A 54379-nucleotide genomic window follows, 5' to 3' on the forward strand; every position below is an offset into this window, starting at 1 on the left:
GCTCCGCCCTGGCCTCGAAGGCCCAGCAGTCACTCGACGAGGTCCAAGGCGCCGCCGTCGTCACTCCCCTGACGCCCACGCAGGACGGCGACATCTTGCTGGGCACGGTCTACTCGGCCAAGTCCCCGCAGAACGCCGCGACCACGGACCTGACGAACCGTCTCGTCGACGACACGCTGCCGGACGCCGTCCAGGGCACGGACGCCAAGGGGTACGTCACCGGTACGACGGCGACCCAGGTCGACTTCCGTGACATCGTCGCCTCCCAGCTGCCGGTGATCATCGCCGTCGTGGTGGGTCTGGCGTTCCTGATCATCCTGGCCGTGTTCCGGGGGCTGCTCGTCGCCGTCAAGGCGGCCGTCCTGAACGTGCTGTCGATCGCCGCGTCGTACGGGGTGGTCGTCGCGGTCTTCCAATGGGGCTGGGGCGGTCCCGGTCTCGGCGTCCACGGCAAGGTGCCCATCGAGAGCTACGTGCCGATGATGATGTTCGCCATCGTCTTCGGCCTCAGCATGGACTACGAGATCTTCCTGCTGTCGCGCGTCCACGAGGCCTGGCTCCGCACCAAGGACGCCGAGGGGTCGGTCGCGCACGCCCTGGAGATCACTGCCCGGGTGATCACCTGTGCCGCGCTGATCATGGTGAGCGTGTTCGCGGCGTTCATCGTCAGCGACAACATCGTGGTCAAGATGCTCGGGCTGGGGCTGGCCGTCAGCGTACTCATCGACGCGACCGTCGTACGCCTGCTCATGGTGCCGGCCGTGATGACGCTGCTCGGGCGGCACGCCTGGTGGATGCCGCGGTGGCTGGACCGGGTGGTGCCGCACATCGATGCCGAGGGGGCACGGAACGAGGCGCGTTCGGCGTCTCACTGAAACGCCACTCTCACCGCTGCGCCAACTCGCGTATGTCAGCGGCGGCTTGCTGCGGCTTCACTCCGCGTCCCGAATTCCTCGGCCCGAAAAATCCGTTTTTACTGTTTTGGGCTAGTCGGTGTGGTTAATCGAGGAGGGTGCGTGCGGGACGGCAGCCGGAGCAAGAAGAGCCGGCCGCGAGCCCCCGCACCCGGCCGGGCGCGTCGACGCGCGGTGGTGGGCAGCGTATGCCGTCGCCGCGGGCGCTCCGGATCAGGCGAGAACGAATCCACGGGCGGTGCCTGAGGGAGAAGACCCATGAGCGAGATGGCGAAAGAGAGCACCGGTCGTGCTCAGCAGGCCGGGCAAACGGCGAAACAGGAGGCGTCGGCCACGGCCGGTCAGGCCAGACAAGGGGCCGGCCAGGTCGTGGGCACGGCCGCCGACCAGGTCAGAGCCGTCACCGATGAGGCCAGGGCCCAGGCCGGTGCGATGGCCGGTGACCTGCGGACGCGGGTCACCGAGGAGGCCGAGAGCCAGACGCGGCGGGGAGCGCAGGCCATGCGGCGGTGGGCGGACGATCTGTCCGGTCTCGCGGACAGCGCCGACGCGGACTCGCCCGCCAGGAGCCTCGTGACGCAGGCGGCCGACCGCGGTCACCGGGCCGCCGACTACCTGGACGCGCGGGGCGTGGGCGGAGTGGTCGACGACCTGCAGGACTTCGCCCGCCGGCGGCCCGGCGCCTTCCTCGGCGGAGCGGTCGTGGCCGGGTTCGCCGTGGGACGGCTCGCCAAGGCCGGCAGCAAGGCCAACGGTTCCGGATCGGGCCGGTCGGCGCAGCCGAGCACCGCCGGTACCCGAACCCTGCCTGAGGACGCGGCGCCGCCGGAGCTGCCGGGTCACGGGGAGGCATGAGATGTCGTCGCTCACGCCCCACGCCCCGTACCGACACGCTCCGAAACACCGCGGCCAGGAGGACAGCTCGGTGGGGGAGCTGCTCTCGACGGTGACGTCGGACGTGCAGCAGCTGCTGCACCAGGAGGCGGAACTGGCCAAGGCCGAGATCCGGGAAGAGGCCACGAAGGCGGGCAAGGCGGCCGGGATGTTCGGCGGAGCCGGGTTCGCCGGCTACATGGTGGCCGTCTTCCTGAGCCTGGCGGCGACGTTCGCCCTGGCCAACGTCATGGACCCGGGATGGGCCGCGCTGATCGTCACCGGCGTGTGGGCGGTGATCGGTCTGATCCTCTACCGACGGGGCCGCGCGCAGATGCGCACCGTATCGCCGAAGCCGGAGCAGACCATGCAGACGCTGAAGGAGGACATGCGATGGGCACGGCACCCGACCAGATAAGGGCCGACATCGAAAGCACGCGGGAGAGACTGTCCGAGGACGTCTCCCGGCTGGCCGACCGCGCCCGCCCCCGCCGGATGGTCCGGCGGCGCACCCGGCGCGCCCGCGGCGCTCTGCACGGGGTCAGGGAGCGCGTGATGGGCAGCGCCTCGGAGATCACCGGGCAGACCGCCGGCCGGACCCAGCAGGCCGCCCGGTCGGTGCAGGAATCCACCGGTCAGGCCGCCGACACCACGCGCCAGGCCGCCGGAAAGGTCGTCGGCACCGCGCGGGAGGCCGCCGGGCAGGCCGGCGAGGCGGCACGGCAGGCCCCTGAGCAAGCGATGCGGCAGACGCAGGGCAACCCGCTCGCGGCCGGCCTGATCGCCTTCGGCGCGGGACTGTTGACCGCCTCACTCCTGCCCACCTCGCAGGCCGAGGAGCAGGCGGCAGAGCGGGCCGGAGAGGCCGTCGAGCCGGTGAAGCAGGCCGCGTTGGAGTCCGCGCAACAACTGAAGGAAGACGCCACCCAGGCCGGCCGCGAGGCCGCCCAGGAGGTCAAGGAGACCGCCTCCGAAGCCGCCCGCGCCACCAAGGAACAGGCCGGAGAACAAGCCGGGCACGTCACCGACCAGGCCCGCCGCTCCGCCCAGATCGCGGCCGAGGAGGCACGCGGGCAGAGCGGCAGCCCCGGACCGTAGGCACCGCGCCGCACGACCGGCCGCACTCGGACACGACCACAGCTCGAGCCCGTCGGCCGGACCGTCCATATGAAGAATGCAGGAGATATTGGAATGATCACCCGAGAGCAGATCGCCACCGTGCTGGACCACCCCGTCCATGACGCCAGGGGCGACAAGATCGGCGATGCCAGGCACGTCTTCTTCGACGACATGACCGGCGAGCCAGAGTGGGTCAGCGTACGGACGGGCCTGTTCGGCACCAACGAGTCCTTCGTACCCATCCACGATGCGGCCCTCGTCGAGGACCACCTCGAAGTGCCGTACGCCAAGGACCAGGTCAAGGACGCGCCCAACGTCGACATAGACGCCGGCGGTCACCTGTCCGAACAGGAGGAGCAGCGCCTGTACCAGTACTACGGGATCGACTGGGACGCCTCCTGGCAGGACCCGTCCGGTACCCGCCAGGCGCAGGGCACCGTCGGCACGGCCGGCACCGTCGGCGCCGCCGACGACGCGATGACGCGGTCCGAGGAGGAAATGCACGTCGGTGTCGAACGCCGTGAGGCCGGCCGGGCGCGGCTGCGCAAGTACGTCGTCACCGAAGAGCAGCAGTACACCGTCCCCGTACGCCATGAAGAGGTCCGCGTCGAGCGGGAGCCGATCACCGACACCAACCGGGACAGCGCGATGACCGGCCCGGACATCACCGAGGCGGAACACGACGTCACGCTGTACGAAGAGCAGCCGGTGGTGGAGACCAGGGCCGTGCCGAAGGAGCGGGTCCGCCTGACCACCGAGGAAGTCACGGAGGAGGAGACGGTCACCGGCGAGGTCCGCAAGGAACGTATCGAGACCGAGGGGACCGACGAGCACGGGGACCAGCGGCGCCGCCACTGATCTCCACCGGGCGCCCGGGGCGGGAGGGCCGAGAGCCTCCCTCCCCGGGCGTCCGGCGTACGCGCAGGGCCGGGCCGGCCCTGCTTCGACGAGGGGCGGCCGGGGTCAGTGGAGCACGAGATGGACGAGGGCGACGGTGCCGACCGACACGATCAGGGTCCGCAGGACGGCGGGGCTGAAGCGGCGTCCCGTTCTGGCTCCGATGAGGCCGCCGAGCGCTGATCCGGCGGCGATGAGCAGGACGGCCGTCCAGTCGAAGTCGGCGAAGAACACGAACAGAACGGCGGCGACGGTGTTGACGACGGCGGCCAGCACGTTCTTCACGGCGTTGAGCCGCTGGAGCGTCTCGTCGAGCAGGATGCCCATCAGAGAGACGTAGATGATGCCCTGCGCGGCGGAGAAGTAGCCGCCGTAGACGCTGGCCAGCGTCAGCCCGGCGAACAGCAGGGGACCGCCGTCACGGCGCTCGGGGCCCCGTCCTGCCTCGCGACGGTGGCGCACCCTCTTCGCGATCCAGGGCTGGCACGCCACCAGGATCAGGGCGAGGCCCACCAGAGCCGGCACGATCCGTTCGAACGCCGACGCGGGCAGGGTCAGCAGCAGCACGGCACCCGTGAGACCGCCCAGCACGGCACCGGCGCCGAGCAGCAGGACACGCCTGCCCTGGCCGTGCAGTTCCTCGCGGTAGCCGAAGACCGCGGCGACGGAACCGGGGACCAGGCCCAGCCCGTTGGACACCGTGGCGGTGACCGGGGGAAGTCCGGCGGCCAGCAGGACCGGGAAGGTGATCAGCGTTCCTGAGCCGACGACGGCGTTGACCGCTCCGGCGCCCGTGCCGGCGGCGAGCACGGCGGCCATCTCCCACGGCGTCACGCGGCCGCTCCGCCGCTCGTGCCGTTCCCGGTGAGGTTCATGGGGTCACGCTAGAGGGTGGGTCCTCCGGCGGCCGTCGAAGGGTGCCGGCGCAGCGACCCGGAGCACGGGCCGGAGCCCGGGATGGAGCCCGGGATGGAGCAGGGAACCGGAACAGGGCGGCCGGAGCCCGGGGACGGAGCAGGGGACCGGAACAGGGCGGCCGGAGCCCGGGGACGGAGCAGGAGACCGGAACACGGGGCCGGAACACGGGGCCGGAGCTGGGCTTCGGTCCGAGAGGCGCGACGGCGGCGGGATCCGGTGGGGATCCCGCCGCCGTTCACGGCTTACGTCCGGGCGTGGCTTCCAGCCCAACCGCACCCGGCTCATGTCCGGGCGCGACTGCTAGCCGCGCCGCACCCGGCGCAGGACGACGAAGCCCGCGATGACCAGCACTGCGCCGGCCGCGGCCGGCCAGAGCTGTGCTCCGGTGTCGGCCAGGCCACCTTCGCCGACCGCCTGGGGCTCGGTGCGGGAGGGGGCCGACGGGGTCGGGGCGGCACTGGTGGCCGTGCCGACGGCCTGGGACTCGCCGAGGCCGTCCGCGTCCTCGCCGTCGTCGTCCTTCGCACCGCCGTCCTCCCCGGCGGCGTTGCCTCCGTCCGCCGAGTCGGTGGCCTTCACCTCGGGCTGTGCCTTGCCCGGGGCCGTGGACGCGTCGCCGGGCTCCGGTTCGGGGACCGGCTTGTCCGCCGGGGGCTTCGGGGCCTCGCCCTTGCCGTCGTCACCGCCGTCGCCCTGGTCGCCGGGCTTGTCGCCGCCGTTGCCGTTCTGCGGGGCCTCGGGAGCCTTCGTCGGCTCCTCTTGCGGTGCCTCGGGAGCCTTCGTCGGCTCCTCCCGCGGGGCCTCCGGCGCCTTCGTCGGCTCCTCCCGCGGGGCCTCCGGCGCCTTCGTCGGCTCCTCCCGCGGGGCCTCCGGCGCCTTCGTCGGCTCCTCCTGCGGGGCCTCCGGCGTCTTGGTGGGCTCCTCCTCGGGCTCCTCGCCCGGTGCGGGGTTCTGCCCGCCGTCCGCTCCGGCTCCGCACTTACGGCCGTCGTTGATGCAGTCGACCATCTCCCCCATCAGATCCTCGTCGAAGATGTTGATGAAGTCGCCGTGGTCCGTGACCGGCTTGTGCAGCTGCTCGGGGAAGGAGTCGACCGCGAACAGCGGTGTCGTACGGCCGCCGTCCTGCAGGCTCGGCGCGTCGATGTCGTAGACGATGCGCTGGACGAGCTGCGGGATGGGGCGGAAGCCCGACGGGCAGTTCCCGGCGGCGTCCGCGAACGCCACGTGGGTGCGGTGATTGGCGCTGTCGATGTTGCGACCGTCCCAGCAGCTCTGGAACTTGAAGGTCCGTACGACGTCGCTGCCCTGCGGGCACAGCGGGTACTTGTCCTTCAGCTGCCGGTCCTCGAAGCCGGTGCAGCTCCAGGAGGCGTTGGCGTTGGCCGGGCCGTTGACGAACGACTTGGCGTCGCCGGTGATGATGCGCAGCAGCCGCGGCATGGCCGTGACCTTCTCGCGCGGGTTGCCGACGAACGTCAGCGTGACCTGCTTCGGCGTCACGATCTCGCCGGCGTTGCCCTCGATGCCGCCGCCGGGCTTGTCGGCGTCCTGCTCCTGGGTGCCGTTCTGCAGGCGGACGACGGGCCAGTAGTAGGACGACTTGTCGCCCTGGTCGTCGCAGCTGGTCTCGGCCTTCGCCAGGTCCTGGTCGCTGGCGAAGGCGTTGTTGGACTGGTTGCCGACGTAGTCGTGGAAGTGGTGGGCGCCGTTGGTGACACCCGGCGCGGCGATGATGTTGTCGGAGTTGAACAGCCCGTTCTCGTTGACGCCGCAGCTGGTGGCGAAGGAGCCGCGGGATGCCCCGCCCTCCTCGCGGGGGTCGTTCACGTTGGGCTGGACGCTCTTGATGTCCGCGTAGTCGGCGGCGACGGGGCCGTTGCCCGCCTGTCCGCCGTTGGCACCCTGGCCGTTCTGCTGCCCCTGGCCTGCTTGACCCTGCTCCTGGCCGGGCCGGCCGGTCGCGCCGGCGTCCTTGCCTTCGCCCTGCGCGGGAGCCTGGTTGCCGTCCTGGACGCTGCAGGCGGCGAGGGCGTCGAGGCCCTCGGGGCGGTCTCCCACGCGGTCGATGGCGATGGCGATGCGCTCGAGGGTGGCGGCCCGCTTCTCCTTCAGCGGGTTCACGACCGCGTTGTCGGCGAAGCCGGGGTCCTGCTGCACCTGCTGGGCCGATTCGCTCAGCCGCTGGTAGGCCTTGGCTATCTGCTCGTCCAGGAGGGCGAGTTCCTTGTCGACCTCCCCCCGCGCCTGTTCCGGGACCGAGGTCAGCTTGCTGCCGACGTCCGGGCAGTCGATCGTGGCGCCCGCGGTCCGGACCCCCGTGCCGGACCGCGTCTGGGCGGAGTCACCGCCCGAACCACCGTCCGTGGCTGAGGCGTAGACGTTCGCGGCCATCAGCCCGCCTCCGCCGAGGATCAGTGCGAATGCGGCGAAGGTCGCGCGTCGTGGGCCGGTAGGGCGTCTTCGCGTGTTGCGTCCCAAGGGTGCTCTCCTGCGCTTGTGGCGTGCCGGGCATGAAAATCCCCTCGCCCCATACGTGCGGGAGCACTGGCGTGTTCACTCACTTCGAAGATTTTCGGAGAATTCTCATGAAGCCCGGGCGGCCCGGGCCCCACCGGACGGCGCTGTCCGGCGGGGCGGCGCAGGTCAGCGGAAGTTCACGTCACTGCACAGGAAGTACGTCTGGTCCATGTGCGAGGCCTGCCAGATCGTGTACACGATGTGCCGGCCGCTCCGTCCCGAAGTGCTCACGGGAATCTCGTAGTTCTGGCTGGGCGCGTACCTGCCGGTGCGCTTGACGAGCTGAAGATCGTTCCAGGTCAGCGGCCGGGTGGTGGGGTCGAAGCCCTGCCGCGTGACGTACACCAGGAAGTAGTCGGCGCCGTGACTGGCCTGGTCGTACAGCTTCACCGTGAAGTTGCCGGTGATGTCCGTCGTCTTCCAGGCGCCGACCGTGTCGAGGGAGTTGTACCGGCCGCCTTCGGTCCGGCCGCCGCTGCACAGCTGGCCGTTGGGGACGACGGCCTGGAAGTTCCCACCGGAGCCGTTGCGGTACAGGCCGTTCCAGTTCCACATGGCGTTGGCGTCGGCCCGCCACGCCTGCCAGCACATGGGGTCCTGCTGGGCCATCGCGGGGTTCAGGTGGTCGCTGCCCCAGCGCAGCCAGCAGCCGTAGTTGCGGGAGGCCGGGTCGACGACCGAGCCGTGGGCGACGGCGGTGCCGCTCCACGGGATGAGACTGAGCAGCGCGGCGACGAGCACACTCAGGGCGAGCGTCAGGCGGGACCTGAACCGGGACGCCCGTAAGTCATGACCATGACAATTCATGATCTCCTCTTTCGGATGTGGGGGTGTAGTGCGTTTCCATCGCGCTTTCGATCATGTTTCGAGGTGGGAGCGCTCCCACTCTGCATAGTGCGCCCGATGGCCGGGATGGGCAATGTGCGTTTGCGCCACTTCCCTTCGGTCAGAGCCGGTCGAGCGCTTTCGTGGTGCGCCCGAGGAAGGTGGCCTCACCCGGCTGGGGAACGTCGATCTCCTCGAAGCCCATGCGGTCGTAGAAGGCCCTGGCCCGGGTGTTGGCCGTCGACATCGCCAGGTGGACGGCGAGGACCCCCCTGTCCCGCAACGCTTGCAGGAAAGTCCGCATCAGGCGGCGCCCGTGCCCGCGGCCCTGCCATGCGGGCAACAGGTCGATGTGCAGATGAGCGGGGTGGCCGGCCAGCTCGGGCAGCACCATCCGTTCGGGGTGGTGCAGCATGATCGCCATCGCCTCGTCCGGAGTGCGCGGCGGGCCGGCAGGTTCCGGGTACCGGTCGCCCACCAGGGGCAGCCACCTGGTCCGGAATGCTTCGGCGAAGCGCGGGGTGTCGGCCGCGCCGAGGATGTAGCCGACCGCCTCTCCCCGCCCGTCGTCCAGTACGAAGGCCAGATCCGGCTCCAGATGGACGTACGGCGCCGCGAACGTGACCGGGAAGATGCCCGGATCCGCGTAGTGGGGGCGGCTGTCCTCGCCGTGGTGGGCGGTGCGGACGCAGATGTCGTCGAGGGCCGGACGGTCCCCGGGGCGGTAGGGACGGACGGTGGGAGACGTGGTCATGGTGGCATCGTGCCGCTGTGGGAGCGCTCCCTCAACCCCCTTTCGGTGGCCTCGCGGACACCACAGGCCGACGCCTCGCACCCGGCTTCCACGAGCGCGGCTTAAGGCCCTCGCCAGGGGTTACCCGGCTCACATGGTGAAGCTGCATATTCCGGGACGGAAAGAACACCACGAGACAGAGGCCCCGCCTCCGGAAGGCTCCCGCCCGGGGCCCGAGGCGGATCGCCCGGAGACTTTCGAGGAGGAACGCCGGGAGGCCCACGCCCCCGATTCCGAAGAGCCCGGGCCGAGCCCCGAGGTGGAGCGTGCGGCGCCGGACACGCCGACCGACCTGCCACGGAAGTCGTGGGGCGCGGTACTGAAGGGAAGCCTGCGGGAGTTCAAGGACGACGAGCTGACCGACCGGGCGGCCGCGCTGACCTACTACGGTGTGCTCGCGCTGTTCCCGGCGCTGCTGGTGCTGGTGTCGATGCTGGGCCTCACCGGCAAGTCGACCACGGACAAGGTGCTGGAGAACGTCCAGCAACTGGCTCCCGGCTCGGCTCGCGACATCATCACCCGGGCCGTCGAACAGTTGCAGGGCAACGCCGGCATCGGCTCGCTGATGGCGATCGTCGGCATCGTGCTGGCGGTGTGGTCGGCGTCCGGTTACGTGGCCGCGTTCATCCGCTCGGCCAACGCCGTGTACGACATGCCCGAGGGCCGGCCGGTGTGGAAGCTGCTGCCGGTGCGGGTGGGTGTGACGGTCGTGCTGATGGTGATGGCCGTGATCAGTGCGCTGATCGTGGTCTTCACGGGCGGGCTCGCCCGGCAGGTGGGGACGACCCTGGGCATCGGTGACACCGCCCTGACGGTGTGGACGTACGCGAAGTGGCCCGTGCTGGTGCTGCTGGTGACGACCATGATCGCGCTCCTGTACTGGGCGACCCCGAACGCCAAGGTGAAGGGCTTCCGCTGGATCACGCCCGGCAGTCTGCTGGCCCTGCTGATCTGGATGGTCGCGTCCGCCGGCTTCGCGATCTACGTGGCCAACTTCGCCTCGTACAACAAGACCTACGGCACGATGGCAGGTGTCATCGTCTTCCTCGTCTGGCTGTGGATCACCAACCTGGCGATCCTGCTCGGTCTGGAGTTCGACGCGGAGACGGTGCGTCAGCGGGCCATCGCCGGTGGGCATCCGCCCGAGGCCGAGCCCTACACCCAGCCGCGGGACACCCGGGCGTGGGACGAGCAGGACCGGCGTCGGCTGGATGAGACCTGACGGTCCGTGCGTTCAGCCCATGAGTCCGGCGGCCACCGTCGCGCCCAGGTCCCAGCACCGCTCGAGGTCGCCCTTGTCCGGCTCGCCGGTCACGGTCACGGCCTCGGCGGCGCGGCGCCAGCCGAGGCCCGTCGTGACCGACTCGATGCCGCGCACCGCTCCGGTGACGTCGTTGCCGCCGTGCACCCAATAGCCGAAGGGGCGGCCGCGGGTGGCGTCCAGGCACGGGTAGTAGACCTGGTCGAAGAAGTGCTTGAGCGCTCCGGACATGTAGCCGAGGTTCGCGGGAGTGCCGAGGAGGAAGCCGTCGGCGGCGAGGACGTCGGAGGCGGTGGCGGACAGCGCGGGCACGCGGACGACCCGGACGTTCTCGATCTCGGGGTCCGTCGCTCCGGAGACGACGGCTTCGAACATCGCCTGGCAGTGCGGCGAAGGCGTGTGATGGACGATCAGCAAGGTGGCCACGGCACCTGACCTTGCCGCCTCGGCCCCCGCCACCGCAAGCGGTGGCGGGGGCCGGGTGTCGCGGTCCCTGGATGGGACGGCGGCTTTTTCAGCGGTGACCGCGGAACGTGACCGCGGCTCATGGTGCGGTGGCCGCGGCTCACTCACCGGTGTGCGGCTCGCTCAGCGGTGGCCGCGGCTCACACACCGGTGAGCGGCTCGCTCAGCGGTGGCCACGGCGGCGGATCAGCAGGCAGGCCACGAGCACGGCACCGGCGCCCGCCAGCAGGGCGGCACGGTGGTCGCGCACCTGCTGCGGGGCCTTGTCCTGCCAGACCCGCTCGGCCTGTGCGGCCTTCTCCTTGGCACCCTGAGCGGCGGCGACGCCCTTCTGCTTGACCGGCTCGGGCAGCTTCTCCTCCACCGTGTGGGCGACGTGCGCGGCCTTGGACCTGGCCTGCCCGCTCCACTCCTGGGCCTTCGCCCCGGCCTGCTCCCTGACCGCGACGGCCTTCTCGCGGGCGCGTGTCTTGACGTCGGCCCGGTCCGCCAGGGCCTGGACGGTGTCGCCCAGTTCGTGGCGGGTGTGCTCGACCTGCTCGCGCAGCTCCTCCTGGCTGCGGGCGGTCGGCTCGTCGTGCGGAGGCTGGGTCATCGCTGTGCACTCTCCTTGATCTCGGCCACGTCGGCCTTCACGCTGTCGATGGTCTGCTGCGGGGCGGGCGGGGTGGCGCTGCGCACCTGTTTGCGGCCGGCCAGCGCCGTCAGGCCGGTGGCGACGGCCAGGACGCCGGTGACGATCAGCGCCGCAGCCCACACCGGCAGCGGGACGGCCAGGGCGGCGATCACCGTGGCGACCAGGGCCTGGAGGGTGACGAAGCCGAGTACGCCGGCTCCGCCGAACAGGCCGCCGCCCTTGCCATAGCGTTTTCCCTTCTCGGTCATCTCCGCCTGGGCGAGGCGCATTTCGCCGCGCACCAGGTCGGTCAGCTGCTCGGTGGCCCGTTGCACCAGCTCGCCCACCGGCTCCTCCCCGGCCGCCGGCGCGCTCCCTGTGCGGGGAGCGGCGGGGGCCGTGCGGTGTGTGTCCGCCATGACGATCACCTCCCGGTCCGTAGTTCCTGGCCGAGTACCAGCGAGGACGGAAAAAACACCTGGTCGGACAAGTTGTGATGACGAGGAGTGAGCGGCGCGAGATCTGGTACCCGTGCCTCGCTCACACACGAGAGAGGGAGGTTTCGCCTTGTCGCAGGTAGAGGAATCCATCGAGGTCCGCGTGCCGGTGCACACCGCGTACAACCAGTGGACGCAGTTCGAGTCCTTCCCCGAGTTCATGGACGGCGTCGAGCGCATCGAGCAGCGCACCGACACCCTCACGCACTGGGTGACGAAGGTCGGCGGACAGGCGCGGGAGTTCGACGCGGAGATCACCGAGCAGGTCCCGGACGAGCGCGTCGCCTGGACCACCGTGGGCGGCGAGGCGCGGCAGGCCGGTGTTGTGACGTTCCACCGTATCCAGGACGACACGACCAAGGTCATGCTGCAGATGGACTTCGACCCCAGTGGTGTGGCCGAGAACGTCGGCGACAAGCTGGGCTTCGTGAAGCGGCAGGTCTCCGGTGATCTGAAGCGGTTCAAGCAGTTCATGGAGGCTCGCGGGACGGAGACCGGCGCCTGGCGCGGCGAGGTCTGACCACATGTGAAGGGGCCGCCACCACAGCTCGTCGGTGGCGGCCCCTTCGCGTTCTGCCCTACGACGCCACCGGGGCGGCGACCCCGCTCTGGAAGAGGTGCCGGGCCTGGCGGCTCAGCTCGTCGAGACGCAGGGCGAGTCGCGCCGCACCGTCGTAGAGGGCGTGGACGGCCCGGAGCCGCTCGAGGCGGGGAGCCAGGGCCGACAGGGCGATGGCCAGGGCGACGCCGGCCCAGGCCACGGGCCCGAGCGGGGTGCAGCCGAAGAAGTGGCTGACGCCGGGGGTCTGGACGAGGGCCGCGAGGACGGCGGCCGAGCCGAGGGCCGTCACCCATACCAGCGTGCTGTGGCGCCGCCCGGAGAGGGTCTGCACGAGCTGGGCACCGACCACACCGCACAGCGCCATGGTGGTGGACCGGCGTTCGGTGCCCGGGGTGAGGCGGCCGATGAGGTACGCCGCGACCGCGCCGAAGCAGGTGGTGATGCCACGGCGGCGGATGGAACGCAGCAGCGGCGCGCCGAGGACGTCGAGGCCCATCGGGCCGGTCGCGGCGTGCTCCGCGGTCGAGGGGTCACTGCTCGGCGTGACGGCCACGGCCATGGCCGGGAACATGTCGGTGAGCAGGTTGACCAGCAGCAGCTGACGGGTGGACAGGGGCGAGGCACCGGCGAGCAGGGTGCCCAGGACGCTGAAGCCGACCTCACCGGCGTTGCCGCCGATGAGGATGCTCACCGCGTCGGCGACGCTGCGCCACAGGGCACGGCCCTCGGCGACCGCGTCCACGAGGACGGACAGGTCGCCGGTGGTGAGCACGAGGTCGGCGGCGTTGCGGGCGGCTGCCGAGCCGCGCGACTCGACCCCGACGCCGACATCGGCCGCGCGGATGGCGGCGGCGTCGTTGGCGCCGTCACCTGCCATCGCCACGACCCGCCCGGCCTGCTGCAGGGCCTCCACGACGTGCAGCTTCTGCTCGGGTGCGACCCGTGCGATGACGCCCGCCCCGCGCAGGACCCGGACGCGTTCGCGGCGTTCCATGGCGACGAGTTCGTCGCCCGTCACCGCCTCGGTCTCCTCCGGCCAGCCCAGTTGCAGGGCGATGGCGCGGGCGGTCTCCGGGTGGTCGCCCGTGAGCATGACGGGCAGGATTCCCGAGCGGCGCAGCTCTGCGAGCAGGGCGTGCGAGGTGTCGCGCGGGACATCGGCAAGGGCGACGAAACCGCTGAACTCCAGGTCTGCCAGCGGCGCGTCGAGTTCGGCCTCGGCGTCGTCTGCCCGGCAGGCTCGGCGGGCGACGGCGAGGACGCGCAGTCCCTGTCCGGCGAGCTCGTGGGCGGTGTCCGAGGCGTGGCCGGGCAGGTCCCGGCAGGCGGGCAGGATCGTCTCCGGAGCGCCCTTGACGACGAGGAGTTCGCCCATCTCCGGTTCGCCGTCGCGACCGACCGCGGCGGCGTAGCCCCGGCGGGTCTCGAAGGGCAGCTCGCCGGTGGGAGCCCAGCCCTGGTCGGGCGGGGCGACTTCGAGGACGGCCTCGTCGGTGGCGTGCGCGACGCGGCGGCCCTGCCCCGTCTCCTCCTGGGGGCAGGCGCGCGCGGCCAGCCGCACGAGCGGGTCGGCCTGCTCGTCGTCCGTGGCGAGGACGGCGCCGTCGGCGGTGGCGACGCGGACCAGGCGCAGCTTGTTCTCGGTGAGGGTGCCCGTCTTGTCGAAGCAGACGGTGTCGACCCGGCCGAGCGCCTCGAGGGTGCGCGGGGTGCGGACCAGGACACCGCGGCGGGAGAGTCGGCGGGCCGCCGCCATCTGCGCGACGGTGGCGACGAGCGGCAGGCCTTCGGGGACGGCGGCGACGGCCACCGCGACACCGCCGCTGACGGCGCGCCGGACGGGGCTGCCGCGCAGCAGGGACAGGCCCGTCACGGCGGCACCGCCGGTGAAGGTCACCGGCAGGGCCTTGCGAGTCAGTTCCTGGAGCCGGGCCTGGACGCCGGCGGGCGGCGGGGTTCGGGCGGCGAGGGTGACGGCCCGGCCCGCCTCGGTCTGGTCGCCGGTGTCCACCACGAGGGCGGTGGCCCGTCCGGCCACCACGGTGGTGCCCTCGAAGACCATGCAGGTGCGCTGGGCCACGGGGAGCCCGGGCGTGGCCTCGACCGACTTGCTCACCGGCAGGGACTCGCCGGTGAGCGCCGACTCGTCGATCTCCAGGCCGTCGACGTCCAGCAGGCGTGCGTCGGCGGGTACGACGTCGCCGGCGCCGAGGCTGATCTCGTCGCCGGGCCGCAGCCGGGCGGCGTCGACGGTGACCACGCGTTCGCGGCTGTCCTGCTTGCGGGCCTTGGGCTGCTGCCGGGCGGCGAGCCGGGCCAGGGCCTGCTCGGCGCGCAGCCGCTGGAGGCCGCCGGTCACGGCGTTGAGGTCCATGGCACCGACGACGAGCAGCGCGTCGACGACCGAGCCGAGCAGCGCCGAGGCGACGGCGCCCGTGGCGAGGACGGGGGTCAGCGGGTCGTCGAGTTCGCGACGCACGGCACCGGCCGCCTGCCACGTCCAGCGGGCGGGGGCGAGTGCCGGGTGCCGGGTCAGACGTACGGCCTGCTGTCGTGAGCGGTCGGCGACGAGGGCCAGTCCGCGGGGCTCTCCGTCGCGGTCGGCGTGCCCCAGCCGGTCCCGGGCCTCGTGAGGTTCCAGGGCGTGCCAGGGGATGTGCAGCCGGGGTGGGGGCGGGGTGGCCCGGGCGACGCGGACGGCTTCGAACCAGCCGGTGATCAGGGCGTTGGCGGCGGCGATGTTGACGGGGGCGTGCCGGGTGAGAGGCCACGGCAGGCGCCGGCCCGGGGGCTGCCCGCCGCGGGCGACCAGGAGCCCGGAGAGGGCCGCGCCGGCGCGGGCCAGAGTCTGCGACCGGCGTCCGACGCGCCGGGCCGCGGGGATCGCCGTGAGCAGCCGCCAGACATCGGCGAGGCCTCTCGGGGCCAGCACGTCGACGGCCCAGGAGACGGCTGCCCGTCCGTCGGTGAGGGCGATGGCCACGTCACCGGCGGGCAGTCCGGCCGCGAGCTGCCCTTCGCCGGATTCGTGCAGGCGGGCGACGGTCACGACCACGCGCCCCTCGGCCTGCAGGGCCCGTACGACCTCCCCGAACGGCTTGGCGCTCGGGGCGACCTCGTCGGCGAGCCGGGTGATGTCCTTCAGGTCGGAGCCGCCCGCGATCACGACGTGCAGACCGGCCCGGCGGGCGGCGTCCAGGACGGCCTCGGCGTACGGGTGGACCGGGTCGTCGGGCAGGCCGTCGTCGGAGCCGTCCTGCCGCAGGCTGCGCAGGGCGTCGGCGTGCAGGACGAGGGCGTCGGCGATCTCCAGCTGCCGCAGTCGCTCTCCGTTGCGCAGCAGGATCCCGGCGTGGGCGAGGAAGACGCCGAGGGTCGCGCCGAAGGCGGCCGGACCGTAGCGGGCCGCCTTGGGGGATCCGGCGAGGACGGCTTCGGCCGCGTCCCTCGCGCTGTGGGTGACGAGAAGGGTGGCGGCGGCGCCGGCGAGGCTGCCGGTGCTGGCGTGGGAGGCGTACTCCGCCGCGGGGGTCACCTTGAGGGGCGGCCGGGAGTCGGTGGGGCCGGGCAGGCTGGTGCGCCGGTGGTGGCAGACGTCGTCGTGCAGCGCCTCGAAGGCCGCGGCTCTGGCCACCGCCTCCGTGAGCTGGTTGCCGCGCAGGATGCCGTCGAGCACGAGGGCCAGCGGGGTCTGGCCGATGCCGTGGGCGGCGGCGTTGGCGGCGGCGAGGACGAGTTCCATGCCGGACGTGCCGAACCGCTGCCGGAGCAGGGCCCGGAAACGGGGGTTCTCGCGCAGGAGCGTGACGGTTGCGGTGATGACGCGCGAGGCGGGGGGCAGCCGCAGGGACCGGCCGGCCAGGGCACCGGCCGCTCCGGCGGCGTCCAGCAGGATCGCCACCGCGGTGACGCGTACCTCGGCGGGGTCGCCGGGGTGGCTGGTGTCCCGGGCGTTGGGGTCGGCGCCCTCTTCGAGGCCCAGACGGGCGGCGAGGGCGGTGGCCCGCTCGGTGACGCGGTCCGTTGCGGCGTCCTCGGCCACGGTGAGCACCAGGCGGCCCAGTCCCCCGTCCCAGTAGGCCGTGAGGACGTCCGGGTGCTCGACGAGTTCCTCGGCGACCCTGTGGGCGAGCGCTCCGGCGTCGCCGTCGGAGTGCCGCAGGGCGAGGTGGAGTCGCTGCCCGGCCTGCCAGTGCTGTCCGCCGGTCAGGGCGTTGCGCGCGACGTTGCGGACGCGGCGGGTGGTGTCGTAGACGGACGTCACCGACTGGGCGGTGCTGCGGGCGGCGCCTGCGGCAGCGCCGGCCACGGCCCCGACGAGCGGGGTGACGTCGAAGTGTGTGAGCATCTGCTGCTGTCCCGACTCAGCCGGTGGGGCGGCTGTCGTGTGCGTGCCCGTGGGGCTGCTCGTCGTCGTGGTGCGCGGTGGCCTCGGCGACCTGCTTCAGGGCGGAGGCGGTGGCGGTGTCGCCGACCTTGGCGGGCTGTTCGTGGACGTGTTGTTCCGGCCGGTCGTGCCGGTAGTGGGAGGAGGCGAGCCTGCCGCCGGGGCCGTACGCGGAGGTGTCCTCGTCGTCCTCGCCGGCCCGGGCGGAGCGGTGGTCGCCGCCGCTGCCGGTCTGGGTTTCGCCGTCGGGTGACGCGCCGTCGCGCGGCTGCTCGGGCCGCGGCCGGGTCAGCCAGGCGACGGCGGCTCCGGTCACCGCCACCGGCCACTCCACCACTCCGGCCACGCCGAGCACCCCGGCGCCGGCGTAGACGGCCATCCGGCGGCCGCGCGGCGAGACGGCGCCGATCCTGTCCAGCGCGCCCGTGGCCGCCTTGCCCACCTGCTCCGCGCCCGGCAGGTGCCTGAGGCCTGAGGCCACGGCCCGCAACGGCTGCGGAAGATCCGACGCACGTGACGTCTCCTGGTTCATGTCGACCTCCACAAGCGCGTTGTCGGCGGCGTGATCCGGCTTCCCATCCCTTTGCCCAATATTCCGCTTTTGTCCGGTTATGCGCTTGTCTTGTTCGGCCGGGTGCCCTGGGACAGCGCCGCCCCCCCTCGCCGACGCCCTGGGGGACGCCGGGTCGGCGGGCCGGGCCCGGGCGGGTGCGCGCCGGGCGGGTGGCGGGCCGGGCGGGTGGCGGGCCGGGCCTCACGCTCTGCGGAAGCCGTCCGTGTCGGGCCGGGAGCGCCGGGTACTCAATGCAGGCACACAGGCCGTCTCGGGTCCGGACCCCGCACGGGAGCGGAGTGTCCGGTTCGGCGAAGGAGTGGTCATGACGCAGAACGGTGATGACGCGACGCTCGTCCGGCGACCGGGGATACCCGACCTCCGGACGGCACCGGACGGTGCCGAGCCCGCGCCACCACAGGATCCCCAGGCGGACCAGCCGCTGCAGGAACTCCCCCAGGACCGCAACCAGGCGCTCCTGGAGGCGGCCAAACAGGTCGGCGCCCTGCTGAAGCGCAAGGGGCACCTGTTCGCACTGGCCGGGAGTGTGGCCGCGTACGCCCACGGCGGCGAGAAGAACCTGCAGCACGACGTCGACTTCGCGATCCGCCCCGAGGACGCGGAAGCGGTGGCGGCCACGCTCCACGAGGCCGGACTGACGGTGTACACCCCGCCGGAGGACTGGCTGATCAAGGCCACGTGCTTCGGCCAGCCGGTCGACATCATCTTCGAGCTGGCACACCGGCCGGTCGGCGCCGACATGCTGGAGCGGGCGCAGGAGCTGTCGGTCGACTCGGTGCGCATGCCCGTGCTGGCCCCGACCGATCTGCTGTGGAGTCTGACCGCCGCGTTCTCGGAGCACCACTGCGACTTCGGGGCGGCCCTGCCCATCGCACGCGCCCTGCGGGAGAAGGTCGACTGGGAGAAGGTACGGCGCGAGTGCGGGGACGAACCCATGCCCGCGGCCTTCTTCTTCCTCCTGGAGCGCCTGAACGTCATCTGAAGGAGCACCCATGAGCACCCACGGTTCCCAGGACGCGGGCGGCGGGCCGCCGGCCGAGAACCTGGACTACCGCATCGCCCACCTCCAGGACCGCCTCGCCTCCGGTGAACTCGGTGAACTGGGCGTACGGGTCGAGGCCCGCGGCCGGACGGTCCTGCTCACCGGCACCGTGCCCTCGGCGCCCTGCCGCGACGAGATCGTGCGCACCGTCCACGAGGAGCTCGCCGGATTCCCCGTGCACAGCGACCTCGTGGTCACCGAGGCGTCCTCCCCCGACCACGCGGAGGAGCTCTCATGATCCGTATCGCAGCCGTCGGAGACATCCACATGGGGCCCGACAGCCAGGGCGTGCTCCGCCCCGCCTTCGAGACCCTGCCCGAGTGCGCCGACCTCCTGCTGCTGGCCGGGGACCTGACCCGGCACGGCACACCCGAGGAGATGCGGGTGGTGGCCCGGGAGGTCCAGGACCTGGCCGTTCCGGTCGTCGCGGTCCTCGGCAACCACGATCACCACGACGATCGTCCGGACGAGGTCACGGCCATCCTCCGGGACGCCGGCGCGCGAGTGCTGGAAGGGCAGAGCACGATCGTGGAGAGCGGCGGGGCGCGGATCGGCGTCGCCGGGACCAAGGGGTTCGGGGGCGGCTTCGTCGGCCGGTGCGCAGGGGAGTTCGGCGAGCCGGTGATGAAGGAGTTCGTCCAGCACTCGCGCCGGTGTGCCGACGGTCTGCGGGCCGCCCTGGAGCGACTGGACCAGGAGGGCTGTGACGCGCGGATCGCCCTGACCCACTACTCCCCCGTCCCGGACACCCTGGCGGGTGAGCCGCTGGAGATCTACCCGTTCCTGGGGAGCTATCTTCTGGCCGAGGCGATCGACACCGCCGGCGCCGACCTCGCGGTGCACGGGCACGCGCACGCCGGCACCGAACACGGCATGACGAGCGGCGGCGTGCGGGTGCGCAACGTCGCCCAGCCGGTCATCGGTCGGGCCTTCCACGTCTACCACCTGCCGACGCGCGAGCCCGCCGCGGCCGTCACCGCCACCCATCAGGCCCGCTGATCACCCGTCCGGTGGGCTGGTGCTGCAGCCGGTTCGGGCCGGGAGAGCGACTCAACGCTCGGTGTCGGCCCGTAGGTGGAAGTGATCCGCGACCGCAGCGACGGTGTCGAAAGCGATGTCGGTCCGCCCCCAGGACGAACGGGGCCTTGCGCGTCCCGGGGATGGTGTGGCCGCCGCCGTGGGCGGTGTAGAGGGAGACGGGAGCGCGTCCGGGCTGGCGGTAGTGGAGGGCTTCCACGGACGGATTCGCCCCGGTGCCCACGGGGGGTCTCCGCAACGCGCGCGGGGGTGATCTTGTTGCGCTGCGCGTAATAGTGGGCGGTCCGCGCTGCCGACATCCCGAGACCCCGGGGGCTGAAACCCCACGTGCTCGCCACGCCGCCGCCGTAGGGCGGATCACCGCCGTTCGGTCCACGAGCCGGTCGATGGCGCCGCGGATGAAGGCGACGTTGTCCTATCCCTCGGCGCGGGTGGCGAAACGGCTGGTGATCCGGGCGTCGTTCCAGTGCTGCCTGTACCCGTCGAGGTAGGCGACCACAGCTCTGTGGTCGGTGGCGAGACGGTCGAAGGCATGGCCGGTGAAGGCACGCAGCTTCGCCCCCGTCTGCCGGGATCCGTGGAGCAGGAGAATGACGGGCGCCGGACGGTCGGTCGGCCCGCCGAGGACCGTCATCGTGCGGGTGTGCCGGTGCACCCGCAGCGATTGGCGTATGTCGGCAGAGGGTCCGGCAGACGGTGGGGGCTCATGATGCTTCCAATCGTCGGTTCCGGCGGCCGGCACGAGTGGGACCGGAAGATCCGGCAGATGGCCGGAGAGTGTCTTGCCGTGCCGGTCGCGGTGGAGAGAGGTGGTGACGGTGTCTTGGGGAGCTCGCTCGCACACGAACATCAGGGTCGCGATGCCGGCGTCTCGTAGCGGCGCACAGCGCCGGTGACGCGGTCTCTCAGGTGCTCGCGTACGACTGCCGGCGTCAGGTAGCGGTGCAGCAGGGGGTAGTCGGCTTCGCGGCGAGCCACACGGCCACGGTCAGTGTGCTGCCTTTGCCTCCGGTGCGGGCGTGGGCCAAGAGGCGCAGAGTCGTGGCGGTGACGGTCGTCGCGTTCATGCGCCGCTCCTCGGCAGGTTGATCGACGCGACGGCGGCCGCGCGGCTCACAGCGCTGGAGAGCACGCCGATGACGGGCACCGTGGTGACCCGGACTCCGCCTCCGCCGGCGGGGCCGTTGGTGTAGAGGGCGGGACTTCCTCGCCGAGCCGTGCGGCGGCGGCCGCGTCGTCGGCCTGTGCGACCAGTGACAGCCTGCACCGGCCCGAGCCCGGCAGCGTCGTCCCGTCGGGCTGCGTCACCGGATCCGGGCCCAGCAGATCCTGGTGGAGGTGGCGGAAGAGGCCACGCGTCCGCTCGCGCACGACTGCGGCGGCCAGTTCGGCGCGCATGCGCGCGCCGGTCCCCGCGTAGTCGATCTCCGCCTCGCACCGGTAACCGTCGTGGAAACCGCTACTCACCTTCAGGGTCCGCAGGCGCCGGCAGGCCTCTGGCTCCGCTGACGCGGACCCGGTCATGCGCGAGCGCGGCGATTTTTCCTATTGCGGTGCAGGGGAAGCCGTTTCGTCGACCTGGAAGTCGAAGTTGATCTGGTCTCCCTCGACGGAGGTCACCTTGACTGTCACGCCCAACGTGTCGCCGTCGCCCGCTGTGAGAGTGCATCGGGTAGTGGTACCCACCTTGGCGGCGAGGCCCTCCGGGCATGCGACGTCTGGCTTCGGCCGGCCGGTCGTGGCTGCGAGCTCTTTTGCGAGGAGGATGGCCAGCTTGCCCGAAGACATCTCTGGCGTGGGTGTTCCGACGTTGACCGACGCCGAGCAGCCCACGAGCAGCGCACCGACAGCTACGGCCGAGCAACTCCAAGTCGCCGTGGACAGACGGGGCATGGCGGGCTCCATTACCGGTGAATCAAGAAGACGTCAGAAGCATACTTGCTTCGCGGGCCGCTTTTCCCGGGTGGAACCCCGGCGCAAAGCGGGGCAGTTGGTGCTCGGTCCACTGGCCGGCCTGCCGCGCAGGAACTGCTGGACGATCGCCGAGTGGGCCGGGGAAACCACCCCGCACGGCATGCAGCATTTGCTGTGCCGGGCGGCCTGGAACGCGGACACGGTCCGTGACGATGTCCGCGACTACGTAGTCGAGCACCTCTACGACGATGCGGCGGTGCTGGTGGTCGGTGAGACCGGCGACGTGAAGAAGGGCACACCGTCGGGGTTCAGCGGGCCACCGCGGGCCGGATCGAGAACTTCCAGGTCGCCGTCTACCTCGTCTACATCGGCAGCGGTGAACCGCGAGCCGTACATTCCTCGCTTGTGGACAGGCGACGCCGACCGCTGCCAGGCCGCGGGCAGCCCCGAGACCGGGCGTTCGCGAACAGGCCGGAGGTGGCCACCGTGATGATCGAACGGTTCCTGGAAACCGGGCATCACACCTCCTGGGTGGCCGCGGACGAGGTTTACGGCGGCAACCCGAAACTGCGGGCCGGACTGGAAAAAGCGCGGCACGGGCTACGTCCTTGCCTTCGCCTGTCCAGCCGAGATCGTCACACCGTCAGGCAAATTTCGGTCCGACACCCTGGCCGGCAAGCTACCCAGGCGGGCCTGGGCGCACCGGCTCGGCTGGTCCGACTGGCGACGCCACCACCAGGCCCGAGCTCAAAACGGTCACTACCGACGACAAGCCGCAGCTCAGACGTGAGTGCGCTGGTCGGAGCATGAGTGCTCTACTTGGCGAAGCCGAGCATTCTGGTTGGCGAGTCCGGCGTCCTCCCCGTCGGGACCGGAGGTGGCCTGTCCCAGGCTCCGGTGGATCGCGATCTCCACGGGTGAGTACGCGCCGTCGGCCCGCTCCAATTCGTACGGCGCGGCTGGCATCAGCGGCAGCTGGCTCGGGTCATGCACAGGCGAGGTATCAGTGGCGGTACGGCTCGGGCTACCGGAGCGAACGCGCCACGAGCCACGAGCCACGAGCCACGAGCCACGAGCCACGAGCCACGAGCCACGAGCCACGAGCCGATGGTGGCTCGACCACAGGCGCTGGTCGCGCGAACGGGGTGGTCGGGTGGCGGACCACGACCGCTGGTGGCACACCGGCGAAGCGCGCGGCAAGGATTCGCTGCCCGGAAGCCCGGGCCGTTACCGGCAGGTACCGCCTGTGGTGTGAACCCCCCGCACGTCGTGCCCGTATAAGGCATTTTGTCTGCTTAGCATGCGAGCTCCGCGCTCCGCACGCCGACGATGTCCCCATGCATCCGCACGGGAGCGCAACCGCCCCGTACGAGAGGACACCAGATGGCGCTGACGGGCCGTCACAGAGCACCGTCCGAGCATGCCTTCTCCCCGCACGACGACGTGCTGCGCACCGCCGCGCCGCACGTCGCCCGCCGCCGGTTCCTGACGGTCACCGCTGCGGCTGCGATGCTCGCGTTCGCCACCAACCGGCCGGCCCGCGGCGCCACCGCCGCTCCCGAACTCGAGGCCGCCCGGGTGTCCGACGACCCGTTCACCCTGGGTGTGGCCTCCGGCGACCCGCTGCCCGACTCGGTACTGATCTGGACCCGGCTGGCCCCCGAGCCGTTCGCCGAGGACGGCGGCCTCGGCCAGCAACGGGTCGTCGTCGACTGGGAAGTGGCCCTGGACGAGTGGTTCGCGATCGTCGCGCAGCAGGGTACCGCCACGGCCCATCCCGAGTACGGCCACAGTGTGCACGTCGACGTCAAGGGCCTGATGCCGGACAGCCACTACTACTACCGGTTCCGGGTGGGCAGCTGGATCAGCCCCACCGGCCGGACCCGTACGGCGCCGACCCCGGGCACGGACACGGCGGGCATGCGTCTGGCCGCGGTGGCCTGCCAGGCCTACCAGGACGGCTATTACACGGCCTTTCGGCATCTGGCGGAGGAGGAGGTCGACGTGGTGTTCCATCTCGGCGACTACCTGTACGAGTACCCGGTGGACTCCGCCGGTGGGGCCCGTCGCTACACCGACCGCAAACTGCCGGACGTGTTCAACCGCGAGACGACCACCCTGGCGGACTACCGGCTGCGCTACGCGCTCTACAAGAGCGACCCGGACCTGCTCGCCGCGCACGCCCGGCACCCGTTCCTCGTCACCTGGGACGACCACGAGACGGAGAACAACTACGCGGGCGGGGTCGACGAGAACGGCAGTCCGCAGGAGCAGTTCCTGGTGCGGCGCGCCGCCGCCTACCGGGCCTACTGGGAGAACCAGCCGCTGCGTGCCGAGCAGCTGCCGCAGGGACCCGATGCCAGGTTGTACCGCCGGCTGGCCTGGGGGTCTCTCGCCCAGTTCGACATCCTCGACACCCGCCAGTACCGCTCCGACCAGGCCTACTCCGACCGGCCGCACGCGCCGGGCAGCGAGTCGGACGATCCGGCCCGCACGCTCACGGGCGCCGCTCAGGAGCGCTGGCTTCTGGACGGCTGGCGCGAGTCCGGCGCGCTGTGGAACGTGATGCCCCAGCAGGTGTGCTTCTCCCAGCGCAAGTTCGACCTGACCGAGCCGGCCCGGGTCTCCATGGACGCCTGGGACGGCTACCGGGCCTCCCGTGGCCGGGTCATGGCGGGCGCGAAAGCCGCCGGCATCGACAACTGGATGGTCCTCACGGGCGATGTCCACGTCGGCTACGCCTTCGACGTCAAGGACGACTTCGACGACCCGCAGTCCAGAACGCTGGGCACGGAGTTCGCCTGCACCTCCATCGCCAGCGGCGGGAACGGGACAAGCAAGCCGGACAACTGGGACACGTTCATGAAGGCCAACCCCCACATGAAGTACTACGACGGCCGGCGCGGCTACGTCCGGGTCGAGCTGGGCCGTGAGAACGCCCGGGTCGACTTCCGGACCGTCTCGGCCGTCAACACGCCCGGGGGCACCATCTCGACGACCGCGTCCTTCGTCACGGAGGTGGGTTCGCCCGGCCTGAAGTCCCCGTGACACGCCGGGCGTCCGCAGTACTGCACATGGCGCCCTACCCCGCGCCACAGCGCGAAACGGGGCGGCTCGGGACAGCACTCGGGGCCGCTCCGGCAAGGCATATGGCCTCGTCGGCCGTTCCACCGCGATCGAAGGAGACACATCGAATGGCCCACAGACATGCCGTGACCGGCCGCCGGGCGGCCCTGACCGCACTCGGCGCGCTCCTCACCACCGGGTTCCCCTCCGCCGTGGCGGCCGAACCGGCACCCCCCGCGGGTCCGTTGCCCTCGACCGCCCAGACCCTCGGCGCCGACCGGCCGTCGGCTCCGCTGCTGCGCGCCCTGGAGCGTGACCTCGGGCTGACCCGGGCCCAGGCCTCCCGGCGGCTGATCAACGAGGCGGAGGCGGGTACCCGGGCGGGGCTGCTGCGCAATGCGCTGGGGAACCGTTTCGCGGGGGCCTGGTTGCGCGGCGCGACCTCGCAGGAGCTGGTGGTGGCGACGACCAAGGCCACGGACGTGCCCGCCATCAAGGCCCAGGGCGCCAAAGCGGCCGTCGTGAAGAAGACGCTGCGCGACCTGACGGCCGCGAAGCGGAAGCTGGACCGGGCGGCGGCCCGGGTCGGCACCCGCGACACGCACCTGTGGTACGTGGACGTCCCCACGAACCGGGTCGCGGTGGAGGCCCGGACCAAGGCCGCGGCCGCCGCGTTCATCAAGGCGGCCGGCCTCGACGGCAAGGGCGTCGGCGTCAAGGTGACGGCGGACAGGCCACGCCTCCTGGCGGACATCACCGGGGGCGACGCCTACTACGTCAACAACGCCGCCCGGTGTTCGATCGGCTTCTCCGTCACGAAGGGCGCACAGCAGGGTTTCGCCTCGGCGGGCCACTGCGGCAAGAAGGGCGACACGACGACCGGCTTCGACAAGACGGCGCAGGGCACGTTCCAGGACTCCACGTTCCCGGGCAAGGACATGTCGTGGGTCGCCGTCAACGACCAGTGGACCACGACCGCGAACGTGAGGGCCGAGGGCGACCAGAAGGTGCAGATCACCGGCTCGGTCCAGGCGCTCGTCGGGGCAGCCGTCTGCCGCTCCGGCTCCACCTCCGGGTGGCACTGCGGCAGCATCGAGCAGCACGACACCAGCGTCAGTTACGCCCAGGGCAGAGTGGACGGGCTGACCCGGACGACGGTGTGCGCCGAGCCGGGCGACTCCGGCGGTCCCTTTGTCGCGGGCGTCCAGGCACAGGGCGTGACCTCCGGCGGTACGGGTGACTGCAGCAGCGGGGGAACCACGTTCTACCAGCCGATCAACGCGCTGCTCAGCGACTTCGGCCTCACCCTGAAGACGGCCGCCGTCGAATCGGCGCCTCCGCAGGGCGACGTCACGCAGGCGTGGGCGGTGGGCCGTGTCTATGAAGCCGGTGCCACCGTGCTTCACGCCGGGGTGCGCTACCGGTGCCTGCAGACCCACCAGGCGCAGGGCGCATGGGCGCCCACCCGCACGCCGGCCTTGTGGCGGCGGGTGTGACGAGGGGTCAGGGCTGTCCGGCGTCCGCGCGGCACGTACCGCCGGCGCCGGGCGGGGCCCGCTACTCCTGTGCCAGCAGCGCGTACGCGGTGGCCAGGAACGGGTCGTGGGCGCGGAAGCGGCGGGTGCACACCGCGGCCAGAGCGGTGCCGGTGTCGGCGCGAAATCCCAGGAACGCCTGGTGGCCGAGGGTCGCGCCGCTGTGGAAGTACATCGGTCCGCCGTCCGTCGGGTGACGGAACCAGGCGATGGTGTGGACGTGCCGGTGCCCGATGCCCCGGCGCAGAACCGGGCGGCGCACCGCTCTCAGGGCGGGGGCGAGGTCCCGTGACACGCCGGTCTGGTCCAGATGGGCCTCGAGGAAGGTGAGCAGGTCGTGCGGCGTGGCCCGTACGGCACCCGCGGCCTGGAAGCCTCCGGCGTCGAACGCGGGCACGGGTGACACGCCGTCCCTTCCGTGCCCGGGGGCGTCGAGTCCGGAGTCGTCCGCGCGCAGGGTCGTGCCGTCCAGACCGAGGGGGCGCAAAATCTGGTCGGTGAGCAGATCCTCCCAGGGGGTGCCGGTCGCGGCGGCCAGTGCGTGTCCGAGTACGGCGACACCGAAGTTGGAGTAGCGCCACCGGGTGCCGGGGCGGTGGCGCGGCCGGTGGCGCAGGAAGGCGTCGACGACCCGGGCCTTTGGGAAGCGGGCGTACGGGTTGGTGGTCCAGGCTGGCAGGCCCCGCAGGAAGAAGCCGGCCGGCAGGGCGGGCAGTCCGGAGGTGTGGGTGATCAGGTGGGCGAGCGTCACCGGGTTCGCACCTGTCGGCCGCCCCCCGTCCAGGAGGGCGGCGGCCGGTTCACCACCGGTCAACCGGCCGCTGTGGATCAGCCGGGCCAGCAGCAGCCCGGTGAACGTCTTCGTCGCCGAGCCGATCTCGTAGCGCAGGTTCTCGCGGGCGAGCGGCGGGGGCGGAGCGGTGCCGCCGCTCACGACGCTGCGGCGCCCTTCCCGGGACAGGGCGAACACCACATGCGGGGCGTCGGACGCGGTGACGGCGTCGGCGAGCCGCTCGAGGACCGGGCCGTCGTCGGAGGGAGATTCGGGCGACAGGACGCGCCGGGCGGGCCCAGCGGTCGTGAGCGCGGCGCGCGGGTGCCGGGACCCGTCCGACGGCATGTCATGCGGCGCTGACCGGTCCGCGGGCGTGCCGCGCGAGGTCTCCGGGTCCATGTCGGCCGGCGCGTGGCGTACGGCCGACGACTCGTCCGCCGCTGATGCGGCGTCACCGAGCGGTCCACCTGGCCAGGGCGCGTACCGACGGGACGTCATGACGCGGACGCCAGCAGGGACAGGGACCGGGACGTGGCCAGGACGGAGGCGTAGGCGGCGACCAGGGTGGGGTGGTACACGATGTCGAACACCTCGTCCGGCGGGCCCTCGGGCATCGTCCGAAGGGCGGGCATGGCGCCGTCGGGCTGCTGTGCCGCGGCGAAGCCCTCCCAGGCCCGTTCGTCCAGGGTCGGGCGGGGCAGGCAGGCGTCGACCACCAGCAGTTCGCCGAGCAGGTCCCAGCGTTCCAGGTCCAGCCAGTCGTCGATCCAGACCGGCAGCCAGGTCGCGAGGTAGTCGGCGGTGGCGGGCGGCAGACCGTCCGGCCTCTCACCCCAGTCGGTCAGGTGGAACACGTTGTGCGTGACGTCGTAGGCGATGTGCCCCTCCACCGTCCAGGGCTCGGGGGTGCGGGCCAGCCAGGTCGTGCCCCTCACTTCGGACTCCGGCGGCCGGGGCGGGAGGCCGAACCGGCGCTGGAACGCGCACAGGCCGAGCCGCCGGGTGGGGGTCGCCTCAAAGGCCGCCCAGCTGTCGATCCGGTGGTTCAGGACGGCCGCCCGCTCCACCTCCGGCTGGCTGTAGCCGAGTTCCTTGAAGGGCAGGTACACCTCGAAGGGGATGGGGGAGATGGGCTCCGTGAGCTGTCCCCGCACCAGCATCCGGCCGCCGTCCAGTGTCTCCCGCCAGGCGTGGTCGAGGAGTTGCCGGGCCAGCTGCGCCTGGCGCGACCCCGCGACACCCTCGCGGAACAGGACCTTGCAGATCATGGCCAGTTCGCCGATGGGCTTGAAACGCTCCAGGAAGCCGATCTCGGGGTCGACATCGGGTTCCAGCTCGAATCCGTCACGGTGGGCCCAGAGCCATTCCAGGGCGCCCACTCCGACGTTGTGGATCAGGCGGGTGTCGGTCATCCCAGCACTCCTTGTCCGCCGGGCCGGTGGTGCGCGGCTGCCGGGGCTCCGTCGTCGAGCCACCCGGTGGTCAGGGTCGCCGCGAAGGCTGCCATGAGGGTGGGGTGGTAGTGGGAGAGGAAATCCGGGCTCCTGTCGTGGTCCGCTCCGTTCCCCTGCTCCGGGACCGCGCCAAGGGGGTGCTGTACCGCCGCGATCCGTGCCCAGGCGTCGTGCAGGACGGCGGGTTCGGGCGGCAGGGGCAGGCTCGCCGCCACGGCCAGCAGCTCGCAGCCGAGGTCCCACATCCCGGCGTCCAGGCAGGTGTCGAGCCAGGGCGGCAGCCAGTCGGCCAGGTAGCGGGCGAGGTCGGGTGGGAGCCCCGCGGGCCCGGCGCGCCCCCAGTCGGTGAGGTGGAAGACCACATGGGTGAGGGAATAGCCGGAGGACTGCTCGAACGTCCAGGGCTCGGGCAGCCCGGCCAGCCAGGTGCGGCGCAGTGCCTGCGGCATCGCGTCGGACTGCCGGATGCCGCTGCGGCCCTCGGCGTTCAGGACGCCGAGCCGCCGGGTGGGCTCCTGCTCGGTGAGCTGCCAGCCGCGGGTGCGGGCCACGGTGGCGGCGGCCGCCTCGTAGCCCTGGTGCCGCAGGCCCGCCGCGGCCATGGCGGCGTACACCTCCAAGGGGTACGTGGCGAAGGGCTCCAGCCGCTGCAGCCGAAGGAAGAGCTCGCCCCGGCCGGTCTCCTGCCACGCGAAGGCCATCAGGTCGGCCGCGCACGCGTGGAGCGGATCCGGGGGCGCGGTGTGCCGGCACACGGTCGCGCACACCTGGGCCAGTTCCCCGAGCGGCTTCCAGCTGCGGTTCACCTGTCCGTCGGCGGCCAGCGCGTCCTCGCCCAGCGCGAACTGCTCGCGATGCGCCGACACCCATGCCAGCGCGTCCTCGGCCACCTGCCGTGTCCCCCGTGCGTCCCTCACACGAACGCTCCCGTCCGCGTCAGCCGTGCCGCACTCACCTGCAGAGCCACGAGCGGGTCCTGACCGCCCATCAGCTCCACGAAGTCCAGGCCGTTGTCGAGTCCCAGCGTCTGCGGTACGCCCTCCAGCAGGGTCAGCCAGCGTCCGGCGCCGGCCGCCTGCCGCCAGTCCCTGCGGCGCACCGCGCGCACGAAGCCCCGGGCGACGTCGACCGGACGCTGCCGTGCCGCGCGGGCCACGGCGCAGTCCTCCCCCGGCACGGCGAGGGCGGCCAGCACCGCGAGCTGGTGTGTCAGGAGTTGCCAGGTCGCGCCCTCGAGCCAGGCGGCGTCGGGCTCCTGGTGCGGGGTGTCGGCGTGGCCCGGGTCCACCCGCCGCAGCGTGTGCCGCATGGCCCAGTGGCTCCACCGGACGGTGGGTGCGGCGTCGGCTCCGGGCGGGTAGGCCTCCACGGCTTTGCGGAATACGGCGAGTTCGTCGGGCAGGGGCGGGGTGTGCAGGAGGGTGCTCGGCAGCAACGCGTCGGCTCCCAGCACACGTACGGCCGCGAGGGCGAGGTCCTCCGCTTCCGCGTGGGCCCGCTCGGGGGCGGCCGCACGAGTGTGGTCTCCGCTCCGAAGAGCGGAGACCACAGCGGAAGCCAGGTCCTGCACCGCGCCCTGCAAGAGGGACGAAGTGCCTGACTGCTCCATCTTCTACTCCTGTCGGTCCACTAGCCCTTCTTGGGGCGCGGGGTGGGCGGCGACAGGAGCAGGCCGAAACCGCCCTTGAACAGCGCAAGCGCGGCGCACTCGCGGCTGTCGCGGTAGATGCCGTCGGCTTCTGCCGGGTCGAGGGCGGCCTCGATGTCGGCACTCTGGATGCCCGTCAGGTCCTTGGTGACCTTCTCGGTGGCAGTCATTGCACCATCTCCTTTGCTGAAGTGGATGCTTCTTCTCTAGTGCACCTGATGGGGACAAATCATGCCAACTGACGCAGAAGTTTATTTGCGTCACTTCTTCAACATCTCGCGCATGAATTACTCGGCTCGCGGCAGTTGCCGCGGAAACATCACGGCTGGTCAGCGCGGGCCACGACACGGAGGGTGCGCAGGGAGGAATCGGCCGCGTCCGGGATCAGGACGCCGTGCTCGGCGCCGCTGCGCAGGTAGTCCAGCACCGCCTCGGTGACGACCTCGCCGGGTGCCACCACAGGGACGCCCGGCGGGTACGGGCTGATCGTCTCCGCGGCGATGCGGCCCGCGGCCCGTTCGGCGGGTACGTGTTCGACCCGGGCGAAGAACGCCGCGCGGGGCAGCATGGCCTGCTCCAGTTCCAATGCCGAGGGCTCGGGCAGCCGGACCGGCGGGCGGCCTTCGACGGAGTCCGCGTGCTCGACGAGGGCGCGCAGGGCGTCCAGGAGGAACTCCTCGGTCTCGTCGTCGTCCGCATGGGTGATGGAGGCGCTGATGCGGCAGCTGTCCGAGCCTCCGACGTCCACGTGGCGGTGGACGCGCAGCCACTCCACCGCCTGCATGCCGCTCACGCCGAGCTTGCGGACGTCGATCACGATCTTGAGCGGGTCGAGGTCGGCGGCGAGCCCCTCCTCCACGATCTCCCTCCCCATGGGCCGCAGACCCGGTAGTTCGGCGACCGCCGCCCGGATGCGTTCCGCACGGCGGATGGCCGCGTCCAGCAGTTCACGGCCTTGTTCGACCATCTGGCGGCGCCAGCCGTCGAGCGTGGCGTAGACGAGGGAGGAGGCGCTGGTGGTGCCGAGCAGGTCCTCCCGCTGGGCCAGGACCTCGGGCGACACCCGGTCGTACTGGAGGTGGAAGACGGAGCTCTGCTCCACCGCCCCGCCCATCTTGTGCACGCTGGTCACCGTCAGGTCGGCCTCGGCGTCCATGCCCCAGGCGGGCAGGTCCGGGTGGAACGGCAGGTGGGCGCCCCACGCCTCGTCGACGATGAGGGGCACACCGAACTCGTGGCACACCCGCGCCACTCCCCCGATGTCCGCGCAGGAACCCCAGTCGGTGGGCGTGATCAGCAGCATGCCCTTGGCATCCGGGTGCTCCCGCAGGCGACGGCGGACGTCGTCCGGCTCGGGCGGGTGGGCCAGGTGGCGTTCGCCGTCGAACTTCGCGTGTACCCAGATCGGCTCGACGCCGTTGACGACGACGGCCGCGATGACGGACTTGTGGGCGTTGCGCGACAGCAGCAGCTTCTCGCCGGGTCCGGCGACGGCGAGCATGGCGGTCTTCACGGACAGGGAGCTGCCGCAGGTGGAGAAGAACGCGTGCTCGGCGCCGACCGCGTCCGCCATGAGCTCCTGGGCCCGGCTCAGCACGCCCTGGGACTGGCGGCGGTCGTCGAGCCCGTTGAGAGAGAGCACGTCGGAGCGGAACACGTCGAGGCCGACGATCTCCGCGACCCGTGGGTCCACTCCCCTGCCCTGCTTGTGGCCGGGCGGGCCGTAGGCGATGTCGCCACGGCGCCGGAAGTCCTCCAGCGCCTCCAGGACGGGCACGCGCGAGTGGTCCATGGTTCCTCCCGGATCCGGCCCGCCCGAGCCGCCGCCGCGGCGTCCACGCTGTCGTGGCCCGGCGGGTACACCGACCGTGTTCACCCCGGGCCACCGTCGAAACGCCGCGGGCGTCGCGGTGTGGTGTCGCCGAGGCGCCGGGGGCCCTGCGTGGGATGTCCCGCCGCCAAGGGGTGCCCCGGCGCGGAGGTCTCGCGGCGCAAGGGGTGCCCCGGCGCGGAGGTGTCGCGGCGCAAGGGGTGCCCCGGCGCGGAGGTGTCGCGGCGCAAGGGGTGCCCCGGCGCGGAGGTGTCGCGGCGGTCGGCGGTGAAACCCGCCCCGGGACGACGCACACCGATCCCGACGACGAGGAGCCACCCGTGCCCCGAACGCCCGACGCCGTGCACCAGGCCGTACGTGCGGAGGTGGCGGCCCGGGCCGACGCGCTGTCGGACGTGGCCCGGCGCCTGCACGCCGACCCGGAGTACGCCTTCGCCGAGCACCGGGCCGCTGCCCTGCTCTCCGGTGAGCTGGAGCGCGCCGGTTTCGCCGTGGAGCGCGGCGCGGCGGGGATGCCTACGGCGTTCACCGCACGCTGGGGGCGGGGCCGGCCCGCCGTGGCGCTGCTGATGGAGTACGACGCCCTGCCCGGCCTCGGCCACGCGTGCGGCCACAACCTCATCGCGGCGGCCGGGCTGGGGGCCGCCCTGGCCGTGGCGGCCGCCGTGCCGGAGGCGTCCTCGGGGACGGTGCTGGCGGTCGGTACCCCCGCCGAGGAGGGTGGTGGCGGCAAGGCCGTCGAGGTGGAGGCCGGGGTGTTCGACGACGTCGACGCAGCGCTGATGTTCCACCCGGGGGTGCACAGCTGGGCTCGGGCGCCGCTGACCGCGCAGGTGCAGTACCGGGTGGCCTTCCACGGCAGGGCCGCCCACCCCACGGGCAACCCGACCGAGGGCGTCGACGCGCTGGCGGGGCTGGTGGAGCTGTTCAACGTGCTGGCCGTGCTGGGGCGCAGGCTGCCCGAGGGCTCGCACGTGCAGGGCATCGTCACACACGGCGGTACGGCCACGAACATCGTCCCGGAGTACGCCGAGGGACTGTTCGGTCTGCGCGCGGCCACGACGGCGGCGCTGGAGGACTTGGCCGAACGGCTGCGCGTGTGCGCCGACGGGGTGGCCCGGGCCACCGGCACCACCGTCGAGGTGGACCGGGCCACGGTGCGCTACGAGCACTTCCGGGACAGCGAGGTGCTCTCGGAGCGGTTCGCCGCGCATCTCGCCCGGGCGGGGATCGAGCTGTCACCGCCCGCACCCGGCGTGTACCTGGGGTCGTCCGACATCGGCAACGTCAGCACGCGGGTGCCCGCCATCCACCCGTTCGTCGCGATCACGGGCGAGGACGGCTCCGACCACACCCCAGAGTTCGCCGAGGCGGCCGCCTCGCCCCGGGCCCGCGAGGTGCTGATCGCCGCGACGGAGGCCCTCGCGTGCACCGCCGCCGACGTCCTGCTGTCCGGGGCGCTGTGTGAGGAGGCGTGGGCGCGGCACCGTGCGGTGTGAGTGGGCGTGGGCGCGGCACCGTGCGGTGTGAGTGGTTCGGCTCCGGCTGGGGAACCCGGCGAGCGCTGTACCCACCGACTCTCTGGAGAGGGCCATGAGTCTGTTGCGTGTGCTCGGCCGCCCCATGCTGGCCTCGATGTTCCTCGCGGGCGGTATGAACTCCGTCCGCGACCCGAAGCAGGTCGCCGACGCCGCCGAGCCTGTCGTCCAACCGGTCACCGAGCGCGTCCCTGCCCTGCCTGACCGCACCGAGCAGGTCGTACGGCTCAGCGGGGCCGTACAGGTCGCGGCGGGGCTGATGCTGGCCACGGGGCGCGTGCCGCGCCCGGCCGCGCTGGCCATCGCCGCCACGCTGGTGCCGACCACACTGGCGGGACACCGCTTCTGGGAGGCGCAGGACCCCGAGGAGCGGGCACAGCAGCGCATCCACTTCCTCAAGAACATGTCCATGCTCGGCGGACTGCTGATCGCCGCCGACGACACCGGCGCCCGCCCCTCGGTGGTGTGGCGCGGCACCCACGCCGCCCGGGGCCTGCGGCGCGACGCGGGCCTGGTGCGCCGCTCCGTCCGCGCCACCGCAGGACCGGCCACCGCGGTCGGGCGGGTCCGGGCCAAGCTCTCCGCCTGAGCAGCCCGCGACATCCGGCGGACCGCACGTTAACCCCCCGGGGCCGGGGGGACCCGAGCGCTGGAGGTGAAGGAGATGGGACACGGAGGAAACGTCATCGACGAGCTGGTGACCGATCACCGCGAGGTCGAGGAGATGTTCGGCAGGATCGAGGCACTGCCGTCCGGCCACCGGGACCGCAAGCTGTACGCCGACCAGGTCACGATGGAGCTCGTACGGCACTCGGTGGCCGAGGAGGCCTACCTCTACCCCGCCGTACGCGAGCACGTGGCGGGCGGGGACGCCCTCGCCGATCAGGAACTGAAGGATCACGCCACGGCCGAGCAGATCATGAAGGATCTGGAGGGCTGCGACCCCGGCGACGCCGACTTCGACCGGCTGGTGGGCATGCTGATGAGCGAGATCCGCTCGCACATCGCCGACGAGGAGGGCAACCTCTTCCCGCGGCTGCGTCAGGCCTGTCCGATGGACACGCTCAACGAGCTGGGCGACAAGGTGCGCAAGGCCAAGAAGACCGCCCCGACCCGGCCCCACCCGGCGGCCCCCGACAAGCCTCCGGCCAACAAGCTCCTGGCCCCGGGCACCGGGATGGTGGACCGGCTGCGGGACGCCCTGAGCGGCCGGGGAAAGTCCGGGTAAGCCGGGTCACCCCGCTCAGCGGGGCTCGTCACTCGAGGTGACGAGCCCCGCTTCCTTGTGCCTGCTCGAACGCGGCCTGGTCACCCCGTGTGATCAACCACACTGTGGCCCCAAAGCCCGTACCGGGCAGGGTGTTTGGACGGCACGAGAGGGTGGATCAAGGGCAGGTGCACCGCTTCTCCGCTCCCCTCTGCCACGATGGTCGGCGCCGTACCCGTCGAGGGGATCCGCCGTGCAGCGCCGCCGGTGTGACGCGCTCCTCGTCGCCCTCCTCTGAGTCCTCCGACTCGTCTACGAGTACCGCACTGTGCCTTCCTTCTCCTCCCCCTCCCCTGCCCTGCCCGCTTCCCGCTCGCCCTGGCGGTCGCTGCGCTACCGCAGCATGCGCTGGTGGTCCGTCGCGAACTTCGTGTCGAACGCCGGCACGTGGATGCAGCTCACGGTGCAGAACCTGCTGGTCCTGCAGATCACCGGGTCCGCCGCCGCGACGGGTCTGTCCATGTCCGTGCAGGCCGCTCCGGCGCTGCTGATCAGCGTGCTCGGCGGGGCCGCCGTCGACCGGTGGCCGCGCAAGCTGACGGCGGCGGTGAGCCAGGCGGTGCTCGGCGCGATCGCGTTCACCACGGCCGTCCTCGTGGCGCTGGACCTCATCGACATGACCTCGCTGATGGTGCTGGCCGCCCTCACGGGTGTCGTGGCGACCATCGACAACCCGGCATGCGCGCTGCTGGGCAACGACCTCGTACCGGCGGAGGACGTGCCCTCGGCCATCGGGGTGGGGGCCTTGGTGCACCAGGCGGGCCGGCTGGTGGGGGCGGCCCTTGCCGGTGTGGCGGTCGGGTTCCTCGGCACGTCCGCCGCGTACTTCGGCAACGGGCTGTCGTTCCTTTTCGTGGCCTCGGTCATCCCCTTCTTGCGTCCGGCGGCCGGTGCGGTGCGGCAGGACGCCCCGGCTCCCGAGGAGACCGGTCCCGACCTGACCGTCCGGGAGGGGCTGGTCTACTTCGTGCGGCGGCCACGCCTGGTCGCGCTGGCCGGTGTGACCGGCATCAGCTCCGTGTTCGGCCGCAATTACGGGCTCACCCTGGCGGTGCTCGTCACCGGGCCGCTCGCGGGCGGTGCCGGTTCGTTCGGCACGGTGTCGACCGTGCTCGCCGTCGGCGGCATCCTCGGCGCGGTGCTCGGCGCCCGGCTGCGCCGGCCGTCCGTGCGGCTTGTGGGCGCGCTGGCGGCAGCGGGGGCGCTGCTGCAGGTGGTGGCGGGGCTGTCACCGTCACTGGCGGTGCTGATCGCGCTGGTCCTGCCGATGGCCGTGGTGGAGTCCGTCTCGGACACCGCCGGCACGGCCGTTCTCCAGACCGACCCGCCCCCGCACCTGCGGGGACGGGTGCTGGGTGTGTGGGGCAGCATCGGCACGGTGTGGGGCCTGGGCGGCCCTCCCGCGCTGGGCCTCCTCATGGAACTGGCCGGACCGCGCGGCGCGCTCGTCACCGGCGGGCTGCTCATCGCCGGCGCGATCGGGGCAGGCTCCCTGCTGCGCCGCCGCCGGACCCCGGCACCGGTCGTCCTCCGCAAGGGGGAGCACGACGCGCCGGGCCGGCCTGCACTGACCCCGGCGGCCTGAGCGGGTTCCGTGCCCAGCGGGCGACCAACACCGAACCCGGCTCCCTATGGCCGCAACGCCGCCTCCGCCGCCCGACGGGCCAGCAGGGTCGTGGAGCGGCCGTCGAGGTAGGGCAGGACCACCGCCTGCCCGCCCCAGGTGCGGAGCACCTCGGCCTCGGGCAGGTCCTGGACGGAGTAGTCGCCGCCTTTGACCCAGACGTCCGGCCTCAACCGGGCCAGCACCGCCTCGGGCGTGTCCTCCCCGAAGACCACGACGGCGTCGACGCTGCCGAGCGCGGCGAGGACGCGGGCGCGGTCCGCCGCCGGGTTGATCGGGCGTCCCGGTCCCTTGCGGCGCGTGACGGACGCGTCGGAGTTCAGGCACACGATGAGGCAGTCGCCGATGCGCCGGGCGCTCTCCAGCAGCCCGACGTGACCGGCGTGCACCAGGTCGAAGCAGCCGCCGGTGGCCACGACGGTGCCGCCGCGGGCCCTGATCCGCTCGGCGAGCCCGAACGCGTCGGTCGCGGGCTCGTCGGCGGTGCCGGGCGCGGGCTCGGTCCGCCACAGACCGGGGTTGCCGGCACCGCCCGCCGCGACGAACGCGGCCGCCTCCGCGACGGCCCGCTGCAGTGCCTCTTCGGGGAGCAGACCGTCCGCCAGAGCGGCCGCCGCCGTGGCGGCGAAGCAGTCGCCCGCGCCACAGGGGTCCCCGGCGGCCCGGTAGGGCACGGGCACCAGCATCGGGGTGCCGGGACCGGGCCGGGCCAGCAGCACCCCGCGCTCGCCGAGGGTGACGGCCACCCCGGCGGCACGCCAGCGCTCGGCGAGCCGGGCCGCCCGCTCGGCGTACGCGCCGAGCGAGGTCCCTCCGGACCCGGGGTGCAGGGCCCGCGCCTCCGCCGCGTTGGGGGTGACCAGGCGTGCTCCGGGCACGGGCGGGTCGCCCGTGGGGTGCGGGTCCCACACCAGGGGCGTGCGGCGGGCGGCGTCCTCCAGGAGCGGTCTCAGGGCGCCCGCGGTGTGCCGGCCGTAGTCGGCGACCAGGATGGCGTGCGCGTCGGCCAGCGCCTCCCGGACCGCGTCGCCGGGCTCGCCCGGGGTGCCGCCGCCCCGGTCGATGCGGACGACCGGCCTGCCGCCCGCGAGCACGCGGGTCTTGACCGGCAGGGTGCCGTCCAGCGGGATCTCCAGGATCCGGACCCGGCCGCGCAGCCCGCGGCGCACCGTTTCACTGGCCTCGTCGTCGCCGAGCGCGGTCACCAGGACCACGTCCCGGCCGCCGCGGGCGGCCAGGGCGGCGGCCAGTCCGGCTCCGCCGGGGTGGCGCCGGTCAGCGGTGACGTCGACGACGGGGGCGGGGGCGTCGGGGGCGAGTCGGGTGGAGACGCCTTCGATGTCCTCGTCCAGGAGAACGTCCCCGACGACGACGAGGGGGTGCGGCCCGGTCCCGGTCATGGCGTCCCCCCGTGGGTGAGGACCGCGCGCCGCGCGAGGGGCGTGGCCACGGCCGTGTCGAAGCACTCGCAGAGCAGGTGGACGGCGACGAGGTGGGTCTCCTGGACGTTGGCGGTGGTGTCCGCGTCGATGCACAGGGCCTCGTGGGCGGCTTCCGCCAGGGGGTTCGGCCCGCGCCCGGTGAGCGCCCAGACGCGCAGTCCGGCCTGCCGGGCGGTCACTGCGGCGGCGATGAGGTTGGTACTGCGCCCCGAGGTGGACAGCAGTATGAGGACGTCCCCGGGGCGGCCGTGGGCGGTGACCTGACGGGCGTAGACGTGGTCGAAGCCGTAGTCGTTGCCGATGGCGGTCATGCTGGACGTCTCGGCGTGCAGGGCGAGCGCGGAGTAGGCGCGGCGTTCCCGGCGGTAGCGGCCGACCAGTTCGGCGGTGAGGTGCTGGGCCTGGGCGGCGCTGCCGCCGTTGCCCGCGGCGAGGAGCCGGCCGCCGCCGCCGAGCACGTCGGCGAGGCGGCCGCCCCAGTCCGCGATCCGGTCCAGGCCGTTGTCCCGGAACCGGCCCAGGGCCTCCTCCAGCGACCGGCAGTGCAGTCGGGCGGCGTCGAGGCCGGGCTGTGCAGAAGATTCGCTCATGCGGATCGGGCGCGCCGCCGTGCGGGGACGGCGGGGACCCACACCTCCTTCGGACTGTGGGCGGGGCCGGCGGGGTCAGCCGGCATCGGTGGCGGCGGGCTCGGTGTCGAGGACCTCGCAGTAGGCGGCTTCGGTGGCGGCGGCGACCTGGCCCCAGCCGTACCTGCTGAGCACGCGGCGGCGGCCGGCGGCCCCGCAGGCCGCGCGGGCCGCGGGGTCGGCGAGCAGCGCGGCGACGGCGACGGCCAGGGCCGCCGGGTCGCCGGGCGGAACCAGTCGTCCGGTGCCCGGGTCGGCGACGGTGTCGAGCTGCCCGCCGACCGCGCTGGCCACCACGGGCACGCCGCAGGCCATGGCCTCCAGCGGGACGATGCCGAAGGGTTCGTAGTCGGCGGGGCAGACCACCACGTCGGCGGAGCGCAGCAGTGCCGGCACCTCCTCGCTGGGAAGGGCGCCGGTGAAGCGGACGCGGTCGGCGACGCCGGCGTCCCGGGCGATGTCGCGCAGCCGCCGCACTTCCGGGTCGCCGTCGAGCCGTCCGGCGGGTGGCCCGCCGACGACGAGCAGCTCGGTGCCTGGCAGCCGGGCCAGGGCGGCGACGGTCACGGCGGCGCCCTTGCGTGGCACGAGCCGGCCCAGCTGCACGATGCGGTGCGGGTGCGGGCCACGCGGCGCGGCCGGGCCCTTGGGCGTGAACCGGTCGGTGTCGACACCGCACGGCACGATGCCGATCCGGTGCGGGGGAATGCCCATGCGGGCCAGTTCGTGGACCTCGTCGCGGCAGGTGGCGATGACGCGGTCGCAGGTCAGGCCGATCTCGATCTCGCCCGGGATCCGCTCCGGCGGGCTGGTGTCGGCGAGCCGCTGGTGCCGTCGCTTCACAGTGCCGAGAGCGTGGTAGGTGTGCAGCAGGGGAAGGCCGTGCTCGCGGGTGGCGCGCAGCGCGGCCAGGCCCGACATCCAGTAGTGGGAGTGCACGAGGTCCGGCGGCCGGGTGCGCCAGCCGCGGGCGAGATGGCGGCCGAACTCCTCCATGTGCGGCAGCAGCTCGTCCTTGGGGAGCGGTTCGGCCGGCCCGGCGGGTACGTGGTGCACCTCGACGCCGTCGCGCAGTTCCACCCGCCAGGGCAGGTCCGGCGCGTCGCGGCGGGTGTGGACGGTGACGCGGTGGCCGCGGTCGGCGAGTGCCGCGGCGAGGCAGGCGACGTGGACGTTCTGCCCGCCGGCGTCGACCCCGCCGAGTGCGGCGAGGGGGCTGGCGTGCTCGGAGACGAGCGCGATCGCGAGGACGCCGGGGTCGAGCGGGCCGCCGCCGCGCGGTCCGGACGGGAAGGGGCTGAGGGACGGGGTCATGAGCACACCTCCGTGATCAGGCGCTCCCAGTCGGCCAGGAAGCGTTTGAGCCCGTAGCGTTCGAGGGCTGCCTGGCGGGCGCGCGCTCCGTCCGCGGTCGCGGCCTCGGGTTCGTGGAGGTAGCGGCGGGCCGCGCGGGCCAGGACGTCGGGGCGGGTGGTCAGGGTGCCGGCGCCGGGCGGGACCGCCTCGACCGCCTCGGTGGTGGCGAGCGCCAGCACGGGCATGCCGAGGTGCATCGCCTCCAGCAGGGACAGGCCGAGGGAGGTCCAGCGCACCGGGTGCAGGTACATGCGGCGTTCGGCCAGCGCCGTGTGCAGCTCGCTCTGGGGCAGGTCGGCGGTGTGGCAGCGGTCCGGTGCCAGGCCGAGGTGTCCGGCCAGGCCCTCGGTGCCCATCCCGAACACGTCGAGCGGGACGGCCTCGGCCAGCGCGGGCAGCAGGTCGGTGCCGGTGTACCGGGCGCGCCGGACGGGTTCGTTGACGACGACGGCGGCGCGCGCAAGCCGGCCGCTGTAGCGGTGGCCCGGGTCGACGATGCCGTGCTCGATCACCTCGGTGCGGGTGCTGCCGCCGTCCCAGAACAGCCGGTTGAAGTGGGTGACGTGCACGAGCGTCAGGTCGTCGCGGTCGGCGCAGGGGTGCCGGGTGCCGGGCACACTGCCGTCGGGGGCGTTGTGCTCCAGGTACACCGCGGGCACGTCCCGCCCGGGGCGGCGCCCGCCGAGCCACCGTTCGGCCAGCGCCGCCTCGTGCGGCCGCTGGAGGAGGACCAGGTCGACCGGCGTGTCACGGAGTTCCGCGGGGGTGACCTCGTGCACCGAGGCGGGCCAGGTGAAGGTCCGGGCCCGCCCGAGGCCGTCCGGGCCGCGGTCGGGCGTGACGGGGACGAGGTAGGTGTGCGGGCCCTGGACGAACGCGGTCGTCCAGGAGCCGTGCACGTGCCACAGCAGGATGTTCATACGGCCGCTCCTCGCTCGGTCGGTTCTCCCCGGTCCGCCGGGTGGCCGGTGAGGGCCGCCACGGCGGCGAGCACCTCGCCGTCGCCGATGCCGTCGAGGCAGGGGTGTCCGGGCACCGGGCAGTGCCGGGCCCGGGTCTGTGCGCAGGCCGCGTGCGGGTCGCCGAGCAGGACGTGCGGTACGCCGTAGGGTGCCCACCGGTCGGCCGGCACGACCGGTGCGAAGAGGCTGACGACGGGCGTGCCCACGGCGGCGGCGAGATGCGCCGGGCCGGTGTTGCCGACCACCACGGCCCGGGCTCCCGCCAGGACTCCGGCCAGTCGTGGCAGGTCGGTGGCGCCACCGAGGTCCAGGGCGTGCCGCGCGGCGACCCGCGCGGTCAGTTCGCGCTCGGCGCGCCCGCCCGTGACGACCACCCGGTGCCCCGCGGCGGACAGGGCGGCCACGGCCCGGGCCGCCCGGCCCGGCGTCCAGGCCCGCGCGGGCACGGCCGCGCCGGGGTGGAGGACGACGTACGGCTCGGGGCCGGTGAGGTGGCCGGCGCTCGGCGGCGGCAGGACACGCAGCCGGCCGTCGTCGCCGGGCGGAAGCGAGAAGCCCTCGGCACGCGCCAGGTCGAGGGCGGCCAAGGCCTCGTGACGGTGCGGCCTCCTGCGGTGCCGGTGGTCGAGGAGCGCACCCGGGTAGTCCTCGCAGTCGGCGGCGGTCCGTCCGATCCCGGCCAGCTTCAGCAGCAGGGCGGCCGGCAGTGGGCTCTGGTGGTACGACACCAGCACGAGCGCCCGGTCGAAGCGGCCCGCCGTGAGCCTCTCCATCAGCCGCCGGGTGTCCGCACGCGTCACCGGCGGCGGCTCCAGCCCGACCCAGGGGGCGTCGAAGGTCAGCACGTCGTCGACGCCGGGCAGCATCCGCCCGGCCGCCGCGCCCTGGGGCCCGCAGAGCAGCGCGGTGTACGAGGATCCGGCGGCGACCGCCCGGACGGCGGGACCGGCGAGGAGTACGTCTCCGGCGCTGTCGAGACGGACCACGAGGGTGCGGGGAAGTCGGGATGGGGTCATCGCGACCCCCGTGCCGGGACGGCCGGGCCGAGGACGAGGCGTACGGCCGCCGGCAGGTCCGGTGCCGTGACGTCGGCCGCCGCGGTCTCCTCGGCACGGGTGACGGCCGTGGGGACCAGGACCCCCCGGGCCCCCGCCACCCGCGCCGCCTCCATGTCGGCTCCGATGTCGCCGATGACGGCGGTGCGTTCCGGTGGGACGGCGAGCCGCCGGCACGCGGCCAGGATCAGTCCGGGTGCCGGTTTGCGGCAGGCGCAGCCCTCCTCCGGCCCGTGCGGGCACACGGCCCAGACGGCGAACGGCCCGAGCAGCTCCTCCACCCGCAGCCGTACGGCCTCCACGTCGCGGCGGGTCAGCAGGCCCCGGGCCACGCCCGACTGGTTGGTCACGACACCGACGGGCACCCCGGCGGCGCGCGCGGCGTCCACGGCCTCGCGGGCGCCCGGCATGAGCGCGACCCGCGACGGGTCCCCGTTGTAGGGCACGTCGGCGACGAGGGTGCCGTCACGGTCGAAGAGAACGGCCGCGGGGTGGGGGCCGCCCGGCACGCGCGGGTGCTGCCGCCCGTGCCCGGGGAGCAGCCAGGGGGCGAGGGGCGGCGTCATGACCGCAGCCGTTCCCGGGCGGCCGGGCGGGGCGCGGGCTCCGGCTCACCGCTCCCGGACGGGGTGTACCGCCCGGCCTTGCGGTGGGCGATGCGCCCGCGCAGCCAGTGCCAGGTGGCGGCGGGCGGGACGAGGGCGCTGGTCACCGCCATGGTGAGCACCTCGTCGCGGGTTCCCGGGCCGGGCAGGATGCGGGCGAGGGCGAACTCTGTGGTGCCGGCCAGCCAGGTGGCGGCGCAGGCCGCGGCGGCCCGGTGCCTGCCGAGCAGGGCGCAGCCGAGCGCCGTCACCCCCGCTCCGGTCACCGCCAGGTGCAGGGGCAGACGCCCGCGGCGTGCATCGGCCCGGCGCCACCAGTGACGGCCGTGCAGCCGGGTCATCAGGACGTCGTCGGCGTTTCCCGCCTGGAGGCGGACGGAGATCCAGCGCCCGGCCTGCCGTACGGGGTGGGTGGTGGTGCGCCGGCCGGCGGTGAGCGTCCAGCCGGCGTCGAGCATGCGCAGGGCGAGGTCGGCGTCCTCCCGGAAGGCCCGCCGGAAGCGCTCGTCGAATCCGCCGACGGCCGTCAGCGCGGCTCGGCGGTAGGCCAGGTCGGCGGTGATCCAGCGGGCGCCGGCGAGTCCGGCCGTGTTGCGTTCCCAGTCCGTGGGGCGCCGGTCGATGGGCAGGGGCACCTCGATCCGGGCGGTGATACCGGCGGTGCGCTCGGTGGCCGCGGCCAGGTCCAGGGCCAGGTCGTCGCCCCAGGTGGGTCCGGGGACGACGTCGTCGTCGAGGAAGACGATCCAGGGCACGTCACCGGCGGCCCGCCAGCCGAGGTTGCGTGCGGCGGCGGGTCCGCGCGCACCGCCGGGCACGACGATGGTCCGTGCGCGCAGGGACGGTGGCACGTCGGCGGTGAGGGGGACACCGTCTTGGGCGGGCCGGTCGTCGACGAGGACCACCCGGACGGGGCCCGGCCCGGTGCTCTCCGCGAGGGCGCGCAGGCAGGCGCCCAGGCTGGGCCGGCCGAGGGTCGGGACGACGACGGCGTACGCGGCGTCGGGCGTGAGGGCCTCGGGTCGGGTCATCGGGGTCCTCCGGCGTCGCCGCTGCGGGAGTCGGTGCGGAAGAGGTCGCCGCGCCGGATCGCGTACGGGCCGATGGCCAGGAGGTCGACGGGCGAGGAACCGAAGCACTCAAGGGCGTCGCGCGGGTCGTCGACCATGGGCCGGCCGGCCGTGTTGAGGCTGGTGTTGACGACCACGGGCAGCCCGGTGAGCCGCTCGAACTCGCCGAGCATGCGGGCGACCAGGGGTTCGCGGTCCGGGTCCACGGTCTGGATGCGGGCGGTGCCGTCGACGTGCACGACCGCCGGGATGCGATCCCGCCATGCGTCGACCACGTCGTGCACGAACAGCATGTACGGGCTGGGCAGCGGGCCGTCGAAGAGCTCGGCGGCGCGCCCGGCGAGGACCATGGGGGCGACGGGCCGGAACTGCTCGCGGCCCTTGACGTCGTTGAGGCGTTCCAGGTTGCCCGCGTGCCCGGGGTGGGCCAGCAGGGAACGGTGGCCGAGGGCCCGGGGGCCGTACTCGGAGCGGCCCTGGAACCAGGCGACGATCCCGTTGTCCGCCAGGGCTCGGGCGACGGTCGCGGCGATGTCCGGGGGCCGCTCGAAGGGTACGGCCGCGGTCTTCAGCCAGGCTCCGAGCTCGGCGTCGGACCACTCCCGGCCGAGGTCGGCACCGGCCATGGGCTCCGGTGCGTCGCCCTCGACGGCGGACAGCAGCAGGGCTCCGCCCAGGGCGGTTCCGGCGTCGCCCGCCGCGGGCTGGACCCACACTCGGGCGAAGGGGCCCTCGCGGGCGATACGGGAGTTGGCGACGCAGTTGAGGGCGACGCCGCCGGCGAGGGTGAGCACCCGGTCGTGGGTCCGGCCGTGCAGCCATCGCACCAGGTCGAGCAGGGTCTCCTCCAGCACGGCCTGGGCACTGGCGGCGACGTCGGCGTGGTCCTGTGTCCAGGGCTCGTCGGGACCGCGGGGTGCGCACAGCTCGTGCCAGGGCACGCCGGTGGCGTGGAAGCCGCCGTCACCGGTGGGGTACACATGGCGGCGCAGCCCGGCGAGCATGCGCGGTCTGCCGTGGGAGGCGAGGGCCATGACCTTGAACTCGTCGGAGGAGCGCAGGAAGCCGAGGTGCTCGGTGAGTTCCTCGTAGACGAGGCCGAGCGAGTGCGGCAGGTCCTGGGCGTGCAGCGCCTCCAGGCGGTCGCCCACGCGGCGCGCGGCCAGGTGCGAGGCGCGTTCGCCACGGCCGTCGAGGACGAGGACGGAGGAGTCCCCTGCGTCCGGTGCGGCGAAGGCGCTGGAGGCGGCGTGGGCCATGTGGTGCGGCACGAAGCGGACGCTGCCGGGGTCGAGACCGGGCAGGGCGGTCGTCAGGAAGCCGGGTGCCTCGCGGGCGTAGGTCAGCCGCAGGTGGTCCCAGGGGTCGTCCAGGCCCATGTCCTCGGCCGGCCGGGCGAGTCGGGGGTCGAAGGAGTAGGTGACGGCGTCGAGGTCCTGCGGGCGCAGCCCGGCCCGTTTCAGGCACCAGGCCGCGGCCCGCTCGGGCAGTTCCCAGGCGGAGAACGGCAGGGGTCTCTTGCCGTGCTTGCGCCGGGAGAACCGCTCCTCCTCCGCGGCGGCGACGGTCCGTCCGTCGATCACCAGGGCGGCGGCGGGGTCGTGGAAGAGGGCGTTGATTCCGAGGATGCGCATGGAGGGCGGGCCTTTCGGCGGTCGGGAGACACCCGGACGCGGCGGTGCGGGGTGCCCGGGCGGATTCACTCCTCGGTGCCGGCCTCGCGGAACCAGGCGATCGTGCGCCGCAGCCCCTCCTCGGCCCGCACCTGCGGTTCCCAGCCGAGCTTGTCGCGGGCCAGCGTGATGTCCGGGCAGCGCACGGCCGGGTCGTCCACGGGGCGTTCGATGTAGCGGATGTCGGAGGACGACTCGGCGAGTTCGACGATCAGACGGGCCAGGTCGAGCATGGTGATCTCGGTCGGGTTGCCGATGTTGACGGGGCCGCGCATGCCGTGGGCGGCGGCGGCGAGGATGCCGCGCACGGTGTCGTCGACGTAGCACAGCGACCGGGTCTGGCGGCCGTCACCGGTCACGGTGAGGGGATCGCCGGCCAGCGCCTGCCGTACGAAGGTCGGCACCGCCCGTCCGTCATGGCCGCGCATGCGAGGGCCGTAGGTGTTGAACAGCCGCACGATGCAGGTGTCGGTGCCCTCGGCCTCGGCGTGGGCGGTGGTCAGCGCCTCGCCGAAGCGTTTGGCCTCGTCGTAGACGCTGCGCGGCCCGACGGGGTTGACGTTGCCCCAGTAGCGCTCGTCCTGGGGGTTCTGCTGGGGATCGCCGTAGACCTCGGAGGTCGAGGCGAGGACGAAGCGGGCGCCGGCGGAGTGCGCGAGCTCCAGGACGTGGCGGGTGCCGAGGCTGCCGGTCTCCAGGGTGTGCAGCGGGAGGCGCAGGTAGTCCGCCGGGGACGCCGGGGAGGCGAAGTGCAGCACGAGGTCCGGCGGCCGTTTGATCCGCAGCCCCTCGGACACGTCGGCCTGGACGAGCGTGAAACCGGGCCGTTCGAGCAGCGGCGATATGTTCTCGGGCCGGCCGGTGCTGAAGTCGTCGACGCAGGTGACGGCCGCGCCCGCGTCCAGGAGGGCGGCGCACAGGTGGGAGCCGACGAACCCGGCGCCGCCGGTGACTACGGCGTGTTCCCAGGTCCGTGAGAGGGCGGTGCTCATGTCGGTCTCTCCTCCGTCGGCGGCGGCGCGCGGCACGACGGTCGCGCTCCGGCCGGCGAGGGGGCCGGAGTGCCGTCGAGCTCACGCCCAGCCTCCGACGACCGTGCGGGCACGGCACGGCCGCGTACGGCAAACCGGTGAGTCACGGAGGGTGAGAGGGGTGACAGGGCGCTGTCCTCGCAGGTCAGCGCCTTGCACCCGGCGTCAGGCGATCAGCGTGCGGCCCGGGTTCAGGCGGTCGAGAAGCTGGTCCTGGTGCAGGCCTGCGACGGGGGCGAGAAGGTCGGGATGGCGCAGCAGGGCCGCGGCGTTCCGGTCGCCGTCGTCGGGGGCGAGGAGCCGGCGGAACTCGGCCGGTGCGCCGGTGCCGCGGCTGCCGTCGGCGAGGGCGGCCACCGCCCGTTCCGCCAGATCCGGGTCGGTGAGCAGACTGGCCGCCCAGCTGGCCACGACCTCGTCCACCCAGGTGCGCCAGGCTTGTGCGTCCACGTCGTCGCCGAGGGCGGCGTCGGCGCCGGTGACCCAGTCGAGCCGCCCGGAGCCGCCGGGGCCGGCCATGCCGAGCAGGGCGGCGTCCATCGCCGTCGGGTACCTGAGCCAGGCCGCGACGGTCACGGCCTGGCGGGCCTGGACCTCGCACAGGGCGGAGGCCAGCGCGCCGCCGGAGGCGGGGAAGGCGCGGGTCAGCCACTGGGCGGTCGCCGCGATGACGGGGGAGAGATCTGCGTGCACTGCCGGGCCGTCCGAAGGAAGGGGGCGGGGATCTGGTGGTAGACGGTAACCGCCGCTTCCTGCCCCCGGACGTGATCGGGACCTCGTCCAGGATGTGGCCTCGGCCACATCGCCCAGGGGGTCGGGGTGTCGTCCTGTGCTTCGTCGCGCCACCGTGTGCGACGCCGGCGCCGCTGCGCTTCGTCGCGCCACCGCGTGCGACGCCACGCCCCTGTGCTTCGTCGCCCCACCGTGTGCGACGCCGCGCCCCTGTGCTTCGTCGCCCCACCGTGTGCGACGCCGGCGCCGCTGCGCTTCGTCGCGCCACCGCGTGCAGCGTCGGTGCCGATGCGCGTCGTCGAGCCGGCGCCGTGCGCAGCGGTGGCGGCCGTTTCGCCGTACCGGCGCCGGGCACCCGGGCCGCGTGTTCTCCCACGGACCCGAACCCGCAGGTCCGGCCCGGCGCGCCGGCGTCCGGTCGCCGGTGCGCTCGCTGCGTTTCGACGGCTGGATCGCGGGGGTCGGCACGGCGTCCGGCGCCCGCGTGGTGCTCGGCCACTGGCCGCGGTCGCCGTTCGGTCCGTTCAGTGACGTGATGGTCGAGGGGGCCGACGGGCACCGGCTGCTGCTGGCACCCACGGGCGAGACGGCGGAGTTCGTCGCCGGCACCTATGTCTTCGACGAGGTACGGGTCGTACCGGTGCGGGTACGCATCACCGACCGTCGGCACTGGGCCGTCACCGCCCCACCGCTCCATCTGGAGTTCAGCACCGGCCGCCGGAACCTGCCGGGCCTGGCGCTGCGGGCGGTCCCGGGGCGCCTCGCCGTCCGCCCGGGCTGGATCGCGCTGTGGGACCGGCCCGCCCGTCTGCTGCTGGGAGCACACACCCACGCCGGTGCCCGGTCCGGACGGCACCAGTGGTACGGCGCCCGGGATCTGCACCCGGTCACCTCGGCCACCGTGATCTGCAAGGGCGAGAGCCTCGGCGCCCTCGCCCCGGTCGAGCCCCCCGTGCGCTTCGGGACCGGCTCGACACCCCGCCCTCCCTGTCTCGTGCGGGTCACCACGACGGTGACCGTGGAGCGGGACCGGAGTACGACAGGAGTCGCGTCATGACGGAACAGCGAGCGGATTCGCCGGGCGCCGAACGTGCCCCGGCCACCGACATGTCCCTGCTGGGCATCTACCTCAACGACCATCTCGCCGGTGCCACCGCCGGGACCGCGCGGGTGCGCTACCTGCTGCGCTCGTGCGGTGGCTCGGCGCTCGCCGACGCGCTGGCCCCGGTGGCCGACGAGATCGCCGACGACCGGACGGCCCTGCTCCACCTCATGCGGCGCCTGGACGTCCCGGTGCGCCGGTACAAGGTCTACGCGGGCCGGGCGGCCGAGCAGGTGGGGCGGCTGAAGAGCAACGGCAGCCTGGTACGGCGTTCTCCGCTGAGCACGCTGTGGGAGCTGGAGGCGCTGGCGCTCGGGGTGGAGGGCAAGCTGGCCGGCTGGGAGACGCTGCGCGATCTGGCCGCCACGGACGAACGCCTCGACCGACGGCAGCTCGACGAGCTCATCGAACGGGCCCGCCGGCAGCACGCCACGCTGGAGGCGTTGCGTCACAGGCAGGTCGAGGTCGCCTTCCGCGGAGCCTGAGCGACCCGGGTCCGCTCACCAGAACCTGCTGCTGAGGGCGGGCTGGTGCGCCAGCTGCACGGCGTCGCGCAGCCGCAGCGCGACGCTGATGGTGGCGCGCAGGGCGGACGGACGGACGGTCTGGGCGGTCTCGGTGGCGAGGACCAGCAGGCAGGCCGCCGCCTGCTCGACGACCGGGACCGGCAGGGTGAAGTCGTTGTCGGCGGCCTCGCGGAACGCCTTCAGCGGGATCGCGGCCCCGTCGACGGCCCGCTGCGCGGCCTGCTCCAGATGCTGAGCGGCTAGTTCGCACACGGGAGCAGGCAGGGCGATGGTGCGCTGGAACGGTGTACTCGTCATGACCGACTGCTCCCCCGGCGACGGCCGATTCTGTCGCCCTGCGGCGTGATTTCACCGTCCCGCGTGACCGGCGCGTGGCGAATGTCCCGGAAGTACGGCATCTCGCCGCACGCACCTGCTGGGACGGTGGGTCCGGCAAGGTGGGCGTCACCGCGTACGTCGATCTCGACGCGACGCGGCCGATTCGGTTGCTCGATGTGGACTGTGGTTCCTGGAGCTGAGAGGGAGTTCGTATGACCGTCCGTTCGGAGGTGGCGGCCCGGCTCACCGGGCGGGCGGTCAGCGGTGAGAGGCAGCTGTCGGGGGACCTCGCCGAAGTCGCTCTCGACGACGGGCGGGTCGTGGTCGTCAAGCGGTCCGACGCGCCGGGGGCGGCCCGGGCCGAGGCGGCGGGGCTGCGGTGGCTGGCCGCTGCCGGGAGTGTGCGGGTGCCGGTGGTGCACGGGCACGAGGACGGCTGGCTGGTCATGGACCGGGTTCCGCGGGGGCGGCCGGACGGTGCGGCTGCGGTGCGGTTCGGGCGGGACCTCGCCGCGCTGCACGCCGCCGGGGCGCCCGCGTTCGGGGCGGCGCCGCCGGACGGTCCGGTGAACGCGTACATCGGGCTCGCGCCGATGCGCAACGAGCCCGGTACCGACTGGCCGCGCTGGTACGCCGGGCAGCGCGTGCTGCCGTATCTGCGGCGAGCCGTCGACCAGGGCACGCTCCGGTCCGGCGAGGCGGCCGTCGTGGAGCGTCTGTGCGAGCGACTGCCGGAGCTGGCCGGGCCCGCCGAGCCGCCCGCGCGGCTGCACGGGGACCTGTGGAGCGGCAACGTGCTCTGGGCGGCCGACGGGCACGTCCGGCTGATCGACCCGGCCGCGCACGGCGGGCACCGGGAGACGGATCTGGCGATGCTGCGGCTGTTCGGCTGCCCTCATCTGGAGCGGGTGCTGGACGGCTACCAGGAGGTCGCGCCGCTCGCCGACGGCTGGATCGGACGTGTCGGCGTGCACCAGCTGTTTCCGCTGCTGGTGCACGCCGTGCTGTTCGGCCGGGGCTACGCGGAACAGGCCCTCACTGCGGCCCGTTCGGCCCTGGCGGGGTGACCCGCCGTCGACTCGTCAGCGGGTCACGACGTGTCGTGCGTCGGGGACGCAGTGGGTCATGGTGAGGCCCTCGACGTCCCGTGGCTGGTTCTTGCCGAGGTCGGCCAGGCGTTCGCGGTCCTCGTCCGTCAGGTCCTGGCCGGCCAGCGGCTGCAGTCCCGCCACGTCCTCCGGGCCGATGCCCAGTCCTTCGCCGACCCGCAGGCCGAGGTCGTTCTCGACCAGCAGGAAGTGCCAGACCATGCGCTCCTGGATCGCCCGGTCGCACTGGGACAGTTGACCGATGAAGTTCTTCACCAGGTCGTCGCGTTCCCACTCCTCCAGCAGCAGGTAGCGCTGACCTGCCTGGAGGTAGTCGTTGGTGCGGGGGATGCGCTTGCGGGTGAGCCGGCCCTGGATCTCGGGCCCCTGCTCGTCATGCGTCGGATAGCGGGCCTCGCGCAGGCCCCCGGTGATGGACGGCTCGTAGTTGACCTGCGGGTTCTCTCCCCCGCCATCCACGTGGTAGGCCATCTGGCCATCGCGCTGGTTGGTGCGCACGTCCGCGTTCCTGGCCTGGTTGACGGGGAGCTGCAGGTAGTTCGGGCCGACCCGGTGGCGCTGGGTGTCGCTGTAGGAGAAGGTCCGGCCGACGAGCATCTTGTCGTCGGAGAAGTCGAGGCCGTCGACGAGGACGCCGGTGCCGAAGGAGATCTGCTCGTTCTCGGCGAAGAAGTCCTGCGGCATGCGGTCCAGCACCATCCGGCCCACCGGCTTCGGCGGGAAGTCCTGCTCCGGCCAGGTCTTGGTGTCGTCCAGGGGGTCGAAGTCGAGCTCCGGGTGGTCGTGGTCGTCCATCATCTGGACGAGCAGTTCCCACTCCGGGTGGTCGCCGCGGGCGACGGCCTCGTAGAGGTCCTTGGTGGCGTGACCGAGCGTGTCGGCCTGGACGTTGGCGGCGTCCTCCTCCGTCATGCTGCGCACGCCCTGCTTGGGCATCCAGTGGTACTTGACGAGCTTGGTGTCGCCGTCGGCGTTGACCCACTTGTAGGTGTTGACGCCGAAGCCCTGCATATGGCGGTAGTCGGCGGGGATGCCGCGCGGGCTGAACAGGTTGACCAGCATGTGCATCGCCTCGGGCGTCTGCGACATGAAGTCGAAGATGCGGCCCGGCTGCTGCTCGAAGGTCACCGGGTCGGGCTTGAGGGCGTGGATGACGTCCGGGAACTTGATGGCGTCGCGGATGAAGAAGACGCCCAGGTTGTTGCCGACCAGGTCCCAGTTGCCGTCCTCGGTGTAGAACTTGACGGCGAAACCACGCGGGTCGCGGGCGGCCTCGGAGGAGTCGCGGCCGCCGATCACCGTGGAGAAGCGGACCGCCACGTCCGTGCGCTTGCCGCGCTCCTGGAACAGCTTGGCCCGGGTGTAGCGGCTGACCGGCTCGTCACCCCAGGTGCCGTAGGCCTCGAAGTGGCCGTAGGCGGTGACGCCGCGGGCGTGCACGACGCGTTCGGGGATGCGTTCCCGGTCGAAGTGGCTGATCTTCTCCAGGAACTGGTAGTTCTCCAGCGTCGCGGGGCCGCGGGCGCCGACGGTGCGCTGGTTCTGGTTGTCGTAGACCGGATGACCCTGGCGGTCGGTGAGTACCTTGCGGTCGTCGCCCGGTGCGGGGCCGGTGCCGGAAACGTCCGTCATATGCGTGGGCTCCTTCGGCTGGTGGCCTGCGGCCGGCCGGGTCGGAGCCACGAGGGGCCGCCCGGCCGGTCCTGGCGGGACGGGCCGGGTACCCGGACGAAGCGGTCACTCACGTGCCACGGGCCCCGTCCGGCGCCTTCGGCGGCGACGGCCGCTGAATCGGGGGCGGTGGCATGGTGGCTGTCGGTATCCGGCACGGACAGCGGGGCCGCGGGAGAGGAGAGGGATGCGGAACGTCTACTGGCTCGGTGGCGGCAGCGGCGCGGGCAAGTCCACGATCGCCCGCCGTCTCGCCGACCGGTACGGCTGGTGTCTCTATGCGACGGACGACGTGATGGCGGATCACGCGCGCCGGACCACCGCCGAGGAGGCGCCCTTCCTGCACGCGTTCATGGCCATGACCCTGGACGAGCGGTGGCTCGACCGGTCCCCCGAGACCATGCTGGAGACGTTCCACTGGTTCCGGGGCGAGGCCTTCGGCCTGATCGTCGAGGATGTCGCGCGACTGCCCCGGGACACGCCTGTGGTCGTGGAGGGGTTCCGGCTGTTGCCGCACCTGGTGAAGCCGCTGCTCACCGGGCCCGGACACGCGGTCTGGCTGCTGCCCACACCGGACTTCCGCCGGCTCGCGTTCGCGAGCCGCGCCACCCCCGAGGGACGTTTCACGCAGCGGACCGGTGATCCCGGGCGGGCGGAGGACAACCTCGCCGTGCGGGACGCCCTGTTCACCGAGCGACTGCGTGAGGAGACCATGCGCCTGGGGCTGCCCTCCCTCACGGTGGACGGCACGATCACGGAGGACGAACTGGCCGACCGGGTCAGCGAGGTCTTCCGGCTCCGGCACGGAGAAGGGCCCGGACCCGCGCGGGATCCGGGCCCTTGAGGGCCGGTGGGCCTCAGCCTCCGTCGAGGCGTGCGCGCAGCAGCCCCTTGCCCAGTTCGGCGCCCTTGCGGCTGTCCGCCTGGGCCTTGCGGAACAGGTCCGCGACCTCGGTGTCCTTGGCGCGCTCGGCGTCCTGGATGTAGCTCTCCAGGCGCAGGGCGTTGTTCAGGCACGCCTCGACGTACCAGATGAGGTTGTAGTCCTTGTCCTGCGTACCGGTCACACCGCCGGTCTCCGATCCACTGCTCATGCGAACCTCCCTCTCACGGAGCGGACCTCTTCAGGCGCCGGACGGGTACCCGCCCTCCGGCCGGGCACACAGCACGCACCCGTCACCCCGAGCGACCACCCCGTCACGGTGGCCGGGCCGGTGGGTCAGACCCGTACGCACCACCAACTCCACCCCTCTGTAAGGCAATTCAGACAGTTGCCCCGCAAGCCCACAGACAGCGATCACTTTCGGAACGAAGTGGCGCTCCACCGTGCGAGACCGGTCGATGACGGTGTGTACTGTGCTGCGGGTGGCTCGCCTGAGCACCTCGGACCCAGCCCTGCCCGACTCCCTCCTGGAATCGACTCGATGATCGAAGTACCGGACCTGGCCGTCGGCGCCCTCGCTCTCGGCACACTGTCCGCGTTCGCCCTCGGCGGCGGGCTGCTGCGCTCACGGCGGCACCTGGCCGCGCAGCGCGCGAAGACGGCCGCGCTGCGGGCTCGACTCGACGGGACGACACGGGCGTTCACCTCCGAGATCGAGCATCTGGCGGCACGGCGGGTGCCCGCCGCGGCCCGGCAGGCGGCACACTCCCACGTCGGCGAGCCCGGCCCGCTGAACCCGCAACTGGCCGGTTCGCCCCTGGGGAGCGCCCTTGAGCAGGTGCTGAAGGGACTGCACACCGAACTGGCCGCCCAGCGCACCCGGATCGACGCTGCGGCGCAGGCCGGGATGCGCGGGGCCACCCGGGAGATCCAGGCGGCGCTGTACCGGTTGCAGGACGCTCTACGGGGATTGCAACAGCGCTACGACGAACCCGAGTTGACGCAGACCCTGTTCGAACTGGACCACGAGAACGAGCAGTCGCTGCGGCGCGCGCAGATAGCCGCGGTGGTGTGCGGGGCCTGGGTGGGGCTCGCCCGGGAGGAGTCCCACGTCGTGGACGCGGTGACGGGCGGTCAGGCCCGGCTCGCGGGTTACCGCCGCGTCCGGGTCAACAACCACCTCGCGGCCGGTACGGCCCTGGTGTCCCACGCCGTGGAGCCGGTCGCCATCATCGTCGCGGAGCTCCTCGACAACGCGCTGCGGCATTCCGCGCCGGACACGGACGTGGTGGTCAACCTCGAGGCGGTACACCACGGGGTCTGCGTCACCGTGGACGACGCCGGTCTGGGCATGACGCAGGACGAGCGGGCCCGGGCCCAGCGGATGGTCGCCGGTTCGGATCCGATCCTGCTGACCGAGCTCGGGGATCCGCCGCGCATGGGGCTCGCGGCCGTCGGCCAGCTGACCCGGCAGTTCGATCTGAGCGTGGACCTGTCCTCCCCGTCGCCGTACGGCGGGGTGCGGGCGGTGCTGCGGGTCGACAGCCATCTGCTGACGCGCATCGACCCGGAGAAGCAGCCCCCGGCGGCCAGTGCGCCGCGTTCGACCCGGCGGGAGGCCGTGCCGGACGCGGGAAGCGGTTCCGGCGCGTCCCGCGGTTCGGTCCCGGGCCCCTCCGGCCCGCACCACACGCTCCGTCCCGGCCGGCCCGCCCCGCAGCACACGTCCCGCCCCGCACCGGTCACCCCGCCCCACGACCCCCGGCCCGCCGTCGTCCCCCCTCCGCACGACCCCCAGCCCGCCCCGGCCGCCGCGTCCGACGGCTTCGAGCCGGACGCCGAGCCCCGCAGGGCCCAACCGCTCCCCACCGGCACCGACAGAGGCACAGACAGAGGCACAGATACAGGCGACGCAGACCTATCCGCAGGCGCCGCAGGCGACGATCACGGCTACGGCACGGAGCAGCACCTGGGCGACGACGGCTCCGCGGTGCCAGGCCACCACGGCCCGCGGGACAGCGGCGTCCTCCCCCAGCGGCGTCGCCGCGGTCGCGCCACGACCTCGGCCGGGCCGGCCGCGGCCGAACCCGTGCCACCGCGCCGCGCACGCCGTCCCGAGGAGTCCGCCGCCGCCCTCGGCGCCCTCCAGTCCGGCACGGCGGCAGCGCGTGCCGCAGGTCGGTCGAACACAGACGCCCTTCCAGCCGTACCTGAGGGTGCCCCGGCAGCGACCACGGCCGACACGGCATCCGAGGACACCG

General features: G+C 73.1%; 54 protein-coding genes and 1 pseudogene (2 of these 55 running past the window's edge). 23 read left to right on the forward strand and 32 right to left on the reverse strand.

The genetic code is table 11. The features are described 5' to 3' along the window. The 5 genes from ACFY5B_RS24705 to ACFY5B_RS24725 all read left to right on the forward strand — a co-directional run. Positions 1-875, forward strand: partial view of an MMPL family transporter gene (locus ACFY5B_RS24705; protein ID WP_389972582.1) — the 3' end only. It extends 1378 nt beyond the left edge of the window; 875 of the gene's 2253 nt are visible here — the last part of the coding sequence; its start codon lies off the left edge, out of view; its stop codon occupies positions 873-875. A gap of 297 nt (positions 876-1172) precedes the next feature. Next, positions 1173-1769, forward strand: a complete 597-nt coding sequence (locus ACFY5B_RS24710; RefSeq protein WP_389972584.1) for a hypothetical protein — start codon at positions 1173-1175, stop codon at positions 1767-1769. Between the two features lie 70 nt (positions 1770-1839). Next, positions 1840-2205 (forward strand): phage holin family protein, encoded by a 366-nt coding sequence (locus ACFY5B_RS24715; protein ID WP_389972586.1) that lies wholly within the window; start codon positions 1840-1842, stop codon positions 2203-2205. Further along, entirely contained in the window at positions 2181-2885 is a 705-nt protein-coding gene (locus ACFY5B_RS24720) for a DUF3618 domain-containing protein (protein ID WP_389972588.1), read from the forward strand. The genes ACFY5B_RS24715 and ACFY5B_RS24720 overlap by 25 nt, the downstream gene beginning before the upstream one ends. Before the next feature lie 93 nt (positions 2886-2978). After that, entirely contained in the window at positions 2979-3764 is a 786-nt protein-coding gene (locus ACFY5B_RS24725) for a DUF2382 domain-containing protein (protein WP_389972590.1), read from the forward strand. Positions 3765-3869: 105 nt separating this feature from the next. Here the strand turns inward: ACFY5B_RS24725 and ACFY5B_RS24730 are convergent, their stop codons facing one another. From ACFY5B_RS24730 to ACFY5B_RS24745, 4 genes are all read right to left on the reverse strand, one after another. Continuing rightward, entirely contained in the window at positions 3870-4637 is a 768-nt protein-coding gene (locus ACFY5B_RS24730) for a sulfite exporter TauE/SafE family protein (protein WP_389972592.1), read from the reverse strand. A 384-nt stretch (positions 4638-5021) separates the two neighbouring features. Then, positions 5022-7115: a DUF1996 domain-containing protein gene (locus ACFY5B_RS24735; protein WP_389972593.1), complete on the reverse strand. Its 2094-nt coding sequence runs from the start codon at positions 7113-7115 to the stop codon at positions 5022-5024. 252 nt (positions 7116-7367) lie between these two features. Next, positions 7368-8048 carry a lytic polysaccharide monooxygenase gene (locus tag ACFY5B_RS24740; RefSeq protein ID WP_389972595.1) on the reverse strand — a complete coding sequence of 227 codons (681 nt, stop codon included), beginning with the start codon at positions 8046-8048 and terminating at the stop codon, positions 7368-7370. A gap of 139 nt (positions 8049-8187) precedes the next feature. Beyond that, entirely contained in the window at positions 8188-8820 is a 633-nt protein-coding gene (locus tag ACFY5B_RS24745) for a GNAT family N-acetyltransferase (RefSeq protein WP_389972597.1), read from the reverse strand. 136 nt (positions 8821-8956) lie between these two features. Between ACFY5B_RS24745 and ACFY5B_RS24750 the strand changes: the two genes are divergently transcribed. Further along, a complete protein-coding gene (locus ACFY5B_RS24750; RefSeq protein WP_389972769.1) occupies positions 8957-10081 on the forward strand; it encodes a YihY/virulence factor BrkB family protein in 1125 nt (374 codons plus the stop codon). A gap of 12 nt (positions 10082-10093) precedes the next feature. Here ACFY5B_RS24750 and ACFY5B_RS24755 read toward each other — a convergent pair whose 3' ends face one another. The 3 genes from ACFY5B_RS24755 to ACFY5B_RS24765 all read right to left on the reverse strand — a co-directional run bounded on the left by ACFY5B_RS24755 (position 10094) and on the right by ACFY5B_RS24765 (position 11620). Next, positions 10094-10546: an NAD(P)H-dependent oxidoreductase gene (locus ACFY5B_RS24755; RefSeq protein ID WP_344459618.1), complete on the reverse strand. Its 453-nt coding sequence runs from the start codon at positions 10544-10546 to the stop codon at positions 10094-10096. A 202-nt stretch (positions 10547-10748) separates the two neighbouring features. Next, a complete protein-coding gene (locus tag ACFY5B_RS24760) occupies positions 10749-11180 on the reverse strand; it encodes a DUF3618 domain-containing protein (RefSeq protein WP_389972599.1) in 432 nt (143 codons plus the stop codon). Continuing rightward, positions 11177-11620: a phage holin family protein gene (locus ACFY5B_RS24765; protein WP_389972601.1), complete on the reverse strand. Its 444-nt coding sequence runs from the start codon at positions 11618-11620 to the stop codon at positions 11177-11179. The genes ACFY5B_RS24760 and ACFY5B_RS24765 overlap by 4 nt, the downstream gene beginning before the upstream one ends. A 148-nt stretch (positions 11621-11768) precedes the next feature. Here ACFY5B_RS24765 and ACFY5B_RS24770 point away from each other — a divergent pair, with 148 nt between their 5' ends. Then, complete coding sequence (locus ACFY5B_RS24770; RefSeq protein ID WP_053669470.1) at positions 11769-12218, forward strand: SRPBCC family protein; 450 nt, start codon at positions 11769-11771, stop codon at positions 12216-12218. A gap of 58 nt (positions 12219-12276) precedes the next feature. On the opposite strand, the gene ACFY5B_RS24775 is transcribed toward ACFY5B_RS24770, so the two are convergent. Further along, positions 12277-16608 (reverse strand): HAD-IC family P-type ATPase, encoded by a 4332-nt coding sequence (locus ACFY5B_RS24775; RefSeq protein ID WP_389972604.1) that lies wholly within the window; start codon positions 16606-16608, stop codon positions 12277-12279. Between the two features lie 16 nt (positions 16609-16624). Further along, on the reverse strand, positions 16625-17179 hold the full coding sequence (locus ACFY5B_RS24780; protein WP_389972606.1) for a hypothetical protein: 555 nt from the start codon (positions 17177-17179) through the stop codon (positions 16625-16627). 346 nt (positions 17180-17525) lie between these two features. Between ACFY5B_RS24780 and ACFY5B_RS24785 the strand changes: the two genes are divergently transcribed. Genes ACFY5B_RS24785 through ACFY5B_RS24795 form a run of 3 tightly spaced genes read left to right on the forward strand, consistent with a single transcriptional unit; the run spans position 17526 to position 19262 of the window. Further along, positions 17526-18203 carry a nucleotidyltransferase family protein gene (locus tag ACFY5B_RS24785; RefSeq protein ID WP_362050310.1) on the forward strand — a complete coding sequence of 226 codons (678 nt, stop codon included), beginning with the start codon at positions 17526-17528 and terminating at the stop codon, positions 18201-18203. A gap of 10 nt (positions 18204-18213) precedes the next feature. After that, the gene (locus ACFY5B_RS24790; RefSeq protein WP_097214668.1) at positions 18214-18501 is read left to right on the forward strand and encodes a BON domain-containing protein; all 288 of its coding nucleotides are present in this window, start codon (positions 18214-18216) and stop codon (positions 18499-18501) included. Beyond that, positions 18498-19262: a metallophosphoesterase gene (locus tag ACFY5B_RS24795; RefSeq protein WP_389972608.1), complete on the forward strand. Its 765-nt coding sequence runs from the start codon at positions 18498-18500 to the stop codon at positions 19260-19262. Before ACFY5B_RS24790 ends, ACFY5B_RS24795 begins: the two co-directional genes overlap by 4 nt. Before the next feature lie 454 nt (positions 19263-19716). On the opposite strand, the gene ACFY5B_RS24800 is transcribed toward ACFY5B_RS24795, so the two are convergent. The 4 genes from ACFY5B_RS24800 to ACFY5B_RS24815 all read right to left on the reverse strand — a co-directional run bounded on the left by ACFY5B_RS24800 (position 19717) and on the right by ACFY5B_RS24815 (position 21194). After that, positions 19717-19935, reverse strand: a complete 219-nt coding sequence (locus ACFY5B_RS24800; RefSeq protein WP_389972610.1) for a hypothetical protein — start codon at positions 19933-19935, stop codon at positions 19717-19719. A gap of 215 nt (positions 19936-20150) precedes the next feature. Further along, a complete protein-coding gene (locus ACFY5B_RS24805) occupies positions 20151-20279 on the reverse strand; it encodes a hypothetical protein (protein ID WP_389972612.1) in 129 nt (42 codons plus the stop codon). Between the two features lie 135 nt (positions 20280-20414). After that, positions 20415-20768 carry a hypothetical protein gene (locus ACFY5B_RS24810; protein ID WP_389972614.1) on the reverse strand — a complete coding sequence of 118 codons (354 nt, stop codon included), beginning with the start codon at positions 20766-20768 and terminating at the stop codon, positions 20415-20417. 78 nt (positions 20769-20846) lie between these two features. After that, positions 20847-21194, reverse strand: coding sequence for a DUF4333 domain-containing protein (locus tag ACFY5B_RS24815; RefSeq protein ID WP_389972616.1), 348 nt, complete (start codon positions 21192-21194; stop codon positions 20847-20849). Between ACFY5B_RS24815 and ACFY5B_RS24820 the strand changes: the two are divergent. The 4 genes and pseudogenes from ACFY5B_RS24820 to ACFY5B_RS24835 all read left to right on the forward strand — a co-directional run. Next, positions 21193-21420 (forward strand): annotated as a pseudogene (locus tag ACFY5B_RS24820) (hypothetical protein); the annotation flags it as partial. The gene ACFY5B_RS24815 and the pseudogene ACFY5B_RS24820 overlap by 2 nt on opposite strands. A 125-nt stretch (positions 21421-21545) precedes the next feature. Next, on the forward strand, positions 21546-22025 hold the full coding sequence (locus ACFY5B_RS24825; protein WP_389972771.1) for a transposase: 480 nt from the start codon (positions 21546-21548) through the stop codon (positions 22023-22025). Between the two features lie 573 nt (positions 22026-22598). Continuing rightward, positions 22599-24263: an alkaline phosphatase D family protein gene (locus tag ACFY5B_RS24830; RefSeq protein WP_389972618.1), complete on the forward strand. Its 1665-nt coding sequence runs from the start codon at positions 22599-22601 to the stop codon at positions 24261-24263. A 146-nt stretch (positions 24264-24409) separates the two neighbouring features. Continuing rightward, positions 24410-25777: an alpha-lytic protease prodomain-containing protein gene (locus ACFY5B_RS24835; RefSeq protein WP_389972620.1), complete on the forward strand. Its 1368-nt coding sequence runs from the start codon at positions 24410-24412 to the stop codon at positions 25775-25777. 61 nt (positions 25778-25838) lie between these two features. Here the strand turns inward: ACFY5B_RS24835 and ACFY5B_RS24840 are convergent, their stop codons facing one another. The 6 genes from ACFY5B_RS24840 to ACFY5B_RS24865 all read right to left on the reverse strand — a co-directional run bounded on the left by ACFY5B_RS24840 (position 25839) and on the right by ACFY5B_RS24865 (position 31485). Continuing rightward, positions 25839-27089 carry a serine hydrolase domain-containing protein gene (locus ACFY5B_RS24840; protein ID WP_389972622.1) on the reverse strand — a complete coding sequence of 417 codons (1251 nt, stop codon included), beginning with the start codon at positions 27087-27089 and terminating at the stop codon, positions 25839-25841. Beyond that, positions 27086-28003: a DUF6895 family protein gene (locus tag ACFY5B_RS24845; RefSeq protein ID WP_389972624.1), complete on the reverse strand. Its 918-nt coding sequence runs from the start codon at positions 28001-28003 to the stop codon at positions 27086-27088. Before ACFY5B_RS24845 ends, ACFY5B_RS24840 begins: the two co-directional genes overlap by 4 nt. Next, a complete protein-coding gene (locus ACFY5B_RS24850) occupies positions 28000-28962 on the reverse strand; it encodes a DUF6895 family protein (protein ID WP_389972626.1) in 963 nt (320 codons plus the stop codon). The genes ACFY5B_RS24845 and ACFY5B_RS24850 overlap by 4 nt, the downstream gene beginning before the upstream one ends. Beyond that, complete coding sequence (locus ACFY5B_RS24855; RefSeq protein WP_389972628.1) at positions 28959-29654, reverse strand: hypothetical protein; 696 nt, start codon at positions 29652-29654, stop codon at positions 28959-28961. The genes ACFY5B_RS24850 and ACFY5B_RS24855 overlap by 4 nt, the downstream gene beginning before the upstream one ends. 20 nt (positions 29655-29674) lie before the next feature. Further along, positions 29675-29863 (reverse strand): hypothetical protein, encoded by a 189-nt coding sequence (locus tag ACFY5B_RS24860; RefSeq protein ID WP_351643344.1) that lies wholly within the window; start codon positions 29861-29863, stop codon positions 29675-29677. Positions 29864-30012: 149 nt separating this feature from the next. Then, on the reverse strand, positions 30013-31485 hold the full coding sequence (locus ACFY5B_RS24865; protein WP_389972630.1) for an aminotransferase class I/II-fold pyridoxal phosphate-dependent enzyme: 1473 nt from the start codon (positions 31483-31485) through the stop codon (positions 30013-30015). Positions 31486-31844: 359 nt separating this feature from the next. On the opposite strand from ACFY5B_RS24865, the gene ACFY5B_RS24870 reads away from it, so the two are divergent. From ACFY5B_RS24870 to ACFY5B_RS24885, 4 genes are all read left to right on the forward strand, one after another. Then, positions 31845-33023, forward strand: a complete 1179-nt coding sequence (locus ACFY5B_RS24870) for an amidohydrolase (RefSeq protein WP_389972632.1) — start codon at positions 31845-31847, stop codon at positions 33021-33023. A gap of 94 nt (positions 33024-33117) precedes the next feature. Then, a complete protein-coding gene (locus tag ACFY5B_RS24875) occupies positions 33118-33651 on the forward strand; it encodes a DoxX family protein (RefSeq protein ID WP_389972634.1) in 534 nt (177 codons plus the stop codon). A gap of 75 nt (positions 33652-33726) precedes the next feature. After that, entirely contained in the window at positions 33727-34290 is a 564-nt protein-coding gene (locus tag ACFY5B_RS24880; RefSeq protein ID WP_389972636.1) for a hemerythrin domain-containing protein, read from the forward strand. 337 nt (positions 34291-34627) lie between these two features. Beyond that, on the forward strand, positions 34628-35914 hold the full coding sequence (locus ACFY5B_RS24885) for an MFS transporter (RefSeq protein ID WP_389972773.1): 1287 nt from the start codon (positions 34628-34630) through the stop codon (positions 35912-35914). Positions 35915-35958: 44 nt separating this feature from the next. Here ACFY5B_RS24885 and rfaE2 read toward each other — a convergent pair whose 3' ends face one another. From rfaE2 to ACFY5B_RS24935, 10 genes are all read right to left on the reverse strand, one after another. Beyond that, positions 35959-37353 (reverse strand): D-glycero-beta-D-manno-heptose 1-phosphate adenylyltransferase, encoded by a 1395-nt coding sequence (rfaE2, locus tag ACFY5B_RS24890; RefSeq protein ID WP_389972638.1) that lies wholly within the window; start codon positions 37351-37353, stop codon positions 35959-35961. Beyond that, positions 37350-37985, reverse strand: coding sequence for an SIS domain-containing protein (locus tag ACFY5B_RS24895; protein ID WP_389972640.1), 636 nt, complete (start codon positions 37983-37985; stop codon positions 37350-37352). The genes rfaE2 and ACFY5B_RS24895 overlap by 4 nt, the downstream gene beginning before the upstream one ends. 75 nt (positions 37986-38060) lie before the next feature. Then, a complete protein-coding gene (locus ACFY5B_RS24900) occupies positions 38061-39338 on the reverse strand; it encodes a glycosyltransferase (protein WP_389972642.1) in 1278 nt (425 codons plus the stop codon). Then, positions 39335-40300, reverse strand: a complete 966-nt coding sequence (locus tag ACFY5B_RS24905) for a glycosyltransferase (protein ID WP_389972644.1) — start codon at positions 40298-40300, stop codon at positions 39335-39337. Before ACFY5B_RS24905 ends, ACFY5B_RS24900 begins: the two co-directional genes overlap by 4 nt. Next, complete coding sequence (locus ACFY5B_RS24910) at positions 40297-41358, reverse strand: glycosyltransferase family 9 protein (RefSeq protein WP_389972646.1); 1062 nt, start codon at positions 41356-41358, stop codon at positions 40297-40299. The genes ACFY5B_RS24905 and ACFY5B_RS24910 overlap by 4 nt, the downstream gene beginning before the upstream one ends. Further along, positions 41355-41963: a D-glycero-alpha-D-manno-heptose-1,7-bisphosphate 7-phosphatase gene (locus tag ACFY5B_RS24915; RefSeq protein WP_389972648.1), complete on the reverse strand. Its 609-nt coding sequence runs from the start codon at positions 41961-41963 to the stop codon at positions 41355-41357. Before ACFY5B_RS24915 ends, ACFY5B_RS24910 begins: the two co-directional genes overlap by 4 nt. Continuing rightward, a complete protein-coding gene (locus ACFY5B_RS24920) occupies positions 41960-43033 on the reverse strand; it encodes a glycosyltransferase family 2 protein (RefSeq protein WP_389972650.1) in 1074 nt (357 codons plus the stop codon). The genes ACFY5B_RS24915 and ACFY5B_RS24920 overlap by 4 nt, the downstream gene beginning before the upstream one ends. Continuing rightward, on the reverse strand, positions 43030-44706 hold the full coding sequence (locus tag ACFY5B_RS24925; protein ID WP_389972652.1) for a carbamoyltransferase: 1677 nt from the start codon (positions 44704-44706) through the stop codon (positions 43030-43032). The genes ACFY5B_RS24920 and ACFY5B_RS24925 overlap by 4 nt, the downstream gene beginning before the upstream one ends. A 65-nt stretch (positions 44707-44771) precedes the next feature. After that, entirely contained in the window at positions 44772-45737 is a 966-nt protein-coding gene (locus tag ACFY5B_RS24930; protein WP_389972654.1) for an NAD-dependent epimerase/dehydratase family protein, read from the reverse strand. 204 nt (positions 45738-45941) lie between these two features. Beyond that, the gene (locus ACFY5B_RS24935; RefSeq protein WP_389972656.1) at positions 45942-46469 is read right to left on the reverse strand and encodes a hypothetical protein; all 528 of its coding nucleotides are present in this window, start codon (positions 46467-46469) and stop codon (positions 45942-45944) included. A 463-nt stretch (positions 46470-46932) separates the two neighbouring features. On the opposite strand from ACFY5B_RS24935, the gene ACFY5B_RS24940 reads away from it, so the two are divergent. Then, complete coding sequence (locus tag ACFY5B_RS24940) at positions 46933-47565, forward strand: hypothetical protein (RefSeq protein WP_389972775.1); 633 nt, start codon at positions 46933-46935, stop codon at positions 47563-47565. Next, positions 47562-48095, forward strand: coding sequence for a hypothetical protein (locus tag ACFY5B_RS24945; protein ID WP_389972658.1), 534 nt, complete (start codon positions 47562-47564; stop codon positions 48093-48095). Before ACFY5B_RS24940 ends, ACFY5B_RS24945 begins: the two co-directional genes overlap by 4 nt. A gap of 15 nt (positions 48096-48110) precedes the next feature. On the opposite strand, the gene ACFY5B_RS24950 is transcribed toward ACFY5B_RS24945, so the two are convergent. Beyond that, positions 48111-48434, reverse strand: coding sequence for a hypothetical protein (locus ACFY5B_RS24950; protein ID WP_389972660.1), 324 nt, complete (start codon positions 48432-48434; stop codon positions 48111-48113). A 233-nt stretch (positions 48435-48667) separates the two neighbouring features. Here ACFY5B_RS24950 and ACFY5B_RS24955 point away from each other — a divergent pair, with 233 nt between their 5' ends. Further along, the gene (locus ACFY5B_RS24955; RefSeq protein WP_389972662.1) at positions 48668-49522 is read left to right on the forward strand and encodes a fructosamine kinase family protein; all 855 of its coding nucleotides are present in this window, start codon (positions 48668-48670) and stop codon (positions 49520-49522) included. Positions 49523-49537: 15 nt separating this feature from the next. Here the strand turns inward: ACFY5B_RS24955 and ACFY5B_RS24960 are convergent, their stop codons facing one another. Then, complete coding sequence (locus ACFY5B_RS24960; RefSeq protein WP_389972664.1) at positions 49538-51196, reverse strand: catalase; 1659 nt, start codon at positions 51194-51196, stop codon at positions 49538-49540. A gap of 226 nt (positions 51197-51422) precedes the next feature. On the opposite strand from ACFY5B_RS24960, the gene ACFY5B_RS24965 reads away from it, so the two are divergent. Then, positions 51423-52079, forward strand: coding sequence for a hypothetical protein (locus tag ACFY5B_RS24965; protein ID WP_389972666.1), 657 nt, complete (start codon positions 51423-51425; stop codon positions 52077-52079). Between the two features lie 13 nt (positions 52080-52092). Here the strand turns inward: ACFY5B_RS24965 and ACFY5B_RS24970 are convergent, their stop codons facing one another. Further along, positions 52093-52329, reverse strand: a complete 237-nt coding sequence (locus ACFY5B_RS24970) for a hypothetical protein (protein WP_031139576.1) — start codon at positions 52327-52329, stop codon at positions 52093-52095. A gap of 330 nt (positions 52330-52659) precedes the next feature. On the opposite strand from ACFY5B_RS24970, the gene ACFY5B_RS24975 reads away from it, so the two are divergent. Beyond that, positions 52660-54379, forward strand: the 5' portion of a protein-coding gene (locus ACFY5B_RS24975; RefSeq protein ID WP_389972668.1) for an ATP-binding protein. It continues 35 nt past the right edge of the window; the window shows 1720 of its 1755 coding nt (coding positions 1-1720); the start codon lies at positions 52660-52662; the stop codon falls past the right edge of the window.

The sequence above is a fragment of the Streptomyces sp. NPDC013187 genome (genome assembly GCF_042899705.1).
GTDB classification, from domain to species: Bacteria; Actinomycetota; Actinomycetes; order Streptomycetales; family Streptomycetaceae; genus Streptomyces; species Streptomyces hawaiiensis_A.

Excerpts from the sequence above, each read along its gene's own strand:
- ACFY5B_RS24710 (WP_389972584.1), top strand. The coding sequence starts at position 1,173 with ATGAGCGAGATGGCGAAAGAGAGCACCGGTCGTGCTCAGCAGGCCGGG.
- ACFY5B_RS24720 (WP_389972588.1), top strand. The coding sequence starts at position 2,181 with ATGGGCACGGCACCCGACCAGATAAGGGCCGACATCGAAAGCACGCGG.
- ACFY5B_RS24725 (WP_389972590.1), top strand. The coding sequence starts at position 2,979 with ATGATCACCCGAGAGCAGATCGCCACCGTGCTGGACCACCCCGTCCAT.
- ACFY5B_RS24735 (WP_389972593.1), bottom strand. The coding sequence starts at position 7,115 with ATGGCCGCGAACGTCTACGCCTCAGCCACGGACGGTGGTTCGGGCGGT.
- ACFY5B_RS24740 (WP_389972595.1), bottom strand. The coding sequence starts at position 8,048 with ATGAATTGTCATGGTCATGACTTACGGGCGTCCCGGTTCAGGTCCCGC.
- ACFY5B_RS24745 (WP_389972597.1), bottom strand. The coding sequence starts at position 8,820 with ATGACCACGTCTCCCACCGTCCGTCCCTACCGCCCCGGGGACCGTCCG.
- ACFY5B_RS24760 (WP_389972599.1), bottom strand. The coding sequence starts at position 11,180 with ATGACCCAGCCTCCGCACGACGAGCCGACCGCCCGCAGCCAGGAGGAG.
- ACFY5B_RS24765 (WP_389972601.1), bottom strand. The coding sequence starts at position 11,620 with ATGGCGGACACACACCGCACGGCCCCCGCCGCTCCCCGCACAGGGAGC.
- ACFY5B_RS24775 (WP_389972604.1), bottom strand. The coding sequence starts at position 16,608 with ATGCTCACACACTTCGACGTCACCCCGCTCGTCGGGGCCGTGGCCGGC.
- ACFY5B_RS24780 (WP_389972606.1), bottom strand. The coding sequence starts at position 17,179 with ATGAACCAGGAGACGTCACGTGCGTCGGATCTTCCGCAGCCGTTGCGG.
- ACFY5B_RS24785 (WP_362050310.1), top strand. The coding sequence starts at position 17,526 with ATGACGCAGAACGGTGATGACGCGACGCTCGTCCGGCGACCGGGGATA.
- ACFY5B_RS24790 (WP_097214668.1), top strand. The coding sequence starts at position 18,214 with ATGAGCACCCACGGTTCCCAGGACGCGGGCGGCGGGCCGCCGGCCGAG.
- ACFY5B_RS24795 (WP_389972608.1), top strand. The coding sequence starts at position 18,498 with ATGATCCGTATCGCAGCCGTCGGAGACATCCACATGGGGCCCGACAGC.
- ACFY5B_RS24800 (WP_389972610.1), bottom strand. The coding sequence starts at position 19,935 with ATGACGGTCCTCGGCGGGCCGACCGACCGTCCGGCGCCCGTCATTCTC.
- ACFY5B_RS24815 (WP_389972616.1), bottom strand. The coding sequence starts at position 21,194 with ATGCCCCGTCTGTCCACGGCGACTTGGAGTTGCTCGGCCGTAGCTGTC.
- ACFY5B_RS24830 (WP_389972618.1), top strand. The coding sequence starts at position 22,599 with ATGGCGCTGACGGGCCGTCACAGAGCACCGTCCGAGCATGCCTTCTCC.
- ACFY5B_RS24835 (WP_389972620.1), top strand. The coding sequence starts at position 24,410 with ATGGCCCACAGACATGCCGTGACCGGCCGCCGGGCGGCCCTGACCGCA.
- ACFY5B_RS24840 (WP_389972622.1), bottom strand. The coding sequence starts at position 27,089 with ATGACGTCCCGTCGGTACGCGCCCTGGCCAGGTGGACCGCTCGGTGAC.
- ACFY5B_RS24845 (WP_389972624.1), bottom strand. The coding sequence starts at position 28,003 with ATGACCGACACCCGCCTGATCCACAACGTCGGAGTGGGCGCCCTGGAA.
- ACFY5B_RS24855 (WP_389972628.1), bottom strand. The coding sequence starts at position 29,654 with ATGGAGCAGTCAGGCACTTCGTCCCTCTTGCAGGGCGCGGTGCAGGAC.
- ACFY5B_RS24860 (WP_351643344.1), bottom strand. The coding sequence starts at position 29,863 with ATGACTGCCACCGAGAAGGTCACCAAGGACCTGACGGGCATCCAGAGT.
- ACFY5B_RS24865 (WP_389972630.1), bottom strand. The coding sequence starts at position 31,485 with ATGGACCACTCGCGCGTGCCCGTCCTGGAGGCGCTGGAGGACTTCCGG.
- ACFY5B_RS24875 (WP_389972634.1), top strand. The coding sequence starts at position 33,118 with ATGAGTCTGTTGCGTGTGCTCGGCCGCCCCATGCTGGCCTCGATGTTC.
- ACFY5B_RS24880 (WP_389972636.1), top strand. The coding sequence starts at position 33,727 with ATGGGACACGGAGGAAACGTCATCGACGAGCTGGTGACCGATCACCGC.
- rfaE2 (WP_389972638.1), bottom strand. The coding sequence starts at position 37,353 with ATGACCGGGACCGGGCCGCACCCCCTCGTCGTCGTCGGGGACGTTCTC.
- ACFY5B_RS24895 (WP_389972640.1), bottom strand. The coding sequence starts at position 37,985 with ATGAGCGAATCTTCTGCACAGCCCGGCCTCGACGCCGCCCGACTGCAC.
- ACFY5B_RS24900 (WP_389972642.1), bottom strand. The coding sequence starts at position 39,338 with ATGACCCCGTCCCTCAGCCCCTTCCCGTCCGGACCGCGCGGCGGCGGC.
- ACFY5B_RS24905 (WP_389972644.1), bottom strand. The coding sequence starts at position 40,300 with ATGAACATCCTGCTGTGGCACGTGCACGGCTCCTGGACGACCGCGTTC.
- ACFY5B_RS24910 (WP_389972646.1), bottom strand. The coding sequence starts at position 41,358 with ATGACCCCATCCCGACTTCCCCGCACCCTCGTGGTCCGTCTCGACAGC.
- ACFY5B_RS24915 (WP_389972648.1), bottom strand. The coding sequence starts at position 41,963 with ATGACGCCGCCCCTCGCCCCCTGGCTGCTCCCCGGGCACGGGCGGCAG.
- ACFY5B_RS24920 (WP_389972650.1), bottom strand. The coding sequence starts at position 43,033 with ATGACCCGACCCGAGGCCCTCACGCCCGACGCCGCGTACGCCGTCGTC.
- ACFY5B_RS24925 (WP_389972652.1), bottom strand. The coding sequence starts at position 44,706 with ATGCGCATCCTCGGAATCAACGCCCTCTTCCACGACCCCGCCGCCGCC.
- ACFY5B_RS24930 (WP_389972654.1), bottom strand. The coding sequence starts at position 45,737 with ATGAGCACCGCCCTCTCACGGACCTGGGAACACGCCGTAGTCACCGGC.
- ACFY5B_RS24945 (WP_389972658.1), top strand. The coding sequence starts at position 47,562 with ATGACGGAACAGCGAGCGGATTCGCCGGGCGCCGAACGTGCCCCGGCC.
- ACFY5B_RS24950 (WP_389972660.1), bottom strand. The coding sequence starts at position 48,434 with ATGACGAGTACACCGTTCCAGCGCACCATCGCCCTGCCTGCTCCCGTG.
- ACFY5B_RS24955 (WP_389972662.1), top strand. The coding sequence starts at position 48,668 with ATGACCGTCCGTTCGGAGGTGGCGGCCCGGCTCACCGGGCGGGCGGTC.
- ACFY5B_RS24960 (WP_389972664.1), bottom strand. The coding sequence starts at position 51,196 with ATGACGGACGTTTCCGGCACCGGCCCCGCACCGGGCGACGACCGCAAG.
- ACFY5B_RS24965 (WP_389972666.1), top strand. The coding sequence starts at position 51,423 with ATGCGGAACGTCTACTGGCTCGGTGGCGGCAGCGGCGCGGGCAAGTCC.
- ACFY5B_RS24970 (WP_031139576.1), bottom strand. The coding sequence starts at position 52,329 with ATGAGCAGTGGATCGGAGACCGGCGGTGTGACCGGTACGCAGGACAAG.